The sequence below is a fragment of the Paenibacillus pectinilyticus genome (genome assembly GCF_001700435.1).
Lineage (GTDB): Bacteria > Bacillota > Bacilli > Paenibacillales > NBRC-103111 > Paenibacillus_E > Paenibacillus_E pectinilyticus.
Genome location: NZ_LYPC01000016.1, coordinates 1 through 57,671, shown reverse-complemented (window position 1 = coordinate 57,671; position 57,671 = coordinate 1). Strand labels below are relative to the sequence as shown.

Here is a 57,671-nt window from a genome sequence, read left to right as displayed (position 1 = left end):
AGCCCGATTAAATCCTGCCTTCGTCCCTGTTGCAGCCCTATTCCTTGCGTTTCTTCGAACGGGCGCTGATATCATGGCAAGAAATAGTGACGTGCCGAGTGAGGTTGTCCTCATTATTCAAGCGATCATGATTATCTTGATCTCCGCTAGCGGCTTTATGGCCAAATGGCGGCAACGCATGATTGCTCGCAAATCGAAGCATGCGGAAGAGCAGGGGGCGATCGCGTGCTAACTTTCTTTCATTTGATTTTTAACGTTGAATTCGGTTATGCGGTATTTCGAGTGACGACGCCTATTTTATTCGCTGCACTGGCCGCTTTAATTGCCAGTAAGGGCGGCGTGATGAACATCAGCCTAGAAGGAACGATGCTCTTCTCCGCGTTATCGGGTGTCATTGTTAGTGCCTATACGCATAGTGCTTTTCTCGGTGTGTTGGGTGCTATGGCAACGGGGATTCTGATGTCACTGTTGTTAGCATATTGTGCGTTAGATCTCAAAACAGATATTTTCCTAACGGGCATAGCCCTAAATATGCTGGCAAGTGGCGGTACGGTGTTCTTACTCTATATCCTGACGAATGACAAGGGGATGTCTGGCTCATTGAAAAGCCTTGTCGTGCCGAATATAAAACTGCCGCTTATTCAAGATATTCCTATCATCGGTCCAATCATTTCGAACCATAATATACTCACTTATCTATCTCTGATATCGGTCGTTATCGTCTATCTTCTCATCTACAAGATGCCTATCGGTCTGAAAATAAGAGCGGTTGGTGAAAATCCTGGCGCGGCGGCCTCTGTCGGGGTGAATGTGCGTAAAATCAAATATATGTCTCTCATGTTGAGCGGTTTATTCGCTAGTCTTGGCGGAGCCTTCATGTCGATGGGATACGTGTCCTGGTTTTCAAGGGATATGATTGCTGGACGGGGATTTATTGGTCTTGCAGCAGAAGCGATGGGCAGAGGAACGCCACTCGGGACATTCCTCTCTTCGGCTATATTCGGCGTCGCGAACGCTGTATCGAACTCCTTGCAAGCGATGAGTCTACCTGCCCAATTCGTGCAAATGATTCCTTATGCGACGACGATTATCGGTCTATTACTCTATTCGATCCAACAAACCAATAAATCTATTAAAGCTAAAAATACGAAGGAGCTGAAGCAGTAATGAATCGAATTCCAGTTATTATTGACACGGACCCCGGCATCGATGATGCCCATGCCATCCTGCTGGCGCTCTCCTCTGACCGTCTTGATGTATTAGCCATTACGACGGTAAATGGGAACATGCCGATTGCGGTTACGACGGATAACGCGCTCAAAATTATTGATTTATCAGGTAAGGAAATCCCTGTTGCACAGGGGGCAGCAAGACCGCTCGTTCGCAACAACATCGAGGGATCGGATATGTTCCACGGTGAAACGGGTCTTGGGCATGTGGTGCTTCCGCCAAGCAGCAGGAAGCTCTTGGCCAAAGATGCGGTAGAGACGTTGTATGATTGTGCGATTGAGCAGTCTGGCAAGCTGCACGTTATCGCGATGGCGCCGCTGACTAATATCGCATTGCTCTTGCGGAAGCATCCCGATGTTGTTTCGCATATCGCACACATCACCATCATGGGGGGCTCCGAGGCTGAAGGGAATATTACGCCTGCGGCGGAATTCAATTTCTATGTCGATCCGGAGGCGGCGGACGTAGTTATGCGGTCGGGCATTCCCATGACATTAATTGATTTGGAAGGCTGCAAGCGTGCGGTTATTTCCAAAGAGGATGCAGCAAGCATCACGGAGATACCAAGCCGAATTTCCACATTCATATCCGAGTTGTTTGCTTATAATTTCGAGTTATACGCCCAATTCGGTCAAGCGGATTTCGTTATTCACGACTCGATTGCAGTTGCGACGGTCATTGACCCATCCATCTTAGTTTCCGAGACCTGCAACGTGGTTATCGAGACGGAAGATGAGAGTTCCGTTGGTGCGAGTCGGGTTACATTTGGGGCAGATACGGAGGTATCGCATATCGCGATTAGTCGTGATATTGATTATTCCACTTATCTTGGTATGATCAAGACAATGATGAGTTTTTACAGGTTGGAGGAGGATGAATAGCAATGAAAATTGTTGTTATCGGCAGTATAAACATGGATTATTCCTTGAAGGTTGCCCATCTACCGCAGAAGGGAGAAACGTTGAAAGCAACTTCCTTTCATATGAACGCAGGCGGTAAAGGAGCTAATCAAGCTGTAGCCGCTAGAAGATTGGGTGCAGAGGTGGCCATGATCGGTGCTGTGGGAAAAGATGAGGCAGGCAGCGAGTTATTACAACGGCTGCGCCTGGAAGGCATCGATACAACGGGTATCGCTGTGACGGAGAGCAGGACGGGCATGGCTCAAATTATCGTCGAAGAAGCTGGCGATAATTCGATCGTAATTGTTCCCGGCGCTAACGCGGAGGTAAGTGAATCTTGGGTGAAGCAGCATGAACATGTGATTCAAGAAGCAGATTTCATTCTTGTACAATTAGAGATTCCGCTGGAGACGGTAGACTACGTTATTAAGCTGGCTAATCGGTATCACAAAAGGGTTCTTCTGAATCCGGCACCAGCCAGCCCTCTTCCAGATAAGATCTATGCGCACATCGATATTCTTACGCCCAATGAAACCGAGCTGCAGACGTTGACCGGTTGTTCAGATCGGATAGAAGGTGTTCAGCAGCTGCTGGATAAAGGCGTTAAGCGTGTCATCGTTACCCTTGGTGAGCAAGGTTGCTTCTACATGGATGCGAGCAGCCAGCTTAGGGTCAAAGCGATGCAGGTACAGGCGATCGAAACAACGGGAGCGGGCGATGCCTTCAACGGCGCGTTAGCCGTAGCGCTTTGTGAAGGAAAGCCTCTCGAAGAAGTGCTGAAATTCTCTAACATTGTCGGTGCCTTGGTGGCATCGAGGGTTGGCGCACAAGAGGCTATGCCATTTCGTCAGGAAGTCGATGTTGAAGTGAGCGCCTGGTGATCTTCAATATTGTGCAGGTGATCGGTGGATTCATCTTAGCCATAGGCAATATCCCACAAATCCTGCAGCTGCTGCGTACGAAGTCTGCGAAGGACCTGAACGGGAAAACATTTCTATTCATGTTCATAGGCATGGCTCTCATGGAAGTGTATGCCGTCCAGTTAGCTGTCCATGATAACGGCGGTGCTTTCCTTTTTACGAATACACTGTCTTTACTTAGTCTATTCATCATAAACGTTCTGCTTCTGAAGTATAGGAATCGTTAACGAACGGTTTCGTTCAATAGGACTGTTATGGGGAATGTGCTACACTAAAGACACAAGGTAATCGGCCAGAAGCAGTACAATATAGGGGATGAAGGTGGCGTGGCGCAGGTGAAAGTGAAGAAACCGACGATGCTTGATATTGCGAATCAAGTTGGGGTTACGAAGGCAACAGTTTCCATGGTACTCAATAAAAAGGACGAACTGATCTCTCCTGAAACTAGGGATAAGATCCTCAAAGTCGCAGACGAGCTTGGCTATATCCCTAATTCATTTGCACGGAGTCTCATCACGAAGAAATCGGGTACGATCGGTATTATCATTCCGGATATTACCAACCCCTTCTTCGCGGAGATTGCTAGAGCGATAGAGGATGAGGCGAATAGGCTCCAATATAATGTTATTTTTTGCAATACGGACAATCAAGTGCCCAAAGAAGAGAGCGCCATCCGATTATTAATCGGGAAGCTGGTGGATGGGGTTATTTTTATCGCAGGCGGAACGAGTGAAACGAGTCTTGCCCTGCTCAATCAGCATGCCGTTTCTTTCGTGCTTGTGGATCGATATATTCCAGGGTGTGAAGACTATCCCGGTGTATATTGCATGAGTGACGACGGCGTCATGGATGGCGTACGGCATTTGTATGAGAAGGGAAGACGCAAAATCGCTTACGTGAGAGGTCCGCGCGAGCTGCGTGTGTTCGAATATAGAGTGAATGCTTATAAAGAAATGATGACAACGTTAGGCATCTATGATGAGCGATATGTGTATGAAGTGCTGCCGTCGTTAGAAGCCGGAATTGCGGTGACCGAGCAGATTGCGAGGGACGTACCGGACGTGGACGGTATTATTTACTGCAATGATATGACGGCGATGGGCGGTCTCAAGGCGCTCACACGGTTGGGTTATCATGTGCCTCGAGACATCTCGATTATCGGCTATGACAATATCAAAATCTCACAATTCATAGAGCCTGAACTGACAACAGTTGCACAGCCCATCGCGGAAATGGGAGAAGCAGCCTGTAATTTATTGATTAACATCATCAATGAGGTTCCTTTGAAGGAGCAGAAAATCTTTTTATATGCCGAGTTAGTCGTTCGAGGAACCTCATAGTAGGAGCGTTTAAGTGAATGATACTAGGATTGAAAAAGAGGCTGACGAAGCGACCGAATATCGTGTGTACGCGATTCTTTTTGCCTTATTAACGGCGGGATTCGTCGGGTTATACAGTGAAACAGCTTTGAATATGGCCTTTACGGATTTGATCGATATCTTCGGGATCAGGCCATCAGACGTCCAATGGTTAACGACCGGTTATTTATTGACATTAGGCATTCTAGCCCCCGTATCGGGGTTTCTTCTAAAATGGTTTTCGAGCAGGCAACTTTTCATCGTTGCGCTTGGTTTTTCTATTGTCGGCACGATGATTGCCGCATTAGCGCCTTATTTCAGTATTCTGTTATTCGCACGCATCATCCAAGCTATTGGAACAGGGTTATTAATGCCGTTAATGTTTAATACGATTTTAATTATTTTTCCAGTGGCCAAAAGAGGGGCCGCCATGGGGCTTGTGGGTCTGGTTATTTTATTTGCACCCGCCGTGGGGCCCACCCTTTCTGGATTTGTCATCGAGAAGCTGACGTGGAACTGGATCTTCTGGTTTTCACTCCCTTTATTAGTCAGCTCATTGGTATGTGGCATCGTCGTCATGAAAAATACGTCGGATATCACTAGGCCCAAAATCGATATCCTTTCGATTGTACTTTCGACATTGGGTTTTGGAGGAATCGTCTTCGGTTTCAGCTCATTGGGTGAATCCGGAGAAGGTTGGGGCAGCCCTGTTGTTATCGTTTCCTTGGCCATAGGAGTTGTCAGTCTGGCGCTATTTATCATCCGACAATTGCTGCTTAGTCAACCTATGATTAATCTGCGCGCCTTTCACTATCCGATGTTTACTTTGGGGATGCTGATGGTATTCCTATGCATGATGGTGATTCTCTCCTCCTCGGTGCTGCTGCCAATGTATTTGCAGGGAGGATTGACCTTAACGGCATTAACCGCGGGGTTGGTTTTACTGCCAGGGAGCTTCATTAATGGGTTAATTTCACCTGTTATTGGGAGATTATTCGATCGGGTCGGTCCGAAATGGATGGTCACACCGGGGTATATCCTGGTCTCAACCATGCTCTGGGTATTCTCCAACGTAACGCCAGATACATCCAAAATCATGATCATCGTGGTGCACACGTGCCTCATGACGGGGATTTCGCTCATTATGATGCCATCGCAAACGAATGGGCTCAATCAACTGCCGAGGGAGTTGTATCCCGATGGCACGGCTATCATGAATACCTTGCAGCAAGTAGCTGGTGCGATTGGGACTACGGTTGCTGTTACCGTCATGTCGTCAGAGCAAGCCAAATACGCAAGCAAGGCATTGGATGCTAGTAGGGCTAGTACGATGAGTGCTTCGCTTACTGCTGGGGTGCAAATGGCTTTTATCTATGGCATCGTGGTTGCTATTCTAGGTTTGATCGTTAGTGTCTTTTTTAAGCGTGTAGCTGTTAAACAGCAAGAGAAGTACGGAGCTTAGGATGTGAAAAAAAGATGATCCCCGTGTCATACACAGGAGTCATCTTTTTTTTGTTGGTTTTAGATTCGTTCAATAACCTTATCGATCAACCCATACACACGTGCATCTTCAGCTTCTAGGAAGTAGTCGCGGTCGGTATCCAACTCGATCTTCTCGATCGGTTGTTTGGTCGTTTCCGAGAGGATGCGATTGAGAATGCTGCGTGTTTTGAGAATGTGCTGGGCGCGAATGTGAATATCACTCGCTTGCCCTTGCGCGCCACCCCAAGGTTGGTGAATCATGACTTCGGCATTCGGAAGGGCAAAACGTTTCCCTGGCGCGCCGGCAGTAAGAAGAACGGCGCCCATAGACGCGGCCATACCCACGCAAATGGTGGAGACGTCAGGTTTGATGAAGTTCATCGTGTCGTAAATCGCAAGTCCAGCTGACGTGGACCCGCCTGGTGAGTTGATGTAGAGGGAAATATCCTTCTCAGGATCCTCTGCGGAAAGGAACAAGAGCTGGGCAATAATCGCGTTGGCGACTTGATCATTTACCTCCGTACCGAGGAACACGATGCGGTCTTTCAGCAAACGGGAGTAAATATCGTACGAGCGCTCTCCGCGCGCGGTTTGTTCAACAACCATAGGTATAAAGCTCATTGGTAATCATCCTCTCTTTTTTTAAAATCAGTTGGTAGGGTCATGATGCTCGGTTAAGCCGCTTTACATTGAACCGTATTCGCAGGCATCGCATGTTTCTGGCCAAAACCGGACGAAACGATGAGGAGGCGGACAGGCTCTTCGTTGTGAATAGTTGGAAACTCGCGAACGGTAACCGTAGCTTCCGTATCTATAGTAGTCGTATCTTGGCGGCGATACGTATCAATGGAAATGACAGTGCTGCTGGATGAAGCAGGCTTACTCTCTTGCCGTTGCTCCCAGGCGATCACAGGTGATGCTTCAGGAGTGGTACCTTGCTGTGACTGACTTGTTAGATGTTCAAGCTGTTGCTCGTGATTCATGGCTAATGCCTCCTCATTCCTTCGGTTTGGGATACACGGCTAGCAAAACATGATAGGTGTCCTGATTCTTATCCAGACTACCTGAGTAACGCTCCACCAATTGCTGGACCATGGCGGCGTATTCCTCAATGAACAGTTGTCGCTGCTGCTCTGTACATAAATGAACCTGAAGCTGCAGCGTCGCGCTCGGAATCACTTCGCCAACATCAGATTGCTCCATGAGCAGCATGGCATCTCGGCGGATGCGCTCGGATGTTGTCACGAGATGAGCGAGTGAGCTTTGATCCTTCAGCTTTTGCAAAGTTTCGGGCTTCATGCTGAGCGACTCGGCGAGCACGAACGTTTTGGCGATGGAGCGATAAAGCACCTCGACCAGATTGCGCACTTGGCGTGTGCCTACGCGCGTAACGAGGCCGGCTTTCTCCAGCGCCTTGAGGTGGTAGTTGATGCGCTGGGCGGTCTCGCCCAAAGTGCGCGCCACTTCCGCCGCGGATCCTGGCTCCAAGAGCTGGGCGATGATTTCGCTGCGAAGCGGGTTGAGTAACACGGTCGCTTGCTCGGGGGACTCGATATAGTAGCTGTCTTGAATTTCTTTTTCTTGTGGCATGGAGAGGATGGCCTCCGTGTACAAATTATATGTTACGTACAATTATTTTATTACGTGGGGGAGGGAAAGTCAATGGGCGGGGTGAACGCCGCCATGTGTTGGGTGACAAATAAGTTTTGAAGTAGACAAATTGTAATATGCCAAGATGTTAGGAGATGACTTCGTGTCCTTTATCAACTGCTGCGTTCACTCCATTGGGTGAACGCTTTTTTAATGAGATCACGCATGTATGCGGCGATATATTTCTATAACCAATAACATAAAACAATAAATATTTATTGTTTAACAATAAATATTATGCAAAGATCATGTTGTCAATAAAAAAGTGAGGTGTTTTAAATGAATGTTAAACGAGGTTCAACCACTTTCCTAAAGGTAATTATTTTTCTGTTTGGAATTGCAGTGCTTGCTTTGTGTATCTGGTTGCCTGAGATAGCTGTTAGAGATGCAAGGGTACATCCAGATACGGCTTACTTCCTAATTCCCTTTTTAGTATGTGCATACGGATTCTGTATTGCGTTTTCAGTTGCGTTGTATCATGCATATAAACTATTAACCTACATCGAAAAGAATAATGCTTTCTCAGAATTATCCCTTAAATCTTTGAAGATTATAAAGAAATGTGCTTTTACAGTCATTTTCCTTATTTTGTTAGGAATAGTAAGCTTAAGAGTGCTTGCTCAAGTTACAGATAGTGATGATGCAGCGGGCCCTACATCATTATGTCTAATGGGCATTTTAGCAACAAGTATCCTTGCAGCCATTGTGAATGCACTTCAAAAGCCATTAAAAAATGCCCAGATATAAAGTCAAAAAGTGAATGATAACGTTACTTTATTAAACTACAAAATGAGGCTGGCTCCGCGAAGACGAGTGGATGCCACATGAAGCGATCGGGCAGTATACTTCCAATATGTATTAATTACAGAAACAGTAGAAAAAAGCCAAAAAGAAAGGATTCTTAGATGAATACCATTGTATTTTTTTTGTCTAATGGTTTTGTTGATTGGTTTGTCCTTTCTTTCATGGAGGGTAGGACAATCCATTCCGCTCCCTCAGAGAACATTAGTTTAACGTTAAGGGAGCAGATCGCCGCGGCCGGCCTGCTCCCTGTTTTATTGAATGGGCAGTATTCCTTCATCAAGCCTTAACTTTGCTCTTAGTCTACGATGATCATTACTGTTTATTCTTCCAAAAACGTAACTATATTCTTATAAACCTCTTCCGAATGAGTAAGGTTGATCTTATGGTCTCCACCTTGGATTTCAGCAAAATGAATGTTAGGAACCGCGCGAAAATGGTCGGCTATCCGGAAACAGTCAGCAAAGTCGTGTGTTCCTAGGATGAACAGCGTTCTTGCCTGTATTTGGTCCAATCTTTCAATGGCAGAAGGCTTCGGCCAAACCGATTTTGGTGTAGCCCACTCGAACATCTTTTTGATGTTATGCTCCGTCATCTCCACCATGAGACCGCGTTGCGGGCTTTTATTGGTGATGGTGTAAAAGGGGGCGGCGAGCGTAAGTTCCGTCATTTTAGCAACATCGGGTACGGCGGCTTGCACTCGTTGGAGCACCTCTATTAAATCCGTAGAGTGAACAAATCCCGACAATGCCGGTGAGAGTAAAATAAGATTTTGCACACGTTCTGGGTAGGAAAGCGAAAATTCAGTTGCGATCTGTCCACCGATAGAATTACCTACGAGTGTAACCTGATCGATGTTCAAGTGGTTCAATAGAGAAAGCACATCTCGATATAATTGGAGGGCTCCGTCGGAGCAGGAGACTTTCCGCACCCACGTGCGTCAACGGTAACGACTTTGAAATGTCTGGATAGGAGAGGAGTAAGTAAAGTCCAATCCCGCATATCGGTTCCGCCTCCATGGAGCATGACAAGAGGCTGCCCCTCGCCATATATTTCATAGTATAAATCCATTGTTATCCCTCCACATTTTTGATAAATCTAATTTATCATTGAATGTACGGTCAGTCAATACTTATATTGACTAACCATTCAGTCTTCGTTAACATGATGTTAACGAAATCGAAAATTGTCGGGGAGTGTGTATGATGCCGCGAACACGCGAGGAGAACGAACGAATTCGGCAAATAGCCAAGGAAAACATATCCAGGGCAGCAATTGAAGTTTTTATCGAAAAAGGCTATCATGCAGCATCCATTGATGATGTGGCTCGGCGTGCGGGGATTTCTAAAGGCCTTTTGTACAATTATTTTTCCGGAAAGGCCGATCTTTTAAGGGAATTAATTCTGAGCCGTATAGAAGAAATCGTTCAAGTCATGAAGGAATCGGCCACGAAACCAACTCCAGTCGAACAACTGATGTATATCGCCGAACATGCGCTTCAAAATGTTCAAGAGCGGCCTAGTGTATATCGTTTTTACTTGCACATTCAAACACATCCAGAAGCAGACGAGGTCGTATCCACATATAGTCAAATGCTTAAAGAAGAAATGACTCGCCAATCCAAACTCCAGGTTGATATCTTTCGCAAAATGGGGGTTCCCGATCCCCATTTGCAGTCGCTCCACTTCTCGACTGCCCTACATGGCATGATGCTTATGTATGCCACGTATCCGGAGAATTTCCCCTTACCTGAATTGAAGGTGAAAATGCTTTCCACGTTTTTTTAAAATATTATGGGGAAGTAGGAATCTAGACTAGATGTAAGTCCTGAAGTTAAAGGTGAACTGAGCGTTCAATAGCTAGCATGAAGAGGCAGCCAGCCCGAGTGGATTGGTTGCCTTTCTCAAGTAACGGTAGCCCAACCGTGATTGAACAAGTAGGGAGGATGAACTGAATAGCTCTCGGGATCCAAGTCCCACGGGCAGGATAGTTTCAAATTATTGTCTTAACCGAGTGTTCGTGGTAGAGTGGTTGAAACTTGTTTGAGATGAGGCGAGCCTTGTGGAATTAACTTATTTGAAAACCTTTCGCGAAGTCGCGAAATGGGGAAGCTACACGAGAGCCGCGGAAACGCTGGGATATGCACAGTCGAGCATTACGACGCAGATTCAAAGGCTGGAGGAGTCTTACGGGGCAACCCTATTGGAACGTTACGGTAGAAGGATGAAGTTGACCATGGCTGGGGAAGCGCTCCTGCAATATGCCAATGAGATACACAGGTTACATGAAGAATCGAAAGAAGTTGTGGCGAAGCAATCCAAGGGAACACTTACCATTGGAACCATTGAGACGTTGGCAGCTTTTTACCTGCCACAACATCTGCAGGCATTTCAACGCGATTATCCAGATGTTAACGTAGTTATACAGCCAGGCAACGAACCCTACATTATCGAGTCGGTCAAAGAAGGAGACCTTGACGTAGGTATCATTCTTGATCCTCCTTTTAAAGATCCAGAGCTGCACAGCAGTATCTTGCGAGAAGAAACGTTGGTCATTATAACAAGTCCAGAGCATAAATTCAGCGGGAGGAGCGAAATCCATGTCGAGGATCTAGAGCGTGAATCACTGATTCTGACGGAGGATGGCTGTACGTATCGTGCAATGCTGCTTAAGGTATTGAAAGCGAATCAAGTGAACTTCAAACTATCCTATGAATTTGGCAATTTGGAAGCGATTAAGCAATGTGTCTCCTACGGTTTGGGCATTGCACTTGTTCCTCGAATCGCGGTTGCTGAGGAAATACGTAAAGGTCAGATTATGGCAATGCCTTTTGTACATCCTGAGTTTAAGTTCTATACCCAGCTCATTTACGCCAATAAGAAGTGGAAGTCGAAGGCACTCCTTGGGCTCTTGGAGCTCATTAGTCGCAGCAACTATCAAAATGATTGATACATGATATAGAAAACTATCGATAACTCCATTGTTTGAGGTCGTGTTATAGTGATTTCAAGAAAATAACATCAATCACATGGAGGTCATCAATATGACAGCACAACTACGTTATTCCCTCGTACTCGAGACACCAGCCGCTTCGCCAGAGCAGACGCATAGACACTATATGAACAAACTTTCCGTGGAAACGGACGTCTCGGATGTGAAATACGATATGCAGTATGGGCTTAACGACTTCTTACTCATTGACGTACGAAGTGCTCATGCTTATGGGGAGTGCCATGTGCCAGGTGCAATTAACCTTTCTTCCAACAACATTAACGCCGAAACGACCTCGTCTTTTTCCAAAGATCAATTGATCGTCGTCTATTGTTGGGGACCTGCGTGCAACGGCGGCACCAAAGGAGCAGCCCGATTATCCGGTCTCGGATTCAAAGTGAAAGAGATGTTGGGCGGCATCGAGTATTGGAGAAAAGAAGGCAACGACGTTGAAGGGACTATGGGCCATTCGGCTTGCATGATCGGTTAAGGCGATGAAAATCTATATTTCCGCCGATATGGAAGGCATTTCGGGGGTTACGAATCCCGATTTTTTACAGCCGAATGAACCGAATTACGAATACGGACGCAGACTCATGGAACATGATGTAAACGCGGTGATTGAAGCAGCGATCGAAAGCGGGGCAACAGAGATCGTAGTAGCAGATAGTCACGCCTCGGGAAACAACCTTCGCTTGGATCGATTGCATCCTTCCGCAACGCTAGTAGCCGGTTTTCCTAGGGATCATTATATGATGTCCGGGTTGACTTCCGATTTCTCGGCCGTCTTATTCGTAGGGTATCATGCCCGTCATGGGATGCCAGGCGTGTTAAGTCACTCTTATTGGTTTAAAAATATGACAGTCAACGGAATGGAAGTTGGGGAGATTGGGTTTAATGCCATTTATGCGGGTCTGCTAGGCGTTCCGTTAGCCTTAGTAACCGGAGACGACCATGCCTCGGAAGAGACGAAGCTCATTGCTCCCCAAGCTGTAACCGGCATAGTCAAGCATGCACTATCTAGAACTTCGGCGATCTGTTTGTCGATGGAACAAAGCGGTATATTGCTTTCAGCCAAAACCAAAGAAGCGATGGAAAGAATAAACGATCTTGTGCCTTTTCCTATTAATTTCCCAGTAGAAGTGCGAATCGAATTCTTCCACAGCGGTCAGGCTGAACTCGCTTCTAGTGTTTCGGGAGTGCGCAGAATTCCGAACAGCACCATCGTGGAATACAAAGCCGATGACGCTAGGACGTACTACCGTACCATGGAGATTATGGCAACGTTGGCGAATACAGCTCGTTTTTTCTAATCACAACCAACGATAAGCAAACAACGCAAAATGCACCCAGTTGGGTGTATTTTTGTTTTGTGCTATAAGAAGTAGTCAGTTATCTCCTTGAACTAACTGTGAACGTTAGTTGAATGGATGCATTATTCATGTCTTCTTCCAGTCTTATACTTTATTCATACAGAATACCTGTTAAGGATTTTCATTGCATATTGAGAGATTTTCTACCATAATAGTTTTGTTGTATATATACGTCAAAATGGATTGGGGAGAGACATGAACACCATCAAGAGCTTAAGAATCAAAATATTGCTCGGATTTTCAGTTGTTATATTGTTAATGGTTGTTATGGCGGTTTTTAGTTATTCCAAGGTCTCCTCATTTAATCGAAGTGTAAGCGTAATCATGTCCCACGATGTCACGCTGCTTTTAGCCGATGAGAAGCTTAGTGGGAATATCCAAAAGCGGATTGCTTTGATCCGGGGATATGTTCTTTTTGGCGATCCAGATTATAAGAAACGTTTCATTGAAACTACCGAGGAAAGCAAAAAATTCCAGGAAAAGCTGTTGGCTACGAGCACCTCCCAAGAGGCCCACGACCTGGTGAATAAAAGTATCAAATGGCGCGAGCTCGTTGAAGGAACGCTATTTCCTGCCTACGATAGCGGCAACAAGGAGCTTGCCTTAAAGATTCTGCAGAATGAAGTCACCGTCACAGGGCGTGAAATTGATGAAGGTTTTAATAAATTGGCATTTTCAAGGGAAAGTGAGATCCAAGTATCCGGGGAGCATCTGTTGCAAAATGGAAATCAGCTCGTGCTCAGTATCGTCATCCTATCAGCTGTGGCAATTATCGTTGGGGGATTCCTAGCTCTTTTCATTGCTCAGCAAATCGTAGGGCCGATCAAGCATATAGCTGGCAGAATGGCGGCAGTTGCCGAAGGCGATTTGACCGGGAAGCCACTTACTGTAAAAACCAATGATGAGATCGGACGGTTGCTCCATGCGGTCAACAATATGACCGAAAATCTTCGTCACATCATTCAGCAAGTTCGTGGAACGTCCGAGCAAGTAGCAGCTTCGGCTGAGGAGCTTCTTGCTAGTTCCGAGCAGACGTGCTCCGCTTCAGAGCAAATCGCTGCCACCATGCAAGAAATTGCTATCCACACGGAGAGAGAAGTACAAAGCGCTGATGAAACCAAGTTGACGGTGACAGAGATGGCTTCCCATGTAAAGCAGATTGCATCGAATGCACAAGGCACCTCTAGTACAGCGACAACGACCGCAGTCAAAGCTGCAGACGGCGAACAAGCAATTGCTACGGCCAGCCGGCAAATGCAGGCGATTGATCAAAATGTCCGTGAATTAGGTGATGTCGTTAAAGGGCTGAGTCATCGCTCACTCCAAATTGAGGACATCGTGAAGGAAATTGCCGGCATTTCCTCGCAGACTAACCTTTTAGCGCTGAATGCGGCAATTGAAGCAGCTAAAGCTGGCGAGCAAGGAAGAGGCTTTGCAGTTGTCGCGACAGAGGTTCGCAAATTGGCGGAGCAAAGTGCCCTGTCCGCAATGCAAATTACCGATTTGATAAACTTGATTCAGACTGAGACCGCTCAAGCTGTCCAAGCGATGGAGAATACTTGTCTTGAGGTCACACAAGGACTTCAGGTTGTCGCCACTGCCGGTCAATCCTTTCAGCAGATTGAAAGTTCGATCCAAGATGCCAAGATGCAAATCGAAGGCGTTTCTGCTGCAGTACTACACATTGCCGCCGGCGCGGAGCAAATGGTAGAGGCAATGCTGGTCAGCGCCCATGCTACAGGCACCATTGCAGCCTCTGCGCAGGAAGCTTCCGCCTCAACCGAAGAGCAGCTTGCCGCAATGGAGGATATCACTTCTTCCGCTACGCAACTGACCGCCATGGCTGAGCAGATGCAAGGTTTGATCAGTAGGTTTCAAGTCTAGACAAGGGAGAAACGCCTATTTGTACGATCGTACGTAAAGAATACGATACGTATCGATTGAACAAATGGGGCGCTATAGCTCAATAAACAGCTGAAGAAGGCTACCGATAGCAATGGATCGGTAGCCTTCTCCGCTAAAGGGCAGCTTAGTTTATTTACGAACTGCTTTTTTGGTGTGTTTATTAAACTGAAATCACTTTCGCCATTGCGAGGGTGTCAGCCCCATATACTTTTTGAATACGGTGGCAAAATGCTGGCTGGTCTTATAACCTAGATCCATGGCAACTGTGGTGACGGTGACGTCTTTCTGAAGAAGTATCTGACAGGCAAGTTCAATCCGTAGACGATCTATGTAATTAGCAGGTGATTGTCCATTCATAAGATGGAACAATCGGTAGAAATGGGATTCACTTACGCTGACTTGGTCAGCGAGGTCTTTATTCGTCCATCTCTTTTCTGGTGCTGCTCGAATGGCTTCGGTTAGTGTCATCATGGCCTTCTGGAAATCAAATGAGATTGGACGGTTAGAGGACGGGCTTAACATTTGCAGAATAATATCGAGTACGTAATGACGAACTCGGCAGGCGGCGAGTGGCTCGTGATGTTCAATGGTGCCTCGTAGTTTGGTGAAAGTTTCACGAACACGACTATCGATGGATAAGATCCTTGGTAGTTGCTGTAAGTGATGATGAATTTCCATACGATCTTCATCCTGTAAATTGAGCCAGCCGGCATGCTCGGAAGGATCCGATATAATCATCCACCAAATTCTGCAGGGCTCGATGAAATTAAGACGAGCACGATGCCATTCACCAGGCTGGGTATGGAAGATTTGTCCGGTGTGGGAAGTGAACAATTGATCATCAACCTCCCAAGTGACCTTCCCACTGTCCACGAATACAAATTCGTAGGAGCGTTCATGGAGATGGGTGATGAGCGGAGAGGCTTCCTGAAAGTGGTCGTAGCCCAGCATAATGAATTCAGGTAGATGAGATAGCTGAGCTGACGCTGGAAATTCATACACCCAACGTGCGGATTCTGTCTTTATTTTTACCATATTCACGGTCCTTTGCGTTTCTAATGGTCTCATATGTTTCTAATCCTATTTGATAGGTTTTGGGAAGTCAATGCTCATCTTGTGGTCTACAATATAGGGAGTAAGCCACTATGATCAAGAAAAGATGAGGTGTCCATCATGGGAGTTATTTCTTATAACATTACGGCAACGGATAAAGAGAAGTTTGATCAAGACGGTTACTGGATCAGCCCGAAATTACTGGATGACGAGACGATCGAGCGTCTTCGCGGCGCGCATGAGCGCATATGGAAGAAAGATTATGATGGAGCTGGCATGCCTCTGCATGCGTTCAAACTTTCGGAGAATCCACATGCGCTGCGGAAATTCGATAATGGATGGTGGATTAACGATGAAGTTCGTAGTGTCGTCACGGATCCAAATTTAGGAGAAATGGCTGCGAAGCTACTGAACGAAGACAAGATTCGCCTATGGCATGATCAAGTGATTTACAAGCCGGGTACTTCAGGGCAAGAAACAACAGCTGGGAATGTAGGCTGGCATCAAGATTACGGTTATTGGCGAGCAAGCAGCACGACGAATATGGTAACCGTCTGGATTGCTCTGCAGGACACCGATCTGACTAATGGCGGCATGATGACGATCTTGGGTTCACATAAGTGGGGGGCTGTCGAGGGAAGTGATACTTTCTTCGAACAGGATATGACGAAGCTGAAGCAGCGTTTTGCAACGCGGGATTGGATTGAGGAGCCTTGTATCTTAAAAGCGGGACAAGCGAGCTTCCACCATGCGCTAACCTTCCATGGGTCGTCAACGAATTTCACAGATCAGCCTCGGTTATCGATTGTTGCTCATCTAATGCCTGGAGATACCTCTTACAAAGAGGGGAGAGCACGGCATGATAATGTTCGATTGCTCGGGCCACGTCCGCAATTTGGACAGAAGTTCGATAATGAGTTTTTCCCATTACTGTATTCCAAATAAGCATTTATGTAGGTAGATGACTGTTTTTACGTCTGGGTGGACATGTATCCAATCGCTGTTACCTAAATAAGAGTACATTGTAAAGCAATGTATCTCTGGTGGCAGAAGGAGGTGAATGCTCGTGACATCCCAAATTCAGAAAAATGACGTTCGTAAAATGGTCGGTAAACAAATTATGGCACTGAAAAAAGATGGAACAATCGTATCAGGCAAATTGGTCAGAATCAGTGGGAACAAATTAATTGTAGCTCCTCAATCAGATAAGAAAGTACAGGTTAAAGCGATTATCCCATTAGTATTGTTTGATCTCTTAGCAATCGGCACGGAACCTTTTGCATTCGGTGGTTTTGGAGGCTTTCCGTTTGGCGGCGGATTCGGCTTCGGTGGTCCAGGATTCTGGTGGTAAAATAAGAGGACTGCAGCGAAAAAAACGGCGCGAATTTTATTTCGCGGCCGTTTTTCTTGTTTCTTTGTGTTAAATGAAGGAACTATATTACAAAAGCGGATGTGATGATAACCAAAAGAATAAAAAGAACTAAGATTGCTGCTGCGTTGTTACCGTAACCTGCACAACTTCCACCATAACCTACTGCTCCCATGTTTACTCATTCCCCTCAAGTGATTAGTCATTACTGAATAAAGTATGTTTGTTACTTAGTGATGGATTGGGCGTATGAATCGAATTGAGTGCTTCAGGAGGAGCGAGTCGTTACAATAAAAGTGGACATGTTTCCAATTCCGGGTTCAATTCATAACTTATAGTAGGCATTCACCCAGTGATGATTAAGGAATGAATAGAACGAGAGGTGTAAAACAATTGGAAATCGAAAAACGGAATGGCCATATACCACAACCGATAAGAATTGATGGTGCTGGTTGGTGGGACTTAGGTCCTCGGGACATCATGCGAGATCTTGAGAACCCTGATATGCTAGTTTCACCTGCGACCGATGCCGGATCGCTCCCTAACCTAAAATTCTCTTTCTCCGATACGAATATGCAGTTAAATCACGGTGGTTGGTCACGGGAAGTAACCGTTAGACAGCTTCCAATTGCGACCGAGGTTGCTGGAGTGAATATGGCTCTGACTCCTGGTGGTGTTCGCGAGATGCATTGGCATCAACAAGCGGAATGGGCGATCGTACTTGTGGGGAAAACGCGCATTACGTCTGTCGATCAAAATGGAAGAAACTTCATTGCTGACATAGGCGTGGGCGACCTTTGGTACTTCCCTCCGGGAATTCCACATTCTCTTCAAGGTCTTGAGGAAGGAACTGAGTTTTTGCTTGTTTTTCCTGATGGCAACTTCTCTGACCTTAATACATTAGCTATCACCGATTTCTTCGCTCATACACCAAAGGAAGTACTTTCGGCGAATTTTGGTGTTCCACAAAGCGCGTTTGACAACATCCCGAACCATCAGGTGTACATTTTTCAATCCGATGTTCCTGGTCCCATAGAAAGTCAACAGGTGGCAGACCCTCAAGGTACGATACCATTACCGTTCAAACATCGACTACTGGCACAAGAGCCGATTGTAACTCCAGGCGGGAGTATGGTGCGTATCGTAGATTCAACCAACTTTCCTATTTCCACTCAAATATCCGCAGCGTTACTTGAAATCAAACCAGGTGCCATGAGAGAAATGCACTGGCATCCAAACGCGGATGAATGGCAATATTACATCTCTGGTACTGCACGCATGACGGTTATGGCACCTAATGGTACGGCTCGTACTTTCGATTATCGTGCAGGGGATGTGGGGTATGTACCGCGTGCTTTCGGACACTACATTCAAAACACAGGTACTCAAAGCGTGTGGGCTTTGGAGATGTTTAAGAGTGACCGTTTTGAAGATGTTTCACTAAATCAGTGGATGGCGCTCACACCTAAGGAAATCGTAGAAAAGAACTTACATGTAGGACCAGAGTTCATGAATGCATTGAAAAAGGAAAAACAATTTATTGTGAAAAATCCGGGATTTACGTACTACCCAAGATCTGATAAGTAAAGACTTTTAAAAAAATGATGAGTTCTTCTTGACGTTCACTCACTTGGGTGAACGCTTTTGTGTTTGCTGGCTTTTTTTCACTTTAAAACGTAGTTTTTAGCAAAGTCTACACCATAATTATCGATAGTTAACATACCTTATTACCAGATACGTGAATATTTTTGATCATTTATGTTAAAATAAGTGAAAATGCAGGGGGTGCAATTATGTTACCGTTACAAAGGAAACAAGCGCTATTACATTACATATCGGAACATGGTGCTGCCACGATGAAAGAGCTGAGTGATCATTTTGGTGTATCGGAAATGACAATTCGTCGTGATTTGAACATGCTTGAGAAGGAAAAGCATGTTACGCGTTCACATGGGGGAGTTGTGTTTCGAGATGTTCTCGGCGGTGAAGAAGAACCGGATTTGGCTGCTAAGCAGGCCAGTAATCAGGATGTGAAGGATCGTTTGGCTGCGTATGCCAGTGAACGATTTGTGCGAGATGGGGACGTTCTAATTTTGGAAAACGGGACGACAGTTTCCCGGATGGCGGAGCTTCTAGAGGGCTACGACCAGTTGACGCTTCTTACTAACGGAATGGAAACGTTGAGCCGTTTTCGCCCGTTGGTATCAGAGCGAAATACGATTATTTGCTGTGGGGGCATATTAAGGGATGTATCCGGAACCTTTGTCGGACCTGTCGCAGAAGAGTTTTTTGAACGCTATCATGCGGATACCTTGTTTTTATCAGCCTTGGGGTATGTAGTCGAAGATGGGTTTACTGACCCGAATCTACTGGATACACAAGTAAAGAAAGCAATGATCCGTTCCGCAAAGAAGGTCGTGATGCTCCTCGATTCGTCTAAGATTGGAAGACGATTTTTTTCAACCGTAGCACATCTTGGCGATATTGATGTTTTCATCACAGATCAGGGGATAAGTGCTGAGGATAAGAAGTACATCGAAGATAGCGGCATAGAAGTGCATATTATTTAGAATAATCCGCTATGTTCGTTTGTGTTAATTTATGTTATATTATGATAAATTGATATAAAGGAGCAGTGGGATGACATGAAATCTTCCTATAACAAGGCACCAGCTACCACGATTCAAAAATGGGAGCATGAATCCTGGTCAGGCTATGAGGCTATCGGGGAAACGGTAACTGCGGCGATTGCGAAAAAGAGGATGAAAAAGGCGATCGTCGTTGTGGAATGTTACCCTGGCGTTAGGCAGGATGAAATTCTCGAAGGATTGACGGCTTCCTTAAGTCCGGTAATGATCATCAGAGCTGAAGAGGCGGCATTAGAGCCAGCCGAAGTGGATGCCAAAGTTGAGCGCTATTTGACGGATGACCGCGTGTTCGGTTATCTGGCACCTTTCCAAATAGATGAGTTTTATCACTCAGACAAAGTGGACGAATTCCGCACTCAACTAGCAGCGTTGAACGAAGGTATTATTGTGGTGATTGGGTTTGGAGCCACGCTTATTACAACAGGTGACGTACTTATCTACGCGGACTTAGCGCGCTGGGAAATTCAACTTCGCTACCGCGCGAAAGAGATTGGGAACTGGCGAGCCGTTCATAGAGAAGAGGATACGCTTCGACTCTACAAGCGCGGCTACTTCTTCGAATGGCGCATGGCGGACCGACTGAAGAGATCTTTGTTCGATCAGATGGATTACTATCTGGACACGAATGTAAGGAACGAACCCAAACTGTTATCCAAACAAGCCCTGTTCGCCGGCCTTTCCCAAACAGCAAGTCAACCATTTCGGCTAGTACCTTATTTTGATCCAGGTGTATGGGGCGGAACGTGGTTGGCGGCTAACATTGATTTACCTCCCCAAAATAATCCGTACGCATGGGGGTTCGACGGAGTGCCGGAAGAAAACAGTCTGTATTTCCAATACGGATCTTTGCGCGTAGAGGTACCTGCCATCAATCTAGTCTTTTTCGAATCGATTAAGCTTTTGGGTGAACGGGTCTATGCACGATTTGGTGCGGAGTTCCCTATTCGGTTCGACTTCCTCGATACGATTGGCGGACAAAACCTGAGTTTGCAGGTTCATCCGACGACTGATTATATCCGTGAGCAGTTCGGCATGCCGTATACACAAGACGAAAGCTATTATATTCTGGATGCCGCACCGGGGGCGGAAGTGTATTTAGGCCTGAAAGATGACGTTGATCCCACTGCTATGATATCCGATTTGCGTAATGCACAGACGGGGGACAGAACTTTCCCAGCCAAAGATTACGTGAATGTATATCCTGCAGCCAAACACGATCATTTTCTCATTCCAGCTGGGACGGTGCATTGCTCTGGATCGGGCTGTATGGTTCTAGAGATTAGCGCTACACCGTATATTTTCACATTTAAACTATGGGACTGGGATCGGTTAGGTCTGGACGGACGTCCTAGACCCGTTCATGTGGAACATGGTGCTAACGTGATTCAGTGGAACCGGAAGACCGAATGGACGACATCAGAATGTGTAGGACGCATTGAAAAGGTAGCGGAAGGCGAAGGATGGATGGAAGAGCGGACAGGGCTTCATGAGCTTGAGTTCATAGAGACACGCCGACATTGGTTCTCAGTTCCGGTCATGCATGAGTCGAATGGCAGTGTTCATATGCTGAATCTCATTGAAGGTGATGAGGCAACCGTTGAAAGTGTCGATGGCTCATTCGAACCCTTCGTTATCCGATATGCGGAAACGTTCATTGTTCCGGCTTCCGTCGTCTCGTACGTGATAAAGCCTAGTGGAAGCAGCATTGGCAAAACCATAGGTACGATTAAAGCTTATGTCAGAGCTTAGGGGGCCATAATGAATCCTATCACTATTCTCGCCTTCGATGTCGGAGGAACGCAAATCAAGGCCGCAGCTGTAAGCGAAGGAATGATTATAGGTCCGACCGTTGCACATTACGAATCTCGAGCTGAATTAAGTGCGGAAGGAATGGTTCATCACTTCGTAAGCGTTGTCCAGGATGTGATCTCCAAATTAGACCGAGATCATCCGCTGATTAATGGGCTCGGTATGGCGTTCCCTGGACCTTTTGATTACAAGAACGGAATAAGTCTTATTCAGGGTTTAGGTAAGTTTGATGCGTTATACGGGCTCCCTGTCGGAAAGCTGCTAGAGGAAGCACTTCGTGCAAATCCTCTCGTGAAGGAAAGACTTGCCCCCGGGTTCCGAATCATTTTCGAAAATGATGCTGCCTTGTTCGGCCTTGGCGAAGCTCTCCACGGGGAGGGTCAGACATCTGGTCGGGTTGTATGCCTTACGATCGGAACGGGGCTTGGCTCGTGTTTTCTCGAACAGGGTTGCTTAGTGCAACAAAGGGCAGACGTTCCAGCAAACGGTTGGTTGTATGAGGTGCCCTATCGGGAAGGTATCGCGGATGACTACATCTCCAAGAGAGGTGTCATTCAATTAGCCTTGGAATTAGAGATGGATGTGAGCGGCCGTGATGTACGTGATTTGGCGAATGCCGCTATCGCTGGAGAAAAGAACGAGAGACAGCTATTTGAGCTGTTTGGTCGGCGTATGGCTCTTATTCTGTTTCCTGCATTAACAGAATTTACTCCTAACAAGATCGTACTAGGCGGGCAAATCTCTAAGAGCGGTGCATTATTTGCACCTGCGTTTCAGAAGGAATTGGCTTCGCAGGGTCTCAGGACACAAGTTGTCATAAGTCAAAATACACTGACAAGCACGTTCAAAGGCATCTATGATTACGTTAGGCGGTCAAATATAGGTCTGCAATAGAGGTTGGTTGGAATACAAGATCATTATCCCGAGAAAAGTCGCTTACGCAGCGGCTTTTATTTGTTTGGAATGATGTTCTTGTCAGTGTTCGTTGCATAAGAGTTGAGGGCTATTCATGGTTTCAATCTGGGCAAAAAACGGCACGTTTCTACCGTAATTATTCACTGAAATTGGGTGAGAAAGTAGGCTATGATGGAATTGTTTAGGCCATGTATTTGCCTTGATGAAGTTTCTCAATGCGTTCATGGGAAATGTTGAAAACGGTTACTTTTATCTTTTCTTTTAAGTGAAGTTAAAGATACAACACATATCTTTAATGATGGAATCCAAAAACCGAGAGGGTGTGTAATTTTGAAAAAGGCTAAAGGTTTAACGGTATTGATTTTGGCTACGATGATTTTTGCTTTATTTTTGCCAAGCGGCGCCTATGCCGCTGCAGGCGCGAACGTCTCCGTCGATTATGCGGTGAATACCGTGCAGGGCTCGCCTTACGTGTTCGGATTTAACAAGAATCCGCTGCAGTCGCAAGCGAGCGACATCTTCCCTAAGCTTCAGGACATCGGGATGACGAGAATTAGGAACACGGCTTATTTGGACAAATTGAATATGTGTTCCACGATTGCCGCATGGAACGCGAACACCGGCAACTGCACAGACCCGAATAACTGGGATTGGAGCTCGTTCTGGTGGGTCAGTCAGGCTAAAGCTAACAACATGAAAGTGAGTATGATCTTTGCCTATGCGCCAGCCTTTCTGACGTACAGCGGCGATATTTTCGGTATTCCGAAGGATTGGTCGATTTACGAGGATATCGTAAAGAAGATTTACACCAAGTATCAGGCCGATATCGATTGGGTTGAGATCTTGAATGAGCCGAACGCGTCCTGGTTTCTGAACTTGTCGGGGAGCGGGTATACCGATTCACAAACGGCAATCAAAGATTTTTACTACCATATCGCGAACGCGATTCGATCCGTCAACGCAACGGTGCCGATGGGGGGCCTGAGCTCCTATGGCATGGAGACGGCGAATTTGGCGGCTGTGCTGGACGACACCAGAATTCCGCATAGCTCGGTGAATTTCGGTTCCTTTCACGAATACTCTCGTACGGCGGGTAAAATCGATATCAACCCAATGAAGAGCACATTTACAACGAGAGGCTACGCGAGCACCGTTCCGATCATGGTGACGGAATTCAACACGGAGCCATCCTACTTGGAAGAGAGAGGCTTCAATTCGGGTTCATGGCTTGGCCTGCAAATGTCGCGCTTCATTAAACAAGGCTACTATGCGCTCGATTACTACTCGGCGTATCCGTCTTATTATCCGCTCAGCGGGGAGCCCTATTTCTCTCCGACCGACAAATCCAATTACGGCATGTACACATGGAATGATGCGACGAACACCAGTTCGTTACTGCCGATGGCGTACACCTATAAAATCCTTAGTAAAAAGCTGGGATTGGGTGCGGGTGCCTTTAATGTCAACAGCACGAGCGTTGCGGGAATCGATGATGCATTCGGCGCGACCAACGCAGGCGGCAGCAAGGTGGCCTTTTTAACGAATAATACAGCGCAATATAAGAACGTCAACGTGACGTTCAAAAATACAGGGTTAACTGGCTCCGCGCAAGTTAGCACCTATCTGGCGACGTTCCGCGATTTCACGAACACTGGTGAGTCGGTTTACCAAACGTCGAACAAAACGGTCGTATCCGGGCAAGTCACCGAGACGGTTACATTGGCGCCATTCTCCGTTGCAGGAATGATCGTGAAATCGGGTACGCCTGATCCGGTCGTAACGCCCTCGGCCATTAGCCAAGAGAATATGGTGAAAGACGCGACGCTCACGGCTTCTTCGCAATTCAGTAGCGATTATGCCGTAGATAAAGCTGGCGACGGGCTAAGGCAGCTCGTGTACGCGAGCGAATGGGCGTCGAACGGGGAGACCAATCCATGGATCAAGCTGACGTGGCCGACGGCCCAGAACATCAATAAAATCGTATTGAACGATAGAACCAGCAGCTCGGACAATGTTAATGGAGGAACGTTAACGTTTAGTGACGGCACTAGCCAACCCGTGACGGGAATTCCGACGGACGGCAGCGGCTTGACAGTAACCTTCGCAACCAAGAACGTAACGTGGGTGAAGTTCCAAGCGTCGGGTGGCTCGGGTACTAATAATGGTTTGCTCGAGTTTCAAGCCTATGAAAGTACAGGAACTTTAGGCGATATTGCAATCAAAGCGACGGTGTCCGTTTCGTCCGAATTCAGCGCAACCTACGGAGCGGTCAAAGCGAACGATAATCTCTACAATTACTATGAGAACAGCGAGTGGGCTTCGAACGGAGAAACGAATCCATGGATCAGAGCGGATTGGGTGAAACCGATCTCCTTGAACAAAATCGTACTGTACGATCGGTCCAATTTGACGGATAACGTGAACGGCGGTACGTTGACGTTCAGTGACGGATCTAGTGTAGCGGTCACAGGAATTCCAAAGGACGGTTCCCCTCTCGTCGTTACTTTCACGGCAAGATTGGCAACCTGGGTCAAGTTCCAAGCATCTGGTGGCAGCGGCTCTAACACGGGACTTGCGGAAATCGAAGCATACGGGGTGAATCCGACGACATTGCCTTTGCCGGAAAGCAACGCAGCCCCGGCTGCAGTGGTAACAGCATCGTCGCAATATAATGCGTCTTATTCGCCAGACTTGGCGGTCGACGGCATCGTGAAACAGAGTGATGTGGGTGAGTGGGCGTCGCTCGGCCAAACGAATCCATGGATTCAACTCAATTGGAACAGCTCCAAAACAATTAACAAAGTCGTGTTGTTCGATCGTCCGAACACGACAGACAACGCGAATAATGGCACGTTAACATTCAGCGACGGCTCGAGCGTTCCGGTGGCGGGTATTCCAACAAACGGTGCTCCATTGGAAGTGGTGTTCCCGAGTAAAAGCGTCACATGGATGAAATTTCAGGTGTCCGGAGGTTCAGGTCTGAACGTCGGGCTGTCCGAAATTCAGGCGACAAATTACGGCACGAACGTTGCGTTATCCGCTAACGGAGGGACGGCTACCGCTTCATCTACGCTATCGGCGAGTTATCCGGCGAGCTCCGTTATCAACGGCGACAGGAAAGGCTTGAACTGGACGAGTGGTGGAGGATGGAGTGATTCCACGTTCTATACGTTCCCTGACTGGCTGCAAATCGATTTCAGCGGAACCAAGACGATTAACGAGATCGACGTCTACACGCTGCAAAACAACTACAGCTCTCCAGCCGATCCGACGGATACGATGACGTTCTCGACGGGTGGCGCGACGGCGTACACTGTGCAATATTGGAATGGCTCGGCTTGGACGACCGTACCAGGAGGAAGCGTTACAGGCAACACCAATGTGGGCAGGAAGTTCATGTTTGCTCCGATCAGCACAACCAAAATCCGTGTAACCGTTAATGCGGCGGCCGATAATTATGCCAGCCGACTGGTCGAAGTGGAAGCTTGGAGTTGGTAGAATCGAAGGAGGCACCTCCTGAATAACATGATTTACACATAAAAAAAGAGGGACTGCTCGAAAGTCATCTTGCGATGACCTCGGGCAGTTCCTCTTTTACGTTATCCTTTGACGGCACCTACAGTAAGGCCCTTTAGCAAGTATTTCTGTGTAAACAAGTAAAACAAGAGAATAGGAATTGTCGAAACGACACAGATCGCAGAGACAGGGCCCCAGGAAGTAACGGAATAGCTTAACGTACCCACATAGCTTCGGAAGTTATAAATCTCAAGCATAAGCGTAGGTACTTTGCCGTTGCTTAGATAAATAAGCGGACCTTGGAAGTCGTTCCAATACCAGAAGATTTCCACGACGAACACAGTAGCCGTTGCAGGCATTAACAGCGGGAATACGATTCGGATGAACGTCGATAGCTTCCCGCAACCGTCGATTGCCGCCGCCTCCTCTAGCTGAATCGGGATGGACTTCGTAAAGCCGGCGTAGATCAATGAGGTATAGGCAACATTGCCTGATAAGTAGATCAGAATCAAGAAGGGGATCGTGTTCATCATGTGCAAGGAAGTTCCCATTTTATAGAAAACGACCATGTTAGTTTGGGCCGGAATGATCAGAGCGAACACGAAGATGAAATACATGCCTTTAAAAAATCGCTCTTTCGAACGGCTGACGACATATCCGGCCATGGAAGAAACGATGACCGCGATGATCAGTGTACATGAGCAGATGAGGACGGTATTCATCAACGCCTTAAAGAAGGTCGGCGAAGCAAAGACGATTCTATAGTTATCGAAACGGGTGAAATCCGGCAAGTAAAACGGGTCAAACACGTGATCTTCGTCTTTAAAGGTCGTCATGATGAGGACGAGAAACGGCGCAGTAAACAACAGCGCGATGAGGAACATAACTGCGGATCCGATTGTGCTGCCTTTGGTTGGTGCCTTCAAGCTTAATGTCTTACTCACATCTCTACCTCCCGGGAGCGGGTTAACCATAGCTGCAGGGCTGATACCGCGAAAATAATGAGCAATAGGAAAACGCCTGTGGTGGTTGCATAGCCGGAGGCATTATATTGAAAGGCCTGATTGTAGATCAGCATTGTCGGCGTTAAAGTGACGTCGGAAGGTCCGCCTTTTGTCATGATGAGGGGAAGATCGAATAGCTTTAACGTACCCGACAGGTTAAAAAACGTGACGATGGTAACAGCTGGCATTAGCAGCGGGAAGGTGATACGGCTAAAGCGGCTCCATTTGCCGACACCGTCGATGTCCGCAGCCTCGTATAGTTCCGCAGGAACGCTCTGCAACCCGGCGATGTAGAAGACAGCGGAGTTACCGACGCCTTGCCACAAAATAATGAATAAGAGAACCCAGGGCGTTTTGTCGAAATCCCCGAGCCAATCCGTTTGTAGACTGTCTAAGCCCACTAGGCTAATCAGTTTATTCATCAATCCATCGTAAGAGAGAATGATGACCCAGATATTCGAAATGACGATTAAGCTGATAATGGAAGGCAAATAAAACAAAGTTCGTAATAGGGAACGTCCTTTTATTTTCGAGTTAAGAATCAAAGCCAGCATCAAAGATAGCGGATTGATTAATAAGATGGTACCGAGCGTGAAAAATAAGATGTTTCGGAGTGAGTGAAGGAAGGTCATGTCCTTCAGTAGGTTCCTGTAATTGAGCAATCCGATAAAGTTAGGTTTCGAGATGCCGTTCCAATCCGTGAACGAATAATAGATACTGGAGAGAAAAGGATAGGCTACGAAGACCGCGATTATCAGGAGCACGGGTATCATGAACGAGACGCGTTGCAAGTAGTCTAAAGTGCTTCTTTTCATTCCGTCGGTCCACTCCTTGTGCGAGAATACGGTTATTGGATAAATCACGGAGTGCTGCAGACAACGTCCTTCGCAGCACTCCGCGTGAGGTTCGATTTTGCGACTAAGGAAGGTTAACTAGGCCTTTATCACGTTGATAAGCTTGGTCTACGGCGTCCAAATCAGCGGCTGTGTAGCTCTTGCCTGCTGCGATTTTCGTAATGACGGAGGACAAAGCATCTTGTGCTGAAGGCGGAAGCCATAGGGTCATTTGCATTTGAGAATCATATTTCGAAAGCGCACCTGCATAGTCTTTGCCACCGCTTGTGTTTTGTGGAATTGTGATATTCGGCAGTCCTGTAAACGCGCTGTTCTGAAGTAATCCAGGCAATGTGCTGCTGTCGATCAAAGCATTGATCATATCGATACCGCGTTGTTTGTTCGGATATTTGGCGTTCAAGGATAAGGATGCGTTCGTAGCTGTAGTTACGAAATCGTTGCCCTGTGGATCTGGAAGCGGGAAGAAGCCAAGATCGACTTTGTATTTATCAGCGACAACGCTGTTCATCCATGGACCGTTGAACATCATGGCAGCTTTTCCTTCGCCGACTTGTTGCACGGCCGTATCGTAGCCAGTGCTCAAGACGCTCTTGGATAAGTAGCCTTTTTGGACCATTTGCGTGAAACCATCGAACAATGCTTTGAATTCAGGTCCATTGACTTTGGTTTTGCTGTCGTACAAGTCTTTAGCTACGTTTTTATTTGCACCGTAGACGAAGGATGCAAGTGAGATCCATGTTCCGGAGATCGGCCATCCGTCTTTGAAGCCCGCCGTGACCGGGATGACGCCCGCGTTCTTGAGTTTTTCGCTATCATCGAGGAACTCTTGATAGTTCTTCGGAACCGTAAGACCGGCGTCAGAGAATACTTTTTTGTTATAGAAAATGCCCCACCCAGATACGTCGACAGGTGCTGCGTAAACTTTGCCTTGGAATTCGTTATCAGGCTTAGTGCTGGCCATGATCTTGGAAGCCCACGGCTGATCGGACAGATCAGTCAAGTAGCCGGCTTTGGCGAAAGGTACAAGTGCATTCTGATGGAAGAAGACGTCTGGAGCGCTGCCTGTCGCAAGCTGAGCTTTGAGCAATTCGTGGTATTTTTCTCCTTGGATCGGATTCCATTTGATCGTGGCGTTCGGATATTTTTTCTTATAGAGTGCTTCGACATTCTTCATGTATTGTTCAGCGTATGCGTTGGAAGAACCAAGAATCCAGTGCGCGACGCTGATTTGGAATGCTTCATCGTTCGGATTTGCGGATGCAGCGGGTGTAGCGTTAGTTGAAGCAGCTGTAGACTTGGGAGAAGCAGTTGTCGCGTTGGAGTTATCCTTGGTACTGCTGCCGCATGCTGCGAGCGTGAGTACGAGACTTGTTGCGATTCCGAGCTGGACGGACTTTCTTAACATAGTAATGATCCCCCTTGGTTGTATACGTTAGTTTAGCCAGTCGCGCGTTCTGACAATTTCATTATAGAGGGTAATTCATTCGTCCGAATAGTGAATACTTTTGAACAATAGTGATGTAAATTGCTCTCTTGGCCGAAAACATATACAGGTTTAAAGCGCTTTCGTTATAATGAGAATAGAAAACTAACGATAACCGGCGGGGGGAACATGATCAAAAAACTGCTATCGATCTACAAGAAAAAAGTGTTCTTCAAAATTTTCCTGCTCTTAATTCTAGCGACGTCCATCCCGGCGATCATCCTGACGACGATTTCCCAGAACAGTACGCGTAAGTTGTTCCAGTCCGATTTCATTACGTATAAGAAGACATTAAACGACCAAGTCTCCAAAAGCATTGATGAAAATTTACGCAGTATGCAGAAGCAGTCCGAGGCTCTCGTATATAACCTTACGGATATTCGCAAGTTACTATCCTATGACACCGCTACGATCGACGAAGGGTACTTCGATGCGGCTAATCGGGTGAACTACTTTTTCACCAGTATCTTGAGTAATAATGATCGATTTGACGGTGTCGGCTTAATGGCCCTGAACGGTACAATTACGACCTATGTGAATGCCGACGGGTTCACACCCAAAGAAGGCGCGAAGGTGACGCTTCCGAAGATACTGGATTCGCTTGATGTGAACGGTGAACCCGTTATTAACCAAATCGACCTCGATCAGACGATGAAGAGCTCGATTCTTTATCATAAGAACAATCACGTAATCGGAGTTATGCGGACACTTCTCGACATTAAGGAAAACAACAAGCCAATCGGCATATCACTCTTCACGCAGGAACTAACCAAATTCGGCGAAGTAGTCACGCACGGGAAGATCGATGATAAGGATACGGTCATTATTGAGGCAGAAGACAACTCCATTGTATTTAATAATGCTAAATTGCCTGATTCAATTTCACAGTTGCAGGAACTTGCCGAAGGGAAGCTCATGGATGGTGCGAAGCAGACTAGCTTTAGTTGGAATGGTCAGTACGTTATCTACAGCAATTCGTCAGATTTCAAGTTCAAAGTGTTTACACTGATCCCCGAACGGGTCATCGAACAGAAGATGCAAGTTGTGCAAAGGATCAATTTCGTGCTCATTGCTTTGTTGGTGCTGTCGACCGTCTTATTGTCTATCCTGCTGTCCAATTTCATCACATCACCTCTGATTCGATTGAAGAAGTCTTTCCTACGGTTTCAAAAAGGCGACTTTGATGTCAAAGCCGAGGTACGGGGGGAAGACGAATTTGCGGCAATTGTCCAAGGTTTTAACACAATGGCCACGAACGTCAACATTATGATTAAGGAAAAATACGAGATCGAGCTGTTCCGTAGGCAATCCGAAATCGAATCGCTGCAAAGCAAGATCAATCCTCATTTTCTTTATAATACGCTCTCGTCCATTAAAGCGGTCATTCAGAACGAGAACGCTGACATGGCTCGTGACATGGTGCAAGATTTGTCCGATCTGTTCCGCTATTCGCTGAACAAAGGCCGATTCATTGTGACACTGGATGAAGAATTGGATCACGTGAAGAAGTATTTGACGCTGCAGCAGCTTCGATTCGGGGACGCGTTCAACGTCACCTTCGATATCGACAGGGATCTGCTTGCCGAGCAAATTTTGCGGCTTACGATACAGCCGATCGTGGAAAATGCGATATTGCATGGACTAGAAGACAAAATCGGGGAGCGGCTGATCCGAATCTACGCACAGTCTTATGGGAACGAGCTATGGATTTACGTTGAGGATAATGGAAAAGGCATGGATAGCCAGCAAGTCGAGGACATGAACGCCATGCTCAGGGAGAATATGCAAACCTCGCTTCATAGCAAGGCAAGAGATCGAGTAGGCATTTATAACGTGAATTCGAGGATCAAATTGTATTATGGAAACGAGTACGGAATTACCGTCTTGAGCGAACTGGACGAAGGAACGGTCGTGAAAGTCGTGTTGCCATTGGACAGGGGGGCACAGCGATGAGAATACTGATCGCGGAAGACGAGAAGTTAACGAGAGAATCAATGGAACGTGAACTGCGGAGCTTTGGATATGAAATAATCGAGAAAGCCGCTGACGGCGTAGAAGCACTAGCCGCAATAGAATCCTTTAGACCAGATGTCGTCTTGGCTGACATTCGTATGCCGCGTATGGACGGTCTGCGCCTCTTGCAGGAAGCGAGGAAGGCGAGTACATCACCGATATTTGTCATTGTGAGCAGCTATGATTCGTTCGATTATGCCAAAACTGCTTTAGAAGAAGGGGTCTTCGCCTATCTGCTGAAGCCAGTTGGAAAGAGTGATCTGAGAAGCTGTCTGACTCGGGTCGAGAGCAGGATTCATAGAGAAGCTGAAGAGACCAACCGGTTGACAGCTGTGGATCATAAAGCAAAGAAGTATATGCAATTAGCTAAAAAACAGATGCTGCAGCAATGGTTCGAAGAGGAGAAGACAGACGAGTCCGAACTGAGAGCCCAATTCAAGGCGATGGATATTGTGCTGCCATACGACAGATTCGTGGTGCTGACCGTGAGTATCGATGAGTTCGAGAAGATCGCGATTGGCAAATCGGCAGCAGACTTGCAGCTGTACAAATACTGCATTGAAAATATGACGCTCGAAATGATCGCGGAGCTCGGAGTTGAAATTCTCTCATTTGAAGGTGAGCATGAGCAAGGGTTTCTGGTTAATATGCCATTCGATCCGCTGCTTGAGGAGAAAATGGCCCAAACCTTGGAGAAAATCATCGAAATGGTGAGCCAGTATTTGAAATTTACCGTCACGGTCGGCGTAGGGGAAGCGGTCGGCTCACTTACCCATATCCATAAATCGTACGGTCAAGCGAAACAAGCGGCTATGACGCGGATGAAGCAAGGCGGCAATCGCATGTATGTATATCGGAATATGGAATCGAAGATAACTGTAGCTGCCATCGTCATGGACTTCGAAACAGAACAAAAATTGTTATTCAGTATGGAGAAATGCGAGAAGGAAAATGCCAAGGACATTCTGAGTGGATTTTATCGGCAAGCGAACGATCAATCGGAGAATTTCATGAAGCTGAATTTCAACGTTGCCGTAACGCTGATGAAGCTGATGAATCGGCTCGGTATGAATCCAGAACCGTTCCTCGGCAGCGAGCTCAAGGTATATCGGAAGCTAAATGGATGCACGAACCTCGAACAGCTGCTGCTGACGTTGGATGGTATGCTCGACGTATGTTTTGAGGAAATTCGTAAGAACGATAAGATCTGGAACAACTCAGTGATGGCCAAAGCGATGGATTATATTATTCATCATTACAACGAGGACATCAGCCTTCAATCCATAGCGGATCATATCAGTATGAGTCCAGCCTACTTGAGCAAGCAATTTAAGAAAACGTATAATCAGAATTTTATCGAGTTTCTCATTCAATATCGGATCGATAAAGCACGAGAGTTGCTGAAGTCTGGCAATTATACGGCGAACGAAGTATCCTCACTCGTCGGGATCAAGGATGAGAAGCATTTCTTCAGAACCTTCAAGAAGATCACAGGGGTTACACCGGGGACGTACAAGAGAGGGAAAGGATAACTGTAAATGAGTATCTAAATGGACCAAGGCGCATGATTCCCAAAAAGGGGAGCACACGCCTTGGTCTATTTTGTTGCGTTAGTTCGAATCCAACACCAGCCTGAATCGGAAGCGTGAGTCTTCTTCGTACCACATCCGGAAGTTGGTTCCCCAGACATTGTTGTGGAGGTTAAAGTGAAACCCGCCGTTCATGTCAGCGAATGTATTGTCAAATTGGAGAAGACGAGGCTTCCCGATCGAGACAACGGGGGCGTCCAACGTTTCGATTGACGCTGTTCCTTCCGCTCCATAATACGTCAGCTTCGACTCGATCGCGTGCATGCTGCGGTTGCCGTCTTTGACGACTTCCAAAGGTGACAAGTGTGATCCGACTTTGTCCATTCGCCAGAGATTAGCATTATTCACAATCGGGGCGATCGAGAACCAGCTAGCTTCTGGCAAGCGATGTGCATCTTTGTTGAACCAAGCGAGAGAAATCTCGACGACTGCCTGGTCACGGTCAAAGCGATACGACAGCTCGAGCTCTCGCGGTGCTCCTTGGATGTCACAGGCTTCTGCAGGCATGCGAAGCCGAGCGACGACGAAGTCGGCGTCGTTGGCATGCTGCACGGTGATTGCTTCCACATGCGGAGCGAACGTCCGATTCGCTGGAGTTGGCTTCGCGAATTCAAATGCCGGTTTGCCGAAATCGCCAGTAACCCAATCAGCGTTCCGCTCCCAGTACGTGTGATATTGCTTGTACCAACGCTGATAGTCCGACAAACCGAACGTTTGGTAGGTATAGCCTCCAATACGGAAATGATCATCAGCCCATGTTCGGTTATGGCTGTCTTTCAGGGAGCATATCGACCCATCAGGTGCGAAGGTAACATCGAACTGGCCGAGACGGTACGAGCTGCCGATCGCGATTGGACTGTAGTCCGATAAAGAGGCGCGTACAGGGAGATGTGCTTGTAAGGCTATATGGGCTTCGCGACGTTTGTCCGCCGAGAGTGACGCCAATGCCGATTGGATGTACTGTCGTTGCTCCTCCCACGAACGTTCCACCTCACTATAGGAGAAGAAGCTTTTTCCCGTTTTCTCCTTATGCCCCGAAGACCAGCGGCTTGTATATTCGTACGTTAACGGAAACAGGTTGTCTCCGATCACGTCTCTCTCTCTCGCTGCCGCAAAATCGGACTTCGCGTAGTTTACAAAATCTGGCATAAACTTTTTGATTTCCATACCCCAAGTATGCTCGGGAACGAGGAGCAGGGCGAGACAATAGTTCTCATATTCATCGGAGCCCGGGACGAGCCGCCCTTCGGAAACCCATCTATCCCGCAAACGGAGCATTTCTCGGTATGCCGCGATTTTGCTGGGGTCGCTGGCTGCACCGTAAATCCACGAATCGCCAATTTCTTCCGTTACAACGGGTAGGGAATCTTTCCATGCCCACAATTTAGCGGCAAACGCGTCCATCGTTGATGCCTCGATGACAGCCCCAGGATATTGCTCTCCCAAACTGCAATACAAGGCGTGTATATCTTCCCTGGATGGCGGGCCGACGTTATCTAGCGTATGGGCAAAATAAAGAGCGTCATCGAAGCCGGGAATCTCCATCGCGCTACCGTAGGAATCGTGGTAATTGACGATAATTTCGGACCCGTCCTTGGCTCTCCAGACGAAGGCGGAAGGAACGTCCGGAGCCTTAGAAGCGGGGTTCGTTCCCAGATGCAAGTAACGAATGCCAGCTCCAGCGAGTAAAGGGACGATACCAATGGTATGTCCAGGTACGTCTGTCATTTTGGACGCGATGGTTGATTTCCCGTACGTTTCGTCGAGCCGCTTGCCGATGGATAGCCCGAATTCGAACAGCGGTTTGTCCATCAGCTCTGTATGCGTGGTGAACGGCAGCCCGTGCCAAACGATGTGCCCTTTGCGGATGGCTTCTTCCATCCTGGTGACATCAGTGGGAGCTGCATGGTCTAAATAATGGCGAATGAGCCACGAACCTGTCGTCCAGATGAAACGCTCGTGGCCGCTTTCTTCCGACATCCGTTGGGCTAATTCGATGGCTTTGGGGATAAACGATTGGCTATATTGGTCGATCACGTTTTGGGCAAGATCGGTGAAGCCGATGTCCAAATGCGTTTTGAATACGATATGCACAGTTTTAATCGAGGCGTTGATAATAATCCCTCCATCCTATTCAGTTCGATACCTCTGAATTATATAAAGCCAAGTCAGGATCGAACAGTGGACAGGATTTTGATTAAGTGATCATTTTTGCCTTCTTGTAAAGGTAAATGCTTAATTAATCATTCAATTGAGTAATACGTGTTACGAAGAAATCTTATTGTTTTTACCTATTAAGATTATATTCATTATATATTAGACCAATAAGTGATTTGAATATATGATGTATTCAACAAATAAAAGCTAAGATCCAAGGAGGAATTTAACATGTCCATTTGCAGCAAGGACCGTTTCAAGGTTTTGATTAGACCGATATAGATTCTGCTATTGAATCCCTGCTGTAAAGTTAGTTCGTTCAAATCGTTTAATTGAAAGAGGTCATTATCATGAGCAGTTATATATCTTTGTTTGGGACGGTAAGTGTACCGATTCTACTTGCATGCTTTCTTGGATTTCTGTATCAGACGTACAAGTCGCCTGATGCGAAGGTGCTGGCGGATTTGAGCTTGTTTGTGCTCTCGCCTTGTCTCATCTTGCGTGCTGTCTCGGGCAGCAATCTGAATAGCTCATCCTTTGCCCACATTGCCTTATTTACCGTGATACAGACGATTCTTTGCTGGGTAGCTTCCCTGGGTGTAGGGAAATTATTTCGCTTTAATACGCCTTCATTACGGGCCATGGAACTGACGACGATATTTGCCAATTCCAACAATTATGGGTTGCCTCTATTGCTTCTTGCCTTTGGAAATACGGGCTTCGCCATTGGCGTCACGAATGTGGTACTTCATATCGTACTCGTGAATACGCTTGGCATGTATATTGCTTCTCGCAGTTCTTTCAGTCCACGTCAAGCTGCTGCTAAAATGGTACGGAACCCGCTGATCTATGCAGCTGTTGTAGGCTTGATCCTGTATTTGTTCCAAATCCCGTTACCGAAAAGCTTAAATGCCGGCCTCGAACTGATTGGCGGGGCTTATGCGGCTATCGTTCTGCTCATGCTAGGTATGCAGCTTAAGAAAACAAACTGGCGTGCCAGCATGCGACGGGAACTGTGGATTTCGATCGTAATGCGAATTGTAGGTGTGCCTTTACTGTCTCTGGTGACCATTCATCTGCTCGGACTTCACGGTCTTGAAGCATCGGTATTGTTCGTACAGTCTTCTATGCCTTCCGCAATTAATTCTGTGGTGCTTATGGAGAAATACGGGGGAGACAAGGAACTAGTCTCAGTCAATGTAGCAATGACGACAGCTGCGAGCTTTCTTTATCTTCCTGTTCTTATTTATTGGTCAGGCGGATTCTGAGTGATAGCAGGAATGATTTAAAGTTATATGAGGAAAACGATAGATCAATAAAGACACTGAGGCAGCCGACCATCATGATCGGCTGCCTCATATTCGTTGTGATGGACAAAGATTAAACTTCTACCTTGCTTTATGCTACCGTGGCATTTGAATCTGCTTGAGGTTCTTCGGCTGCAGGCTCAAGTGTTTCATCTAGCTTCTGAGCTGCCAGGATAGTTACAAGAATTGTTTCCGGATCTGTTAATATTTCTACATCCTTGCCCGCATCCAAGTCGGACACATGCAATTTGTCGCCTATGCTCAGCTTGCTGATATCCACATCTAATGAACTTGGCAGCTTATTTGGCATACAGCGAATCATGACCTCATGCATCTCAATCTGCAGCATGCCGCCTTCTTTGGTACCGACGGGCTCTCCTCTAAAATGAACGGCCACAACAGTATCAAGCTTCTCTTTCATATTGATTTGCAGAAAATCGATATGCATCAATTGTCCGCTTAAACTGTCCTTTTGAACTTGATGAATCATCACGGGATGCTTCTTCTTGGAAGGCAGGATGACTTCCAGAATCGCGTGTGCATTGCTTTTAAGTGCGGCGCGGATTACTTTCTCCTCAACAGCTACATGCTCGCTTTTCATTCTGCTGCTGTATACGACTGCCGGAATTTGCCCTTGCTTTCTGATCTGTTTTAATTTACCGGTACGGTCTAATAGTTGAATAGAATTACTCATTACGAACACCTCCTGAATGATGGCAAAAGCAGCTAAAAGCCCTATTCTTACATACCCGATTCAGAGAAATCTCAAACATCAAGGTTTATATAAAAACCCGAGGTACCTGCTGATTATTACATGACTTTCTTGAAAGTTTTTGTCAGAACATGTCGAAATTCTTTACCAAAGCTTAATATTCAGCTTATGTAACCAAAACAAAAGTTAATAGAATTAGAGTAGCAATTGATTTTGGGAGTATAGGAGGACTAGCAGAATGAAGAAAAGCATCATTTGGATGTTAATTATAATTTTTATTGTGGCAGCGATCATCATAGGTATTCTAGCTATAAATAAGAAGAACAATGAAAAAACATTGTTATACCCGGTACAAGTCGATGGAAAATGGGGCTATATCAATAAAATGGGGAAGATCGTCGTAGAACCCACTTATGCGTGGGCTGATGATTTTCATGATGGTGTTGCGATTGTTCTATTAAATAATGATTCAGCTAGCAGTAAAGATATGAAGGAGCAAGATACTGTAAAATATGGTGCCATCGATACGACAGGAAAAATGGTAGTAAAGCCGGATTTTTCATATATAACCAAGTATAACGAAGGTGTTGCCGGAGCGATTCAAGTAGATGCGATGACGTATGATCTCACCTATTTCCTCCTGGATAGAAAGGGTAAGATTTTATACACGTTACCTCCTGAAATGCAGATCGTTTCTATGCTGTTCAATGGGACGGGTTTGCAGACGCAAAGTGAAGATCTGATATTAGTTCAAGACGATAAAACTGAAATGTATGGGTATATTGATCGTTCTGGGAAAATTATCATTCCAATTCAATATTATGAAGCTAGTAGCTTTTCAGATGGCTTAGCCTTAGTAAAGACGGATAAGCACTACCAGTATATCGATAAAACAGGAAAAGTACAGATTGACGCTAGTGCATATGTTTCCGGCAAAAGCTTCTCTGGCGGATTAGCAGCCGTAGCCGTGCAGAATAAGGATCGGTCTACTGTTGAGTACGGATATATTGATACCAAGGGCAACATGAAGATAGAACCTAAATATACAAGGGCATACAATTTTTCAGAAGGGCTTGCAAAGGTATGCGTGGGCGACAGCATCAACCAATATTCAATCGGATATATAGATGAATCCGGAGCCTTTAAAATTGGCCCTAGTTTAAATGATAGCTATGATGAAACTTTGATTTCAGAAGGCTTAGTTCCAATTGCTAATGGGGCTGGCGGGTATATGAATAAGGAAGGGAAGCTTAGTATTGCTCCGGTTGTTACGAAAGATCAGGACAACTATTTAAAACACAATATAGCCGGAGAATTTAGAAATGGCCTTGCAAAAGTAAGCTTGTCAGATGGAAGGATTGGATATATCGGTAGAACCGGGCAATATATCTGGGGCCCTCGTAAATAACTGGACACGGGTTAGTCTAGTGATCTTAATAATTTAATCACAACTAATTGACCTTGGGATAACAAATGAATGATAGATTTGGTAGGCATCGAATATTACTACAGATTTCTGCAGAGCTAGAAGCAGAAACAGAAAAGGAGGGCAAATATGGCGGTGTTTCGATGGCGTTTCTTTCTTCCTATTTTCATGGCGCTAATAGTGCTTCTGACATTTGAACATCGAGCGGATGCTCATGCCTACAGCGCGACTTATTCGACATTGGAATTTTATAAATCCAAGACGGAGCTTACTTATGCACTCGATGACTTATCGGTCATAGAGTTGGTGGGTGGAGATATAAATCATGATGGAACGCTCGATTCAGGGGAATTCGCTGCAGTGGATCAGAAGCTGCTCGCGACTCTGCAGAGCAACCTCGTTATGAAAATTAACGGAGAAAGCGTGGCGTGGCCCCAAATTGAGAGCTTCGGTATGTATCGCAAAAAGGCGATTATGAAGGTCTCCTTCCCACCGGTAGCGGCATCTCAGTCGATCCAGCTGACCGATCAATTGTATTTGAAGGATACAGCGAGCAATTACGTAAACCTGATGACGATTTATTACGGAGCCCAGAAAAGCACAGCGGCACTCGCGGGCAACAACCGCACCTGGACGATGCAAATGACGGAAAATGATTATGCTGGATTGCAGTCGAGCGATGCGTTGCCTCAGCAAAAGCAGAGTGAGGAGGCAGCTTCGTCAAGCACGACGGACGGCTGGCTGTCTTTTTTCTTGCTGGGGATGAATCATATTTTATCGGGATACGACCACCTGTTGTTCCTATTCTCCTTGCTTATCGCAAGGCAAACGTTCAAGCAGTATGCGGGGACGATCACAGCGTTCACAATCGCGCATAGTATTACCTTAGCCTTGTCAGTCACAGGTGTGATCCATATTTCCTCCCGGATTGTAGAACCGGCCATTGCGCTGAGCATTTGTTATGTCGCTTTAGACAATTTGATTCGCAAGAAAGTCAGCTACCGGTGGGTATTGACCTTTTTTTTCGGGCTGATCCATGGGATGGGTTTTGCGGACATTTTAATGGAAATGAACATTCCGAAGAGTGAGTTGGCGGTGGATTTGATCAGTTTTAATGTAGGCATTGAAACTGTTCAGGTCACCATCGTTGCGCTGGTTCTGCCCGCATTAGCCCTTCTTTATCGCTGGAAGCATTCGAATCGCGTGGCTGTTGCTTGCTCTGCTACGGCCCTGATCCTAGGCGGACTGTGGCTTGTCGAACGAATATTTTCTCAGGTTTAATTCTTATTGGAATGCAATTTATCTTTCCAAACCATTGGTTAATTACAGATGATCCCAATAAAGTAAAATGATTGCGATCGTCCAAAAGGGACATTTGATAATGTCTCTATCATTGTCTTAGGGGCTGTTTGTGAAAATATTAGCACAAATGGAACAATCGGAGAGACAGCGAGCCAAAGCGGAGGCCATTTTGCTGGCTCTTCAGACTCTTTCATTTCATGCGAAGATTTTGCAATAAATAAATGATTACAAGGAGTGAGGATATGAGAGCATTAAAAAAAGCGCTGTTGCGTATAGGTATGTCATGTTTACTATTAGTGAACGTCATAGTACCTACATTACCAGCAACAACAGCATTTGCGGCAACGGTAAATGATACGGTAAACCCGCCGCAGTCAACAACAGGAAATACTGAAATCACAAGCTGGAATTTAGGCGCTTTACCGACAACTGCCAATGGGGGTATCACTGCAAATGGAGATATCTTCGCCACAAGCGGTTATTATAAAGATGCCACAACGTTGTTACAACTGTATCAAGGAGCTACTCCAACTCAAATAACACCATCAGGTTTTACTTATTCTACTTCCTCGTTAAAAAGTTTGGGCTTTGTTAGTGCGAATACAAGTTATTGGATGGTTAAAACATCAACAAAAGGATTTAACAACCTAGTACTTAATTTTATGATGTATTCCGCAGCGACAGGTCCAAGAGATTTTGATACGCTATGGAGCCCGGATGGTAGTACATGGAATCGTTTCGGGAACCAGAATACTACGGGTTTTTCAGTAAAGAATCAGACCTCGAATTCAGTAAATTACGGAATGACATTACCAACATCCGCTCAAAACCTAGATTCAATCTACATCAGAGTCGTTCAAAGTTCTAATATCCAAAATAACGGTTCAAATACATCCAGTAGTTCTGGTGTAAATATCAACAACATTCAACTCTACGGAGCCAAGGATCCAGCATATACAACAGCTGCCGTAACAGCATCACCAAGTACAACTGGTGCAATATTAGATGCTACTCCTATCACTTTATCTAATGTAGATCCAACCGCACAAATTTATTACACAACAGACGGTACAACTCCGGCGACAACAGTGGGCGGCTCCACAAAATTATACACAGCGCCTTTCACTGCTCTTTCTGAAGGAGGTTTTTCAGGAACCAACCCGTTTGTTGTTAAGGCTGTAGCGAAGCAGTCGACGCTTCTGCCGTCCGATGTCGTTACCTTATCCTATAATCAGCAGACTATTACATCGAATGCTGACGCGAAAAAGCTTGCTACTGGGAGTTATGCCTGGGTAAAAGGCACCGGTACGTACTTAAACGGAAATACGACCTTATACATTCAGGATGCAATGAATGCCGGCAGCGGTCTTGTTATTTATAAATCCGGCGCAGACTTTTCTTCTTATGTGGGCAAAGAAATCTATGTCTATGGGAAAGCATCGCCGTATAACGGCTTGATGGAGATTGTTCCAGATGCTGTGAACACCTCCAATATCGTTGTGCGCAACAGTAGCCCGATTCTTCCAACCCCGACCAAAATTATGTTAAGTCAGCTTGCAGACCGAACATACGAGGGGATGCTAGTATCCGTTGATACGGTAAAACTTGATACTGTAGCGGGAACAACAACTTCTTATTTCAATCATGCTATCAGCCAGGCTGGTGTACCAGTTGTATTACGGGCACCGGGTTTTAACTCATCAGTTGGTGTTACAGGTAGTTATGTAAATATTACAAAAGCAATTGCAAATTTTAATACGATTGCACCTTTTAATGGAGCATATTTGATTACCACCAATACGTCTGAATTAGAGCCAACGGCAACACCAACTGTTGACTTTGTGAACACCAGCGTGTCGTCTGGAACATCAATCCCGTTAAATTCCAAGGTAACGCTTGCCACAGCAACAACAGGCGCGAAAATCACGTATAGCTTAAATGGCGGCGCTCCTGTAACTAGTGCAACAAATTCAGTTGAACTTACAGTGGATGCCTTTCAAAACGGCAAAGCAACTATTATAGCAACAGCGTCAGACGGCAGCTATACAACGGCGGCTCAAACTTTTGCCTATACACAAAGCCAGGTCGCAAAAGTATTGGCAACCCCAGGGAGTTCTGCCATTATTCCCACAACACCTATCGTATTATCATCAGCTACGACGAATTCAACGATCATTTATTCGGTATACAGAAATTCCTTTACTTCCACAGACGGTACTCTGTTGGGTACAGCCAATCAAATCTATACAGATCCTATTACATTGGATGCTTCCAATTTCCCAGTTAGAATAGTTGCAAAGGCAACACTTCAAAACTATGTGGACAGTGCTACTGAAAACTTCGCTTATACGGCCAAGAAAGCAATCGGTGGAGAAAAGAACTATTATGGATCCCTTCACGCGCATACGTCGAATTCGGACGGTTTAGGAACCCTGCCAGAGGCGTACGTGTATGCAAGAGATCAGGGGAAATTTGATTTCTTTATCGTAACCGACCACTCCAACTCTTACGATACAGCAACTTACGACGTCTCAACGAATCGCAATATTAATGATTACAACACAACCAACGCCCCTTGGCTTGCCGGCAAAAAGGCGGCGACGGACGCAGCCACTCCTACATACATAACCGACTACGGTTATGAGATGACATGGTCTGGCGGTCCTGGTCACATGAATACGTTTAACACAACCGGTTTTGTTAGCCGTAACAACGCGACATTAAATAACAAAACAAATGATGCTGGTCTTCAAACGTATTATCAAATGCTTGAGAGTACACCGGGCTCCATTTCACAATTGAATCATCCTGGAGCTACATTCGGTAACTTTGCAGATTTTGGTTATCATGAGAATGCGATTGATGATAAAGTCACGCTTGTTGAAGCAGGCAACGGCGAAGGCGCTATCGGCTCAGGCGGATACTTCCGATCAGTCGACCAGTTTATTTTGGCATTAGATAAAGGCTGGCACGTGGCCCCAACAAATAACGGCGATAATCATAAAAAGGGTTGGGGAACATCGAATACCGCTGCGACGGTCGTTTACACAAACGATTTTACATTGAGCGGAATTTATACGGCATTGCACGACCGTTCGGTATGGTCGACAGAAAACAGGGATTTGGATGTCACCTATCATCTGTCCGACGGTACGAACACCTACAGCATGGGCGCTATTTTGAATGCTCCTCCAGCGGCCGCAAACATTACGGTAACAGCAACCAATAAAAACCCCGGTACAGAGACCAGTAATATCGCATCTGTCCAGCTGTTAAGTTCCGGAGGAAAAATTGTAGATAAGAAGACTTATCCAGTAGGAACCAGTGACGTTAATTACACATATTCGATGACGACGCCTTCTGCCGGTTATTACTTCGCGATCATCACGGACAACCAGGGCTTTGTAGCTGTTACCGCACCGATATGGCTTGGTTCAGCACCGAAGGTCGGAATTACCTCGGTAAGCAACAGCTCAGTCATGCCTGTTACAACAGAGGCATTGGATGTAACAACAAATTTCTTCAATAATGAGAGTACACCTGTCACACTTAAGTCTGTTTCTTATACGGTAGATGGAGATTCAGCAGCCAACAAAACGTATACGCCTGGCACAACCATCGCGTCATCCGGTGTCGCGAAGCATGTATTCAACTATACACCGACGACCCCTGGAACCAAAACAGTCACGATCAGTGCTGTGCTTACTGTGAACGGCGACGACAAGACTTATACGACGACCAGCACAATGAAGGTTGTCGATATTAACTCCGTATCGTATGTCGGGCTTGATGCCTCACACGGCAATGAGTACGTCAGTGGAGGAAGCTATCCGAATTCAATGGCCAATATGATGACTCTCGCGGGTACAAACAGTGTGAGAGTTGTACAGTTGAATACGTCAGCGGATTTAATCGCTGCTACCAGCAATCCTAAATACAAAATGATTATTTTGAATGCTCCATCAAGAAAAAGCGTTACCGCATGGCCGACTCCGACAAATTACACGGTGGCGGAAATTGCAGCGTTGAAAGCATTTTCGGAAAATGGAAACACGCTTGTCTTCGGAGTTGTTGCGGACTATGGGGAATCCACAAATGCTGATCCTGCTTCACCGAAGAAACATATGTCAGAGCTACAGAATGATGTCCTAGCAGCCCTCGGTTCCACGCTGCGCGAAGGCGACGATGAGGTGATGGACGATGATAAAAACGGAGGATCAGTATATCGTTTGTATCCGACAGAGTTCAATATGGCTAATCCGTTACTGCAAGGTGTTGTCGACGGACAGACCTATAGCCAATACTCTGGCTCAACAATTTACGCTGTAGATCCGGTGACTGGCGAGAGAACCTCAACGCTGCCAACAACGGTCAGCCCGCTTGTTTTTGGCTTCCCAACCACGTATTCGGCGGAAACTGACAATGACAACTTTGGGTACGGAACAACCAAACCTACTTTTCCTTATGTCACAGTTGGAACGTATAAAGCCGATAAGGGAATTAGTAATTCACAAGGGCTTTATATACCGAAATATGTAAATCCAAACAGCAAGGTTGCTACGAACCCAGAAGAAAAGCTGCTGGCGGCATCTGAAACTGTTACGCATCCGAACGGTAAAACTTCGCTTGTCGTCGTTGCCGGTGGATCATTCATGAGTAACTTCGAAATACAAGTAGCTTTAGACAATGCAGGAACATTGCCTTATGCCAATTACAATTTAATGGATAATCTTTATAAAATGGTTAATCCAATGACGATCACAAGTATTGCTAATGCCAAGAGTCTGCCAGATGGGACAGATGTCATCATTGAAGCAACAGCAACGAGTGAGGTGAATACCCAAAGCGCAAATCCTGATACAAACAAAGGCTTTTTCGATACTATTTATGCGCAGGACGCAACGGGTGGTATTAATCTATTCCCAGTTGCCTCAGGCATTCAAGAAGGACAAAAGGCAAGATTTGAAGGTAAAATCACGCATTATCAAGGTGAAGTAGAATTGACGGTCAGCAAAATCACTGTTTTGGATCCAAGTATCCAAAAATTCGCGCCTACTACACTTTCGACAGCTGTTTCCATGTCATCCGTGAATACCGGACTTTTGGTGAAAACACAGGGTGTCGTGTCAGATGTGTATAAAGACACTGACGGAACCATTAACCAATTTACGATTAATGATGGGTCCGGCCCGGCAATTGTCGTCATTAACGGATACATTACAAAGGGTACAACGCTTCCGTTCGTTACAGATGGAGCAAGTGTTTCCGTAGTCGGTTTGGCTTCTATCGGCGAGGTTTCCAGCGATTCGGATATGCACCCGAGAATCAGAGTTAGAGACCGTTCCGAGATCTTGAACGTTTCGTTAACTGTGGATAAAACCTTATTAAACACTGCAATTACCAATGCGCAGACACTGCTCGGAAGCAAAACGGTAGGTGCTGCTAATGGCGATGTATCACAAGCGGGTCATGATGCGCTCCAAAGTGCAATTACAGCAGCCGTAGCAGTACAATCGGATGCGAATGCAACACAAGTGCAAGCAGATGCGCAAGTGCGTGCATTGGCGACAGCAACAGTAACATTTAACAATGCAATTGTTTCAACAGAAGAACGATTAACGATTAATGGTCCATTGACGATGATCGTGGGCGAGAGCTCTGTTGTTGAAGCAACTTACGGTACTACGAAGCTAAATGCGACATCGGGAGTTATCTTTACGAGCAGCGCCACGGCGGTTGCGGGAGTCGACAGTACGAGCGGGCAAATCACCGCAATCAGCAAAGGTCAGACTGTCATTACAGCAACCTATGGCGTACTAACCAATGCATACACATTAACAGTCAATGCTGCGGCTAGCTCGAATGCCAACCTTGCATCGCTGAAGCTGAACAATTCAACCATCAGCCTCAAGTCGAATCAAACCGATTATTCAGCTAACGTAGGCAATAGCGTAATCAGCGCCACAATAAGTGCAGCAGCAGAAGATACCAAGGCTGTTGTGGAAATCAATGGTGAAGCTGTAAGCAATAAAATAGTTAACCTGTCTGAGGGCTTGAACACCATCACTGTAACTGTGACAGCTCAAGACGGAACGACACCGAAGGTATACACGCTTCAAATTACTAGAGCAGAAATTCAAACGGTAACAAATGTACCTGTACAAATAACGGATAAGCCGGTTACGCTATCCATCCCTGCAGGTGTGACGAACGCCAGCATCGCAGTGACGCCTGTTGTTGAAGGCGACAGCAAGCAAGTGACGGTGCCTCTTGTGGAAGCCAACGCTGACACTACTTTGGGGAAAGTTAGTGTAAGCATTCCAGACGGAGTCAAGATTTCCGCTCCACTCACTTGGGACGGCTCGATCAAGCTGCCGCAGGTTCAAGATAACTCGAGCGTTTCCGTAAGCAACGGTAAGGTGAACGCGGTCCTCGAAGTCGGTGTGCCAGGCATGACCTTGACCTTCGACAAAGCCGTACGACTGCTGATCCCTAACCAAGTCGGCAAAAAGGCTGGGTTCGTACGAAACGGCGTGTTTATGCCGATAACGACGACTCTTCTGACGGATACGCAGGCAGAAGCGGATCTTCTTCCTGCCGGTGCGGAAGCCATGATTACGGTAGGTTCCGACCTGGTCATCTGGACGAAGCACTTTACCCAGTTCGTAAGCTATGAAGTGACTAACAACACCTCATCTGGTGGTGGTTACACGCCTAGCGGCACTCTGATCCTCGCTACTAACGGAGGAACGGTGAAGGATAACGGTGTAACTATCGTGATTCCAGCTGGAGCGGCAAAAACGGATTTCCGTGTAACGGTTGAGAAAGTAACAAATACCGATGAAATGCTGAAGAGCGCTGCTGGTAAGCTAATCAGCGATGTGTTTGAGATCAAGAAAGATTTCACGAATGATTTTACTGCTAATGTAACCATTAGCTTGCCGTTCGACACGACCAAGGTAGATCTGGCCAAGTCGGACGCAGCAGTCTACTGGTACGATGAGACAGCGAAGAAGTGGAATGCACTCAGCAACCCAAGCGTCGATAAAGACCAGGCGATGGTTAGCGGCAAAGTCAACCACTTCACGAAATTCGCCGTATTAGCAACAGATAAGCAACCGACGGATCCAACGAATACCGGTTCTACAGGTAAAGGCACCCTGTCCGATATCGCCGGCCACTGGGCGGAAGCGAATATTCGCGAGCTCATTCAAGCTGGAGCGATCGAGGGCTATCCGGACGGCACCTTCGGGCCGGATCGTACGATTACCCGTGCAGAATTTGCATCGATTCTCGTCAAAGCATTCAAGCTTCAAGAGAAGAGTGGCAAAGGCTTTGCTGACACGAACAATCACTGGGCTCGCAAAGCAATTGAAACAGCGGCAGCCTATGACATCATCTCCGGCTACAGCGACAGCTCTTTTGGACCGGATGATAAAATCACGCGCGAGCAAATGGCGGCGATGATCGTACGTGCAGCCAAGCTGCCTGCAGCATCGACTGGCCTTACATTCACGGATCGCACAGCGATCTCCGAATGGGCACAAAGCGCCGTTGCTTCTGCATCGGCTAGCCATCTGATCGACGGCTATAGCGACGGTTCATTCAAGCCGCAAGCGAACGCTACGCGTGCTGAAGCCGTTACTGTGATCATGAAATCGATCAAAAAGTAATAGCCAAGCTGAATAAAGTCTCGGATCGCGAGTCTGAAGTTCCTTTATGGAGCGACAGGACGCGGTCCGGGACTTTTTTTGTTACCAAACATTGTGGAGTTTAAGTGAGTAACATTTAATCTGTGGGTAATGTAAAATCGTGGAACTTTTGTAAATTTTGAACGTCTAAATGAATAGTGGAGTGAAACCAATAGGGTCAATTTAATGTTCAATTATTAGTTACTTATGAAGGAGTGCTTTCATGAAAAGGTTGTTATTCATTGTCACCATACTGATTTTCCTTTCAAATTCAAGCGATGCGTCCGGTTATAGCGCAGTATCTGATCCTGTTTTTCAGACAGTTCATTACGTTATTAATTCAAAACAGGTTGAAACCGAAGACGAATACGCTACTTTGAACTACAACGGTCATCTATACGCACCCATTCGGTTTATTGCCAATCAAATCGCAGGTTCGATTGAATATAATCCTGAAACGTCCACAGTCACCTTATATACGCATAACTCGTCTGAGTCTTGCCAAGTAATAGGTCCCAAAGTTACACCAGATCAAGCGAAGATTGTTGCATATGAGAAATATCATCTGGTTCATGTTGATGAAACATTTATTATAAGGATACTTAGTAATGAGGAACGAAAACAAATCCCGCCAGATGATTCAGATTTGACTCCGATCTACTATTTTATTACAGGAACTTACAGTAATAACCAGAGTGTGACCATTTGCGTCTCGAGTAATTCAATCATGCATCATTTTATCTATAGCGAATAGTTAGACACTATTTTAACGTTGCCTGCATGCGTCTCCCATAGTTCAGTTCCGGCCACACCTCGAAGGATGATGTAGCTGTTTCGCCTTGTGGCTGCCAGATGTTTCGAATATGATGGAAGGAGGACGTTTCAAGTAGATCGACCTAAGGAGGCGAAGATGAACGAAGCCGCTTTTGATATGAAGTTAATTGAGAGCTACAAGCCAGGGTTAACCTCGTATTGTTATCGCATGTTGGGATCCATTGATGATGCGGATGATGCTGTACAGGAAACCTATATTCGGGTATGGCAGAGCTGGGATCGATTCAGACAGGATTCATCCATTAAAACATGGATCTACCGCATAGCGTCGAACTTATGCCTGGACAAGCTGAGGCAAGCGAAGCGCCGTGTACTTCCCGTTGATCTATCTGACCCAGCGATAAAGATTGTCGAACCGAACGAAATGCTGCCAGAATCGTCTTGGATTTGGCCCTCACCCGAATTTGGGGGGGATCCGGAAGATGCTCTCGTTCGCAAGGATACCCTTCAGCTCTGCTTTATTGCACTCTTGCAAACCTTGCCGCCTCGTCAACGTGCGGTTCTTATTCTGAAGGATGTCTTTGAATGGTCTTCGAAACAAATTGCGGAGACGTTGGGAATGTCGCCGGCAGCGGCGAACAGCGCTCTGCAACGAGCCAGGGAGACGATGGACCGAACGCGGCTTCGTTCCGACGAAATTAGTAGGATGGATGTCAATCCCGACCAGAATCTTCTCTCGCGGTATGTCGAAGCATTTGAGCAATTCGATATCCATGCACTTGTGTCATTGTTCCATGAGGAAGGCTGTATGTCCATGCCGCCTTTTGCCATGTGGATAAGCGGGCAAGAAGATTTGTCCGCGTTTTTTGCGCTTACGCGCTGGCATTGCGAGGGCTCCAAATTTTTGCCAACTACAGTGAATGGCGGTTATCCCGCTCTGGCGCAGTATGTGCCGGATAAGGAGGCATCGGTCTTGGTGCCTTGGGGCGTTTACGTGATTGAAGTGAGAGATAATCGGATATTGCATGTTCAAAATTTCATAAATACAAAATTATTTTCCCAATTAGGGCTTCCTGAACAAATAGACCGATGAATTTAGAGATTGGCATTCGTCTATATTAGTGAGAAACAAAATTCCCGTAAAGAGGTGTCCTTCACAATGGAAACAAGCAATTCAACGAAAGTAACCGTAGAGATCGTCGTTCAAGCCCCTTTGTCAAAAGTATGGAGTTATTGGACGGAGCCGGACCACATTACGAAGTGGTATCAACCTTCCGAGGACTGGCATGCGCCAAGAGCAGAGAACGATTTGCGGGCCGGCGGCGAATTCCTAACAAGGATGGAAGCGAAGGATGGCAGCATGGGTTTTGATTATAGCGGAATATACGACGAAGTGAAGCCGTATGAGACGATTGGCTACACATTGGGAGACGGACGGAAAGTGGATATTACGTTCGTCGATCAAGGCGAGGCTACGAAGGTCGTTGAAATCTTCGATCCCGAGAGCATGAACCCCGTTGAATTCCAACAGGCGGGTTGGCAAGCGATTCTGAATAGTTTCAAACGATATACGGAAGCAGTATAAGAATGAATCGGGGCGCCCATTAGGGCGCCTTTTAGATGATCTCCGGATCCGAATTGGTAGCAGGCGACAGCGGGACATTTAACATTCAAAAAAAATTTTTTCGGATGATGTAGAAATCCATCTAACTGGATCGTCATTATAGTGAAGACAGGACACAACCCCATTATGAATGTTGAGAGGAGCAATAACCATGAATTACACACTGCTCATGTATGAAACGACAGAGGATTTCGCCAAACGAAACGATCCGGAACACAAGGAGGCATATGCCGCAAGCTGGGCCCATTATGTCAAAGCGATGCTCGATGCAGGCATTGTTGTAAACGGTGCAGGTCTCGAGGCGCCCGAAACCGCAACCACGCTGAGCCTTAGAGGTGGTCAATTGCTGGTTCAGGATGGCCCGATCACCGAAACGAAGGAGCATCTTGGCGGTTTGATGATCATCGACGTACCCGATTTGGATACCGCATTGGAATGGGCAGCACGTTGTCCCGGCAGCTCGGTTGAGGTCCGCCCAAACTTGCATCCAGTTTCGTTATGAGCCCCACACATGCTCATCAACTAATTGAACAGACGGCCCGTGATTCCTACGGCCGTCTGGTTGCTTTTCTGGCTGTGCGCTGGCGTGACCTAGCCGCAGCGGAGGATGCGCTTGCCGATGCTTTCCTGGCCGCGCTGGAATCATGGCCGGCGACCGGAGTGCCGGATAAGCCCGAAGCTTGGCTGCTTACTGCTGCGCGGCGCAAGCTGATCGACGGTACCCGGCATGACCGCGTGCATGCCGGTGCGGAGCAGACTTTGATTGAAATGGCGAAAAACACGCAGCAATGGGCCGATCTCGAAGCCTCTTTTCCGGATGAAAGGCTCAAGATGCTTTTTATTTGCGCGCATCCCGAGATTGATCCAGCCATGCGTACACCGCTCATGCTCCAGTCCGTGCTAGGCCTTGATGCAGCCCGCATTGCTTCTGCTTTCGTTGTTAAGCCTGCCACGATGGGGCAGCGGCTTACCCGAGCGAAAGCGAAACTGAAAAGCGATGACATTATTTTCGAATTGCCTGGGAAGGATGAATGGCCTGAACGCCTTGAAGCTGTGCTTGAAGCTATCTACGCAGCCTATGGAAGCGGGTGGGATGATTTGGCCGGCGTAGATTCACGCCGGAAAGGAATGGCCGAAGAAGTGATTTTTATGGGAAGGCTGATCTTACAATTCATGCCAGGGGAACCGGAAGCGCTGGGATTAATGGCGCTTATGCTGCACTGCGAAGCACGCCGTCATGTGCGGCGCAATGAGGCAGGGGACTACGTTCCGATTACTGAACAGGATCATTCTCGTTGGTCAGTCACGATGATCGAGGAAGCGGAGCATTGCCTGCGTGTTGCCGCGGAAGGGAATCGCATCGGGCGGTTCCAGCTTGAAGCGGCAATTCAATCCGTGCACGCCCAGCGTGCCCGGACTGGCCGAACGGAGTGGGAAGCGATCGCGTTGCTGTACGAGGGGCTTGTGCGGATCGCGCCAACGATCGGCGCAATCGTCGGCCGGGCGGCAGCCGTTGCGGAGGTGCGTGGAGCCGAAATCGGGTTGGTACTGCTGGAAGAAGTACCGGCCGATGCGGTCAAGAGCTATCAACCATATTGGGCCCTAAGCGCCCATTTGTTTAAGCGGATGCATAGATTCGAACAAGCCCGTGCCGCATATAGCCGCGCTATCGGATTGTGCATGGATCCTTCCATTCGTGCGTTTCTGGAGAAGCAAGCTGGAGAATGTGAGTAGTCAGGTCTGTCGTCATGGATGTCTAAATCCAGGGACAGATCTTTTTTTGTTTTGTCCTCAAAATGTGACCTGGAGTCACATATCCATCCATTTATGAAATGACGGATTTGAGATTGCGATATGTACGAGGCGTCTGACCCAGCTCTCGTTTAAATAACGTGCAGAATTGCGCGTCTGTGGAAAATCCGCACTCCAAAGCAATTGAAGTTATGGATATATGTGTATGACGGAGAAGCTCGCTCGCATGTTTAATGCGTTTACTCAATATATATTCGCCTGGAGAAACACCATACGTTTCTTTGAATAAATGACGGAAACGATCGTAGCTATAATCCGCCATGGAAGCAAGCGTTTCAATATGTAGCTTTTGTTTAAAATGTTCATTGATATAATTGCGAACATAGATGAGCTTATCGTCTTTCGCGTTTGACTCTGATAGGTGTTGCATTCGTTTCAGTTCAATGATCAAAGTACTAAGCAGCAAATCTAGCTGCAAGTGGTAATGAGGCCTTTTGTTTTGAAATTCGACATGTATGTTATGCAAAAGCCCTTTAATCTTGTAATCTGGGGTTTCTACAAGCATGCCATCACTTAATTGAAAGGATGGATTGTGAATCTGAAATCCGATGAAAAGCACATCTGTGTCTACGGTATGACGCTCGTCATGCCAAGTGCCGGGGCGAATGAGTGTAAACGTGTTCGGATCGTACCGATAATCGATTTCTGCAAGGCATGTCGTGCCCGATCCAGATTGGTAATAAACTAGTTCATAACAGGAATGTTGATGCATGGGAATATAAGTTTCACTAAACCGTTTCGTATGATAAAGAAATTCAAGATTGCTTATCATTCGTTGTCCCCCTAAGTTGTGGATTAGCCGAATCATATAAAACAATAGCCAAATCGTGGAATTAAGTTTTATGTTATTAAGCTATATTTGATGTATGAATTGGGGATTAGTTATTTTTAGTATCCAAATCATAGAATAAATTAACGGGAGTTTCAAGATTCTGGAGAAGAAATAACAAACAATTAGGAGTGATTCATGTATGGTTAACTTTTTATCACAAGAAAAACTACTGAAACGTTTGGAAAAACCGCAGGGGAAAATTCGGATGGTCTTAGATACGGACACCTTTAATGAAATTGATGATCAATTCGCTGTTGTTTATGCACTGAAATCGAAGGAAAGACTGCAAGTCGAAGCCTTCTATGCTGCACCATTCTTTAATGAATTATCTACTGGCCCTGCTGATGGCATGGAAAAAAGCTTTTTGGAGCTGAAGAAAATTGCTTCCATTGTACCGGAAATGGCGAATACGCCGATTTATCGTGGATCAGAAAAGTATCTTCCAGGACCTGATACACCTGTTGAAAGCGAAGCTGCACGGAACTTAGTAGAACGCGCGATGGCCTCTGAGGAGGACGATCCACTTTATGTGGTTGCTATTGGGGCTATCACGAACGTCGCTTCAGCTATACTTATGGAGCCTAGGATTATTGAGAAGATCGTCGTTGTTTGGCTTGGGGGTCATGCGCTGCATTGGTCGGATACGAAAGAATTCAATCTATTTCAAGATCTGCATGCATCGCGAACTGTATTAAATTGCGGAGTACCACTAGTACTAATTCCTTGTATGGGCGTTGCCTCACATTTACAGACCACATTATCGGAGATCAAAGACTATGTGAAAGACAGAGGTAAAGTAGGCGAATACTTGTATGAAACATATCTCAACTGCATGAAGGAGCATTATGCTAAATCAAGAGTTATCTGGGATATAGCAACAATCGCCTACCTTGTTGAACAAAATTGGACACCTAACGAGTTGGTGCATAGCCCGATTGTATCCGAAGATTTTCGTTGGAGCGTGGATGCTTCGAGACATTTCATACGTTACGTTCATTATATTGATAGAGATAAAGTATTTGAGGATTTATTCATTAAACTTACCTAACAAAACTCCATAATGAAATCATTTATATCCATGTATAGATGAAATCAAGAAGCCTATAATAAGGCTCACTTATACGATGCAAGATTTACAATAGCTGGTTGGACATTCTTTAGGATTTAAACGAAAAGCGAGGGAGAAGTTATGTCTTTAATAGAATTCGGCATTGTAGGTAGAGGGTGGAGAGCAGAATTTTATTTGCGGATTGCGAAATTGCTGCCTGATCGTTTCATTGTCCGTTCGATGCTTGTCCGTGACGAGGAACGTGGGAGGGAGATCGAAGAGAAATGGGGAGTGAAAACCTACCGAGATATAGAGTCCTTCGTTTCAAGCGGTCCTTTTATGTTCGTGGTCGTTTCTGTTCCTAAGGATGCTTTACCAGTCTGCACAATAGAGCTGGCGGAACGGAACATTCCAGTATTGACAGAGACACCACCAGCTAATGACATCACTGGGATGATTGCCTTGTACCAGTCGATCAGCAAACTTAAGGGGCGTGTACAAGTAGCTGAACAATATTTGTATCAGCCGATGCATGCTGCACGTATTGCTTTTGTGAGATCAGGTAAATTGGGTGACGTTTCTCAGGTGCAAGTATCGGCCGCTCACGGTTATCATGGCATCAGTTTGATACGAAAGTTGCTGGGTATTAACTTTGAGAACGCTGTCGTCAAAGGGCAGAGCTTTACCTCAAAGATCGTAAAAGGCCCGGGGCGTTATGGCCCCCCTGAAAGTGAAGTGATAGGCGATTCGGTGCAGGATATCGCTTCGCTTCGCTTCGGAAACCAACTGGCTGTGTTTGATTTTACAGGTGATCAGTACTTCTCTTGGATTCGTCATAATCGTGTCCTCGTTCGTGGAAGCCATGGGGAATTATCGGATGATACGTTCCGGTATTTGAGGAATTACAAGACGCCTATCTCCGGCAATTTCCGAAGAGTCGACAGCGGTCATAACGGTAACTTAGAAGGTTATTATCATCAAGGGATCACAGCTAATGAGGATTGGGTGTATGAAAATCCATTTGTCCCCGGTCGATTATCCGATGAAGAGATCGCCATCGCTACTAGTTTGTCTAAAATGGCTAACTACGTACAGGGTGGACCGTCATGCTATGACTTGGCAGAAGCACTGCAGGATAATTATTTAGCGATTATCATGCAATCAGCTGTTGAGTCAGGCGAGGAATTGACAACGACGACTCAGCCTTGGGCGCTGTAGGGCTTGATGGGGCCTTCAACCCTTTTTGTAATTTCTAAATCCTAAACTTATCAGTCATGGATTGCGTTTGAATGATGCGGAGCATGGGTATAGTATTTTTAATAAGAAAGAGGATCAGGCTATTAAAAGGATATTGAAACATTAGCCTGATCTGGCAGCTAGGTTTCTTTTAAACTACTCATACAGGTAAGGAGTGAACACTGCCATGCAAACATTGCAGCAATCTCTGATGGTACTTCCGGGTTTAAAGGACAAGGTTGCCGTGATTACCGGAGCGGGATCCGGTATTGGACGTGCAGCCGCCCTGCTTCTAGCGCAGCAAGGAATGAAGGTATGTCTTGTGGATTTGAAGGACGACCGACTAGAAGAGACGAAACAAGAGATAGAACTGGCAGGCGGCCAGGTTATAACGGTTGAGATTGACATCTCTGATTCGAAGCGGGTTGAAGAGGCGTTTGAGCAAACAGCAAAGACCTGGGGGCGCATACATCTTGTCTTTGCCAATGCGGGTATCAATGGGGTTTTGGCGCCGATTGAAGATATGAAGCTAGAGGATTGGGATCATACACTTTCTGTCAATCTAAAGGGAACGTTCCTTTGCGTTAAACATGCGATTCCGCATATGAAAGAAATGGGCGGCAGCATAGTCATCACGAGTTCCATCAATGGAAGCCGCACCTTCTCAGGGTTCGGGATGACGGCTTATAGCACATCAAAGGCAGGGCAACTCGCATTCGCCAAAATGGCCGCGTTAGAATTGGCTCGCTACAAAATACGCGTCAACGCCATCTGCCCAGGCTCGATTAAGACCAATATTGGAGAAAATACAGAGCCTACGGCAGAACTCGAGAAAATTAAAATTCCAATCCAATACCCGCAGGGTAACCAGCCATTGGAACATTCACCTGGACAGCCTGAGCAAGTTGCCAATCTGGTAGCTTTCCTTGCCTCAGACATTTCTAACCATATTACGGGTACGGAGTTGTTCATTGACGGCGCAGAATCACTGCTGTAAGTATCCCGTATTCATCTTGTAACTTTGCTAATAAAAGAGGACCTTCATCTCCTAAACACGAGAGATGAAGGTCTTCTTTATACTTATTCGACTACATTAGTTACTGGTATACCCGTAGTGTGCGATAACTGGCTGTGATGATTGCATGAATCCATGTTGTGGGTATCCGCTGTGCTGGGAATTCGGTGCCTGATAGCCGCCATAATGAGAAATGACCGGCTGTGAAGCGCTTTGAGAGTAGGCATTCATTTGGGCTGCCTGGTTAGGATGTTGGGAATTCTGAGCTTGGTAGCCGCCATAATGGGAAATGACCGGTTGTGAAGCATTTTGTGAGTAAGCATGCATTTGGGATACATGGTTAGGGTGCATGCCGCTCTGTGAATTCTGTGCCTGGTAACCGCTGTAATGGGAAATGACCGGCTGTGAAGTACTTTGAGAGTAAGCATGCATTTGGGCTGCCTGGTTAGGGTATTGGGAATTCTGAGCTTGGTAGCCGCCATAATGGGAAATGACCGGCTGGTAAGTGCTTTGAGAGTAAGCATTCATTTGAGCTGCATGGTTGGCCTGCATGTTATTATGCTGGGAATTCTGAGCTTGGTAGCCGCCATAATGGGAAATGACCGGCTGTGAAGCGCTTTGAGAGTAGGCATTCATTTGGGCTGCCTGGTTAGGGTGTAGGTTGTGCTGGGAATTCTGTGTTTGATAGCCGCCGTAATGAGAAATGACTGGTTCCTGCGATGTCATAGAATTACCGTATCCGTTTGAATAGGACGATTGAGATGCATTGTTTAGGTGTTGCTGTCCGAATTGATTCATTGTTAAAGTCCCTCCTAATGTATCTATCTTGGCAAGGGAAACCCCTTAAAAGCCTACATTATTATTAGGATCCTATCTGTTTTTATCCTGTGAATAATTGGTTGTCATAAAGTCTGCTAACGGTACTGAATTCAGTTTATAAATCGTTGATGTTATACCCTTTTCGTTGTTTTCCTGTATATTCTAGACGCGCACGTATACGCTAAACTGAACATGTAATGTTCTGCGAAAGGGTTGGCTTACTATGGCACGCGTATTCTTCAGAAGCAAATACATGCCTTTTACGTATAAAATGATGATTCCTTATCTCTTGCTCGTGCTGGTCACGGACATTGCGATAGGTTACGCCTCTTATACGATGCTTGTTAAGTCTCGGACGGTAGTCACTCAGACAGGCATTCGTGCCGCGCTGGAGCAAACGCGCAATAACGCTGATCACCGCATGGCGGAAATTCAGCGGATATCCGATCAGTTGTTCGGCAGCCCGATCCGGCTGACGCTCTACACGGTGAATCCGGATATCGGTGAATCAAGCGGCTCTTCGGATACGAGCCCGATTACCAAAAGCTATGCATTCAAGTGAAATAACTTCTACTATTTCAAAAATTATCTGTTACCTAATAGTTGTTGTGCCAATCCCCGTTAAATAGAAAACAGATTGAGAGAAGTTTCTTTTAAAAATAATTGTAGTTTGGGAAATTAATACATTGCAATTGGGTTGGCATACATGCTATATTATCACTCCGGCCGCAAGAGAGGCAGGCGAGAGTAACTGAAAGTAACTCGAAAAAAAGTAGTTGCACATTAAAAGTAAACATGGTATATTACTTCTCGCTGCTTCGGTAACACGGCAGTGAGCGAAAGAAATTGATCTTTGAAAACTGAACAACGAGTGAGTAAGCACAGTCGAGTAATCGACTATAAATGAGATTGTAAAATCTCGCTAGCATCAAAATGAGCAATTAAGCTTTCAGATAGGACGAGCGATCGTCCGCTATTATGGAGAGTTTGATCCTGGCTCAGGACGAACGCTGGCGGCGTGCCTAATACATGCAAGTCGAGCGGGTTTATCCTT

47 protein-coding genes, 1 rRNA gene and 1 pseudogene (1 of these 49 running past the window's edge) are annotated in these 57,671 nt (G+C 46.2%); 36 read left to right on the top strand and 13 right to left on the bottom strand.

From position 1 onward, the window contains the following. The 7 genes from A8709_RS12405 to A8709_RS12375 all read left to right on the top strand — a co-directional run. Window positions 1-232, top strand: partial view of an ABC transporter permease gene (locus tag A8709_RS12405; protein ID WP_065852717.1) — the final stretch only. 848 nt of this gene lie to the left of the window's left edge; 232 of the gene's 1,080 nt are visible here — the last part of the coding sequence; its start codon lies beyond the left edge, outside the window; it ends in the stop codon at window positions 230-232. After that, on the top strand, window positions 226-1,167 hold the full coding sequence (locus A8709_RS12400; RefSeq protein ID WP_065852716.1) for an ABC transporter permease: 942 nt from the start codon (window positions 226-228) through the stop codon (window positions 1,165-1,167). Before A8709_RS12405 ends, A8709_RS12400 begins: the two co-directional genes overlap by 7 nt. After that, entirely contained in the window at window positions 1,167-2,111 is a 945-nt protein-coding gene (locus A8709_RS12395; RefSeq protein ID WP_065852715.1) for a nucleoside hydrolase, read from the top strand. Before A8709_RS12400 ends, A8709_RS12395 begins: the two co-directional genes overlap by 1 nt. 2 nt (window positions 2,112-2,113) lie before the next feature. Further along, window positions 2,114-3,010, top strand: coding sequence for a ribokinase (gene rbsK / locus A8709_RS12390; RefSeq protein ID WP_065852714.1), 897 nt, complete (start codon window positions 2,114-2,116; stop codon window positions 3,008-3,010). After that, complete coding sequence (locus tag A8709_RS12385; RefSeq protein WP_065852713.1) at window positions 3,007-3,276, top strand: PQ-loop domain-containing transporter; 270 nt, start codon at window positions 3,007-3,009, stop codon at window positions 3,274-3,276. The genes rbsK and A8709_RS12385 overlap by 4 nt, the downstream gene beginning before the upstream one ends. A gap of 99 nt (window positions 3,277-3,375) precedes the next feature. Next, the gene (locus A8709_RS12380; protein WP_208607676.1) at window positions 3,376-4,389 is read left to right on the top strand and encodes a LacI family DNA-binding transcriptional regulator; all 1,014 of its coding nucleotides are present in this window, start codon (window positions 3,376-3,378) and stop codon (window positions 4,387-4,389) included. A gap of 28 nt (window positions 4,390-4,417) precedes the next feature. Further along, on the top strand, window positions 4,418-5,869 hold the full coding sequence (locus A8709_RS12375; RefSeq protein ID WP_065852818.1) for a DHA2 family efflux MFS transporter permease subunit: 1,452 nt from the start codon (window positions 4,418-4,420) through the stop codon (window positions 5,867-5,869). Between the two features lie 59 nt (window positions 5,870-5,928). Here A8709_RS12375 and clpP read toward each other — a convergent pair whose 3' ends face one another. From clpP to A8709_RS12360, 3 genes are read right to left on the bottom strand one after another with little or no spacing between them, the layout of a single operon-like run. After that, window positions 5,929-6,510, bottom strand: coding sequence for an ATP-dependent Clp endopeptidase proteolytic subunit ClpP (gene clpP / locus A8709_RS12370; RefSeq protein WP_065852712.1), 582 nt, complete (start codon window positions 6,508-6,510; stop codon window positions 5,929-5,931). A gap of 53 nt (window positions 6,511-6,563) precedes the next feature. Further along, complete coding sequence (locus A8709_RS12365; protein ID WP_065852711.1) at window positions 6,564-6,872, bottom strand: hypothetical protein; 309 nt, start codon at window positions 6,870-6,872, stop codon at window positions 6,564-6,566. A 13-nt stretch (window positions 6,873-6,885) separates the two neighbouring features. Further along, the gene (locus A8709_RS12360) at window positions 6,886-7,479 is read right to left on the bottom strand and encodes an ArsR/SmtB family transcription factor (RefSeq protein ID WP_065852710.1); all 594 of its coding nucleotides are present in this window, start codon (window positions 7,477-7,479) and stop codon (window positions 6,886-6,888) included. A gap of 339 nt (window positions 7,480-7,818) precedes the next feature. Between A8709_RS12360 and A8709_RS12355 the strand changes: the two genes are divergently transcribed. Beyond that, a complete protein-coding gene (locus tag A8709_RS12355) occupies window positions 7,819-8,286 on the top strand; it encodes a DUF2975 domain-containing protein (RefSeq protein ID WP_065852709.1) in 468 nt (155 codons plus the stop codon). A 376-nt stretch (window positions 8,287-8,662) separates the two neighbouring features. On the opposite strand, the pseudogene A8709_RS12350 reads toward A8709_RS12355, so the two are convergent. Then, window positions 8,663-9,342 (bottom strand): annotated as a pseudogene (locus A8709_RS12350) (alpha/beta fold hydrolase). A gap of 203 nt (window positions 9,343-9,545) precedes the next feature. On the opposite strand from A8709_RS12350, the gene A8709_RS12345 reads away from it, so the two are divergent. The 5 genes from A8709_RS12345 to A8709_RS12325 all read left to right on the top strand — a co-directional run bounded on the left by A8709_RS12345 (window position 9,546) and on the right by A8709_RS12325 (window position 14,588). After that, window positions 9,546-10,127: a TetR/AcrR family transcriptional regulator gene (locus tag A8709_RS12345; protein ID WP_065852708.1), complete on the top strand. Its 582-nt coding sequence runs from the start codon at window positions 9,546-9,548 to the stop codon at window positions 10,125-10,127. A gap of 274 nt (window positions 10,128-10,401) precedes the next feature. Then, a complete protein-coding gene (locus A8709_RS12340; RefSeq protein WP_065852707.1) occupies window positions 10,402-11,289 on the top strand; it encodes a LysR family transcriptional regulator in 888 nt (295 codons plus the stop codon). Window positions 11,290-11,383: 94 nt separating this feature from the next. After that, window positions 11,384-11,821, top strand: a complete 438-nt coding sequence (locus tag A8709_RS12335; RefSeq protein ID WP_065852706.1) for a rhodanese-like domain-containing protein — start codon at window positions 11,384-11,386, stop codon at window positions 11,819-11,821. A gap of 4 nt (window positions 11,822-11,825) precedes the next feature. Continuing rightward, a complete protein-coding gene (locus A8709_RS12330; RefSeq protein WP_065852705.1) occupies window positions 11,826-12,644 on the top strand; it encodes a M55 family metallopeptidase in 819 nt (272 codons plus the stop codon). A gap of 255 nt (window positions 12,645-12,899) precedes the next feature. Beyond that, window positions 12,900-14,588 carry a methyl-accepting chemotaxis protein gene (locus A8709_RS12325; RefSeq protein ID WP_065852704.1) on the top strand — a complete coding sequence of 563 codons (1,689 nt, stop codon included), beginning with the start codon at window positions 12,900-12,902 and terminating at the stop codon, window positions 14,586-14,588. Window positions 14,589-14,780: 192 nt separating this feature from the next. On the opposite strand, the gene A8709_RS12320 is transcribed toward A8709_RS12325, so the two are convergent. After that, a complete protein-coding gene (locus A8709_RS12320) occupies window positions 14,781-15,677 on the bottom strand; it encodes an AraC family transcriptional regulator (protein WP_065852703.1) in 897 nt (298 codons plus the stop codon). Between the two features lie 105 nt (window positions 15,678-15,782). Here A8709_RS12320 and A8709_RS12315 point away from each other — a divergent pair, with 105 nt between their 5' ends. After that, a complete protein-coding gene (locus A8709_RS12315) occupies window positions 15,783-16,607 on the top strand; it encodes a phytanoyl-CoA dioxygenase family protein (RefSeq protein ID WP_065852702.1) in 825 nt (274 codons plus the stop codon). Window positions 16,608-16,764: 157 nt separating this feature from the next. After that, window positions 16,765-17,013, top strand: coding sequence for a hypothetical protein (locus tag A8709_RS12310; protein ID WP_244163178.1), 249 nt, complete (start codon window positions 16,765-16,767; stop codon window positions 17,011-17,013). Window positions 17,014-17,095: 82 nt separating this feature from the next. On the opposite strand, the gene A8709_RS33670 is transcribed toward A8709_RS12310, so the two are convergent. Then, complete coding sequence (locus tag A8709_RS33670; protein ID WP_084224876.1) at window positions 17,096-17,206, bottom strand: YjcZ family sporulation protein; 111 nt, start codon at window positions 17,204-17,206, stop codon at window positions 17,096-17,098. 191 nt (window positions 17,207-17,397) lie between these two features. On the opposite strand from A8709_RS33670, the gene A8709_RS12305 reads away from it, so the two are divergent. The 5 genes from A8709_RS12305 to A8709_RS12285 all read left to right on the top strand — a co-directional run bounded on the left by A8709_RS12305 (window position 17,398) and on the right by A8709_RS12285 (window position 25,901). Continuing rightward, a complete protein-coding gene (locus A8709_RS12305) occupies window positions 17,398-18,618 on the top strand; it encodes an oxalate decarboxylase family bicupin (RefSeq protein WP_065852700.1) in 1,221 nt (406 codons plus the stop codon). Between the two features lie 206 nt (window positions 18,619-18,824). Continuing rightward, complete coding sequence (locus tag A8709_RS12300) at window positions 18,825-19,601, top strand: DeoR/GlpR family DNA-binding transcription regulator (RefSeq protein ID WP_065852699.1); 777 nt, start codon at window positions 18,825-18,827, stop codon at window positions 19,599-19,601. A gap of 75 nt (window positions 19,602-19,676) precedes the next feature. Further along, entirely contained in the window at window positions 19,677-21,428 is a 1,752-nt protein-coding gene (locus A8709_RS12295; RefSeq protein ID WP_065852698.1) for a class I mannose-6-phosphate isomerase, read from the top strand. Between the two features lie 9 nt (window positions 21,429-21,437). Then, window positions 21,438-22,382, top strand: a complete 945-nt coding sequence (locus tag A8709_RS12290; protein ID WP_065852697.1) for an ROK family protein — start codon at window positions 21,438-21,440, stop codon at window positions 22,380-22,382. A gap of 351 nt (window positions 22,383-22,733) precedes the next feature. Next, window positions 22,734-25,901 (top strand): discoidin domain-containing protein, encoded by a 3,168-nt coding sequence (locus tag A8709_RS12285; protein ID WP_065852696.1) that lies wholly within the window; start codon window positions 22,734-22,736, stop codon window positions 25,899-25,901. A 101-nt stretch (window positions 25,902-26,002) separates the two neighbouring features. Here the strand turns inward: A8709_RS12285 and A8709_RS12280 are convergent, their stop codons facing one another. The 3 genes from A8709_RS12280 to A8709_RS12270 form a co-directional block, all read right to left on the bottom strand. Beyond that, window positions 26,003-26,863, bottom strand: coding sequence for a carbohydrate ABC transporter permease (locus A8709_RS12280; RefSeq protein ID WP_065852695.1), 861 nt, complete (start codon window positions 26,861-26,863; stop codon window positions 26,003-26,005). Then, on the bottom strand, window positions 26,860-27,738 hold the full coding sequence (locus A8709_RS12275; RefSeq protein ID WP_065852694.1) for a carbohydrate ABC transporter permease: 879 nt from the start codon (window positions 27,736-27,738) through the stop codon (window positions 26,860-26,862). The genes A8709_RS12280 and A8709_RS12275 overlap by 4 nt, the downstream gene beginning before the upstream one ends. 103 nt (window positions 27,739-27,841) lie before the next feature. Further along, window positions 27,842-29,182, bottom strand: coding sequence for an ABC transporter substrate-binding protein (locus tag A8709_RS12270; RefSeq protein ID WP_065852693.1), 1,341 nt, complete (start codon window positions 29,180-29,182; stop codon window positions 27,842-27,844). A 207-nt stretch (window positions 29,183-29,389) separates the two neighbouring features. Between A8709_RS12270 and A8709_RS12265 the strand changes: the two genes are divergently transcribed. Next, a complete protein-coding gene (locus A8709_RS12265) occupies window positions 29,390-31,213 on the top strand; it encodes a sensor histidine kinase (RefSeq protein WP_065852692.1) in 1,824 nt (607 codons plus the stop codon). Continuing rightward, window positions 31,210-32,805: a response regulator gene (locus A8709_RS12260; RefSeq protein WP_065852691.1), complete on the top strand. Its 1,596-nt coding sequence runs from the start codon at window positions 31,210-31,212 to the stop codon at window positions 32,803-32,805. Before A8709_RS12265 ends, A8709_RS12260 begins: the two co-directional genes overlap by 4 nt. A gap of 78 nt (window positions 32,806-32,883) precedes the next feature. Here A8709_RS12260 and A8709_RS12255 read toward each other — a convergent pair whose 3' ends face one another. Continuing rightward, window positions 32,884-34,956, bottom strand: coding sequence for a DUF5054 domain-containing protein (locus A8709_RS12255; protein ID WP_244163170.1), 2,073 nt, complete (start codon window positions 34,954-34,956; stop codon window positions 32,884-32,886). Between the two features lie 413 nt (window positions 34,957-35,369). Here A8709_RS12255 and A8709_RS12250 point away from each other — a divergent pair, with 413 nt between their 5' ends. Next, window positions 35,370-36,287 (top strand): AEC family transporter, encoded by a 918-nt coding sequence (locus A8709_RS12250; RefSeq protein ID WP_065852689.1) that lies wholly within the window; start codon window positions 35,370-35,372, stop codon window positions 36,285-36,287. A gap of 130 nt (window positions 36,288-36,417) precedes the next feature. Here A8709_RS12250 and A8709_RS12245 read toward each other — a convergent pair whose 3' ends face one another. Further along, window positions 36,418-37,020 (bottom strand): 50S ribosomal protein L25, encoded by a 603-nt coding sequence (locus A8709_RS12245; RefSeq protein WP_065852688.1) that lies wholly within the window; start codon window positions 37,018-37,020, stop codon window positions 36,418-36,420. A gap of 256 nt (window positions 37,021-37,276) precedes the next feature. Here A8709_RS12245 and A8709_RS12240 point away from each other — a divergent pair, with 256 nt between their 5' ends. The 8 genes from A8709_RS12240 to A8709_RS12205 all read left to right on the top strand — a co-directional run bounded on the left by A8709_RS12240 (window position 37,277) and on the right by A8709_RS12205 (window position 51,589). Next, window positions 37,277-38,446, top strand: a complete 1,170-nt coding sequence (locus tag A8709_RS12240) for a WG repeat-containing protein (RefSeq protein ID WP_065852687.1) — start codon at window positions 37,277-37,279, stop codon at window positions 38,444-38,446. 147 nt (window positions 38,447-38,593) lie between these two features. After that, entirely contained in the window at window positions 38,594-39,745 is a 1,152-nt protein-coding gene (locus tag A8709_RS12235; protein ID WP_065852686.1) for a HupE/UreJ family protein, read from the top strand. Window positions 39,746-40,008: 263 nt separating this feature from the next. Further along, entirely contained in the window at window positions 40,009-47,439 is a 7,431-nt protein-coding gene (locus tag A8709_RS12230; RefSeq protein WP_065852685.1) for an S-layer homology domain-containing protein, read from the top strand. Window positions 47,440-47,680: 241 nt separating this feature from the next. After that, window positions 47,681-48,211 carry a stalk domain-containing protein gene (locus A8709_RS12225; RefSeq protein WP_065852684.1) on the top strand — a complete coding sequence of 177 codons (531 nt, stop codon included), beginning with the start codon at window positions 47,681-47,683 and terminating at the stop codon, window positions 48,209-48,211. An 87-nt stretch (window positions 48,212-48,298) separates the two neighbouring features. Continuing rightward, window positions 48,299-49,324 (top strand): sigma-70 family RNA polymerase sigma factor, encoded by a 1,026-nt coding sequence (locus tag A8709_RS12220; protein ID WP_425262323.1) that lies wholly within the window; start codon window positions 48,299-48,301, stop codon window positions 49,322-49,324. A 66-nt stretch (window positions 49,325-49,390) separates the two neighbouring features. Next, a complete protein-coding gene (locus A8709_RS12215; protein ID WP_065852682.1) occupies window positions 49,391-49,816 on the top strand; it encodes an SRPBCC family protein in 426 nt (141 codons plus the stop codon). Between the two features lie 190 nt (window positions 49,817-50,006). Beyond that, window positions 50,007-50,357 (top strand): YciI family protein, encoded by a 351-nt coding sequence (locus A8709_RS12210; RefSeq protein WP_065852681.1) that lies wholly within the window; start codon window positions 50,007-50,009, stop codon window positions 50,355-50,357. After that, window positions 50,354-51,589: an RNA polymerase sigma factor gene (locus tag A8709_RS12205; protein ID WP_065852680.1), complete on the top strand. Its 1,236-nt coding sequence runs from the start codon at window positions 50,354-50,356 to the stop codon at window positions 51,587-51,589. The genes A8709_RS12210 and A8709_RS12205 overlap by 4 nt, the downstream gene beginning before the upstream one ends. A 91-nt stretch (window positions 51,590-51,680) precedes the next feature. Here A8709_RS12205 and A8709_RS12200 read toward each other — a convergent pair whose 3' ends face one another. Beyond that, window positions 51,681-52,439 carry a helix-turn-helix transcriptional regulator gene (locus A8709_RS12200; protein WP_065852679.1) on the bottom strand — a complete coding sequence of 253 codons (759 nt, stop codon included), beginning with the start codon at window positions 52,437-52,439 and terminating at the stop codon, window positions 51,681-51,683. A gap of 199 nt (window positions 52,440-52,638) precedes the next feature. Here A8709_RS12200 and A8709_RS12195 point away from each other — a divergent pair, with 199 nt between their 5' ends. The 3 genes from A8709_RS12195 (at window position 52,639) to A8709_RS12185 (ending at window position 55,780) form a co-directional block, all read left to right on the top strand. After that, the gene (locus A8709_RS12195) at window positions 52,639-53,547 is read left to right on the top strand and encodes a nucleoside hydrolase (protein ID WP_065852678.1); all 909 of its coding nucleotides are present in this window, start codon (window positions 52,639-52,641) and stop codon (window positions 53,545-53,547) included. 141 nt (window positions 53,548-53,688) lie between these two features. After that, window positions 53,689-54,765: a Gfo/Idh/MocA family protein gene (locus A8709_RS12190; protein WP_065852677.1), complete on the top strand. Its 1,077-nt coding sequence runs from the start codon at window positions 53,689-53,691 to the stop codon at window positions 54,763-54,765. A 205-nt stretch (window positions 54,766-54,970) separates the two neighbouring features. Further along, window positions 54,971-55,780, top strand: a complete 810-nt coding sequence (locus A8709_RS12185) for an SDR family oxidoreductase (RefSeq protein WP_244163169.1) — start codon at window positions 54,971-54,973, stop codon at window positions 55,778-55,780. Window positions 55,781-55,876: 96 nt separating this feature from the next. Here A8709_RS12185 and A8709_RS12180 read toward each other — a convergent pair whose 3' ends face one another. Continuing rightward, the gene (locus A8709_RS12180) at window positions 55,877-56,596 is read right to left on the bottom strand and encodes a hypothetical protein (protein WP_065852676.1); all 720 of its coding nucleotides are present in this window, start codon (window positions 56,594-56,596) and stop codon (window positions 55,877-55,879) included. A gap of 244 nt (window positions 56,597-56,840) precedes the next feature. On the opposite strand from A8709_RS12180, the gene A8709_RS12175 reads away from it, so the two are divergent. Then, the gene (locus tag A8709_RS12175; protein ID WP_065852675.1) at window positions 56,841-57,179 is read left to right on the top strand and encodes a hypothetical protein; all 339 of its coding nucleotides are present in this window, start codon (window positions 56,841-56,843) and stop codon (window positions 57,177-57,179) included. 413 nt (window positions 57,180-57,592) lie between these two features. Then, window positions 57,593-57,671: ribosomal RNA gene (locus A8709_RS12170) — 16S ribosomal RNA — on the top strand; the annotation flags it as partial.

Bases quoted from the DNA above. Each gene is read 5' to 3' on its own strand.
- A8709_RS12395 (WP_065852715.1), top strand. From the start codon at position 1,167: ATGAATCGAATTCCAGTTATTATTGACACGGACCCCGGCATCGATGAT.
- rbsK (WP_065852714.1), top strand. From the start codon at position 2,114: ATGAAAATTGTTGTTATCGGCAGTATAAACATGGATTATTCCTTGAAG.
- clpP (WP_065852712.1), bottom strand. From the start codon at position 6,510: ATGAGCTTTATACCTATGGTTGTTGAACAAACCGCGCGCGGAGAGCGC.
- A8709_RS12365 (WP_065852711.1), bottom strand. From the start codon at position 6,872: ATGAATCACGAGCAACAGCTTGAACATCTAACAAGTCAGTCACAGCAA.
- A8709_RS12360 (WP_065852710.1), bottom strand. From the start codon at position 7,479: ATGCCACAAGAAAAAGAAATTCAAGACAGCTACTATATCGAGTCCCCC.
- A8709_RS12355 (WP_065852709.1), top strand. From the start codon at position 7,819: ATGAATGTTAAACGAGGTTCAACCACTTTCCTAAAGGTAATTATTTTT.
- A8709_RS12345 (WP_065852708.1), top strand. From the start codon at position 9,546: ATGCCGCGAACACGCGAGGAGAACGAACGAATTCGGCAAATAGCCAAG.
- A8709_RS12335 (WP_065852706.1), top strand. From the start codon at position 11,384: ATGACAGCACAACTACGTTATTCCCTCGTACTCGAGACACCAGCCGCT.
- A8709_RS12330 (WP_065852705.1), top strand. From the start codon at position 11,826: ATGAAAATCTATATTTCCGCCGATATGGAAGGCATTTCGGGGGTTACG.
- A8709_RS12325 (WP_065852704.1), top strand. From the start codon at position 12,900: ATGAACACCATCAAGAGCTTAAGAATCAAAATATTGCTCGGATTTTCA.
- A8709_RS12320 (WP_065852703.1), bottom strand. From the start codon at position 15,677: ATGAGACCATTAGAAACGCAAAGGACCGTGAATATGGTAAAAATAAAG.
- A8709_RS12315 (WP_065852702.1), top strand. From the start codon at position 15,783: ATGGGAGTTATTTCTTATAACATTACGGCAACGGATAAAGAGAAGTTT.
- A8709_RS12310 (WP_244163178.1), top strand. From the start codon at position 16,765: ATGGTCGGTAAACAAATTATGGCACTGAAAAAAGATGGAACAATCGTA.
- A8709_RS33670 (WP_084224876.1), bottom strand. From the start codon at position 17,206: ATGGGAGCAGTAGGTTATGGTGGAAGTTGTGCAGGTTACGGTAACAAC.
- A8709_RS12305 (WP_065852700.1), top strand. From the start codon at position 17,398: ATGAATAGAACGAGAGGTGTAAAACAATTGGAAATCGAAAAACGGAAT.
- A8709_RS12300 (WP_065852699.1), top strand. From the start codon at position 18,825: ATGTTACCGTTACAAAGGAAACAAGCGCTATTACATTACATATCGGAA.
- A8709_RS12295 (WP_065852698.1), top strand. From the start codon at position 19,677: ATGAAATCTTCCTATAACAAGGCACCAGCTACCACGATTCAAAAATGG.
- A8709_RS12290 (WP_065852697.1), top strand. From the start codon at position 21,438: ATGAATCCTATCACTATTCTCGCCTTCGATGTCGGAGGAACGCAAATC.
- A8709_RS12275 (WP_065852694.1), bottom strand. From the start codon at position 27,738: ATGAAAAGAAGCACTTTAGACTACTTGCAACGCGTCTCGTTCATGATA.
- A8709_RS12270 (WP_065852693.1), bottom strand. From the start codon at position 29,182: ATGTTAAGAAAGTCCGTCCAGCTCGGAATCGCAACAAGTCTCGTACTC.
- A8709_RS12265 (WP_065852692.1), top strand. From the start codon at position 29,390: ATGATCAAAAAACTGCTATCGATCTACAAGAAAAAAGTGTTCTTCAAA.
- A8709_RS12260 (WP_065852691.1), top strand. From the start codon at position 31,210: ATGAGAATACTGATCGCGGAAGACGAGAAGTTAACGAGAGAATCAATG.
- A8709_RS12250 (WP_065852689.1), top strand. From the start codon at position 35,370: ATGAGCAGTTATATATCTTTGTTTGGGACGGTAAGTGTACCGATTCTA.
- A8709_RS12245 (WP_065852688.1), bottom strand. From the start codon at position 37,020: ATGAGTAATTCTATTCAACTATTAGACCGTACCGGTAAATTAAAACAG.
- A8709_RS12240 (WP_065852687.1), top strand. From the start codon at position 37,277: ATGAAGAAAAGCATCATTTGGATGTTAATTATAATTTTTATTGTGGCA.
- A8709_RS12235 (WP_065852686.1), top strand. From the start codon at position 38,594: ATGGCGGTGTTTCGATGGCGTTTCTTTCTTCCTATTTTCATGGCGCTA.
- A8709_RS12230 (WP_065852685.1), top strand. From the start codon at position 40,009: ATGAGAGCATTAAAAAAAGCGCTGTTGCGTATAGGTATGTCATGTTTA.
- A8709_RS12225 (WP_065852684.1), top strand. From the start codon at position 47,681: ATGAAAAGGTTGTTATTCATTGTCACCATACTGATTTTCCTTTCAAAT.
- A8709_RS12215 (WP_065852682.1), top strand. From the start codon at position 49,391: ATGGAAACAAGCAATTCAACGAAAGTAACCGTAGAGATCGTCGTTCAA.
- A8709_RS12210 (WP_065852681.1), top strand. From the start codon at position 50,007: ATGAATTACACACTGCTCATGTATGAAACGACAGAGGATTTCGCCAAA.
- A8709_RS12205 (WP_065852680.1), top strand. From the start codon at position 50,354: ATGAGCCCCACACATGCTCATCAACTAATTGAACAGACGGCCCGTGAT.
- A8709_RS12200 (WP_065852679.1), bottom strand. From the start codon at position 52,439: ATGATAAGCAATCTTGAATTTCTTTATCATACGAAACGGTTTAGTGAA.
- A8709_RS12195 (WP_065852678.1), top strand. From the start codon at position 52,639: ATGGTTAACTTTTTATCACAAGAAAAACTACTGAAACGTTTGGAAAAA.
- A8709_RS12190 (WP_065852677.1), top strand. From the start codon at position 53,689: ATGTCTTTAATAGAATTCGGCATTGTAGGTAGAGGGTGGAGAGCAGAA.
- A8709_RS12185 (WP_244163169.1), top strand. From the start codon at position 54,971: ATGCAAACATTGCAGCAATCTCTGATGGTACTTCCGGGTTTAAAGGAC.
- A8709_RS12180 (WP_065852676.1), bottom strand. From the start codon at position 56,596: ATGAATCAATTCGGACAGCAACACCTAAACAATGCATCTCAATCGTCC.
- A8709_RS12175 (WP_065852675.1), top strand. From the start codon at position 56,841: ATGGCACGCGTATTCTTCAGAAGCAAATACATGCCTTTTACGTATAAA.